Source organism: Bradyrhizobium sp. UFLA01-814 (assembly GCF_046718885.1).
Lineage (GTDB): Bacteria > Pseudomonadota > Alphaproteobacteria > Rhizobiales > Xanthobacteraceae > Bradyrhizobium > Bradyrhizobium elkanii.
Window position 1 is genome coordinate 57672 of the sequence record NZ_JAQOSR010000001.1, and the last position, 57671, is coordinate 115342.

Here is a 57671-nt window from a genome sequence, read left to right on the forward strand (position 1 = left end):
GGCCACAGGTAGGCGGTTTCCTGGCCTCCGCCCTTGGGCATCTTGAGCTGGAAATCTTTTCCGGGCGTGAAGGTGCCGGAGAGAAGCGGCAGTAGTCCCGCCGTTGCGATTGTCCCGCGCCTGAAGGCGACCGGTGGGCTGGCCAACGCGGCAGGTCCCGCATCAAAGCCAGGGAGAATGTCTTGCGGCGAGGGACTGCCGGCCGCCAGCCACAAAACTCCATCCGCCGTGCCCGCCGCGCCGCTTAGCTCGACACTGATGTTTTCGATCTCTGTGTCCTTGAAGGTAGCCGAAACGTGGACATAGTCAGCGGCGGAGATCGTGATCCGCCGTCCAATCGGGCCGGCCCCGCCGGTTTCGTCGTCGAGGACGTATTCGACCGAACCTTCGAAACCGACGGCGTCGGACACTCCGGCCGCGCCGAGTGTGCTGATGGCGTCGGGCAGGGTGAGCGGTAGCTGCAGCCATCCATCCGCGATCGGAAGGAACGCATAGGTTCGGGTCGCGCCGTCGGGATGTACGCCGGCCTTACTGTAGCGCTCCACGAGGTTGCGCGCGAGGAGGTGCTGGTCGAGAAACCAGGTAACCCCTCCCTGCGCGGCGATGGAAGCGTTGATAACGGTGCGCGACGTCAGTGTCACCTTCGGTCCGGTAATCTTGTCCGGATCGCCATCCTGTAGCGAAACGTCGCGGCGGTCGGCATCGAGAGCAAATCGTACGCCGGTTTTCGAACCGCTCAGTTCGATCCGGTTCGGTAAGATGGCGACCTCGGTCGAAAGTTCGCCGTCGCGAACTGGCGAGCCGTTCAGGCTACCGCGGAGCGCACTGCGGTCGACCCAAAGCAACCAGTCGTTCGAAGCTTTCCCGAAAAGCCCGACCGATTTATCCTTCAGCTCCAGCGGCCAGCGGACCGCCAAATCGTCGGAAACTGTGTCGATATCGAGAAACAGCGGGTTCGAGGCGCTCGGATGAAATTTCGAACGTACGATCGAGAGCGCTTGGCGGATGCGATTGCCCACTTGGTCGGGAGACGCCAACTTGTCGTCATCCTCCTCCCTGACTAATTCCAGCGTCCAGACTGTCTTTTGCGACCGCAAAGGGTCGGCGATATGGATCAGGCGCAATACGACCTTGATGCGATCGGGTCCGGTCGAATCGCCAAATGACCGAAGCGGATTCACCACAGTACCTCGCAACTCGACGCCGTCGGGCGTGAGATCGAGCGCGATGAATGGACCCTCCGCGGGATCAACATCCTTAATCGTGACGGCGGGGATTTCGATCCGCGGAAGCCTGTTGAGATCGGTGACGCCGGTTACGGAACCAACGAATGCCGCTACTGTCGTATTAGTCATCTTGGCGAGACGCAGAAAGCCCAACGGATGTTCCTGGGTGCCGCCTTTGGCGCTCACCAGGACACGGAGCCTGTTCGCGGCGAGAGAGAACCGCGGCACTTCGATCTCGACCGAGGTTTGCGGCGTCGGCCAAGGATCGAGCGGTGCAACCAGCAAGGTCGAGAATCCGAGAGTGCTTTTCCCGGTGTCGGGATCGTCCTCGGGCTTGGCCGCGCGCGCGAAGTAGCGATGGGTCGCGCCGCCGAATCCGAGTGAGGATTGCCGGGCCTGAACGTTGGCGGCCAAAAGGTAGGGCGTCCGAAAGCCGATGGTCGCCTTTACGGCCTCGATATGCTTCTTCGGGTCGGCCTTGATATTGATCTTGATTGTAGTTTTGGCATCCGACTCGGGGGCTTGGAGCGCGACACGCAGGCCGAGTGTCGAGTTGACGAGCGAGAGATCCGGCCGATTTATTCCGAGATACGAAACAGAGAGCTGGGCGTTCCAACAGAAATGCGTCGAATCGAGCGGGACGTCCTGCTCGAGGGCGAGCTTCGGACCGATCAGGCTGATGCTGCGCAGCTCAGTCGTCTCTGCCATGGCTAACGACCCCTCTGGACTACGTCTTCTTGCGGAGCTGCGAGTCCGTGGAACGCTTGAAGCACCAGGTGACGGCGAGGCCCGAACACCATCGTTCGGGTTAGGGCGTCCGCAAGCTTCGGCAGGTCTTTACTCGCTGTGCTGAGCGCCGCGGTCTCCGCCAGGGTGGCTGGCTTTACCAGGATCATGGTTACGATGACGGGGCCGGAGTCGGGATTAAGCTTGTTGAGTTCCGGCTCGGCGGACAGGCGGCACGACCAGCGCATCGAAATGTCGGCCGCTGCGGCAGGTTGGGTCATCATGGTCGTGAGGCCAGCCAGCGTATCGGCCGCGCCAGGCGTGTTTTCCAGCGTGGTGAAGGCGGCTTCGATATCCCCGATCGTGCGGGCGGCGTCCGCTTTCAGATGGACCATCGCTAGAAAATCAACGGGGCTGTCTGGCTTGAGCTTCCTAAGCTCGTTGAGATCGATATCAGCGGCAGCCGGAACCTCGTCGCTGCGGACAGGCAGAAGATTGTGCTTCGGGACGTCGTCGAGCGACCGCCGCCGTGAGATCGCGCGGGCACGCATCGCATTTAAGACCGAGGTTTTCAGTGCCTTGAGTGCATCGACGCGATTTGCATTGCCGCCCGCCGCTGCGATGGCCGCATCGAGCAACGTTGTGATTGCGGCACGTGCAGTCCCGTTGGTCGCCGCGATCTCCGGATCGGCGGGCCAGAACCAGCTCGCCGGCGCGCCGACGGCGATGTCCGCGAACCCTTCTGCCGGAAGCCCGGCAAGCCAGCGCACGTCGAGTGTTTTGGGTAGGGCGAAGTTCCCGCTCTTCGGTCCCGGCCAGATCGCGACCCTGTCGACCGCATAGGGGCGGACGGTAGCAACGATCTGTTTTGCGATTTGCTTCAAGCGTTCCGAGCCGGATCCGTCCGCGTAGGCCTGGATCGCATCGACGAAGACCTGAACATTGTTCCGGAAAGCCGTCCATTGCGGGGCAGGCGGTGGAACGGGATCGGCGACGCCTTGCGGCGGCGTCAAAGTCAACGCCAGCATGCCGCCGGCGCCGTTCACACCCGGCTCCGGGCCGATCTCGCCCCACAGGGTGGTATCCGCCGGGATCAAGTGCAGGTCGGCCGGAACCAGCATCGGTGGCAGGGCGGCCGGCGCGAAATTTTCCAGTAGCGGCTTTACATTCTTGCCATTGAGGTCCGTGGGTTCTCCCCTGACCGGCAGGTTCAACCTCGCGGCATAGTGCGTATACGGTGGCAGGAGCGGAAGCTCCGGCTGTACGGTCAGGGTCGCTTCGAGTTCAGGGCTGACAAAGCGGGAGCCGATTAATTGGGTAAGGTAGAGCGCGTTGCGTTTGACTGCCTTGTTGTCGGGATCGTTGGTCAATGCACCGATTTCGACCTCGCCGACGCGCACCTGACCATCATCGGTCTCTATCGACATCCTGTAGCTGACCGCGGGATCGGGCAGCCGGTAGAGATTTGGAGCTTCTTCATCGCCGAGCCAGATTTTGCGGGACTCATCGAACAATCCATCGACAATGCGGACCAAAGGCCACTCGACCACGACCTTGACCGGTAGATCCTCTTTGACGGGCCGCGCGATGGACCACGAAGGCGCAGGCGCTACCTTCCTGTCTTGCCATGGTCCGACTTCGCCGCCCTTCTGCTTCCACGGCAGGACAAGTTGATATCCGGACTCATCGACCGTGGCGACGCTCGACGGCGAGACCACGACGCCGGCGGCGACATGCGCCGTGGCATGCAGCCGGAAGCCATAAGGCATTGCCGTCATATTTAGCACGTAGGCGCCTCGCCACAGATCAGGATGGCGTTGGTACATTTCCCGGAGCAGATCGATGTCGACATCGTCGACGGAAATCTCGCCGAACCGCTCGCGCATGGCCTCCTTGATGATGGAGAGGCCTTTGGGAAGGGGCAAGCGCCGATAGTCGTGCCGGGGTTGCCTGAAAGGTCCGAACGCTTCGAGCAGGTCGATATCGATCGGACTCGACGCCGCAGCGGTTACAAGGTCGGCCCATTTCGGCGCCGAAAATTCACGCCAGAAGCCGACGGCGACATGACGCATGGAAAGCCCGGCGTCGACGCGGATATTGGCATCGGACAGGATTTCTTCGGGATGGCGTGACACGATGATCTGGACCGACTCGCCGGGCCGCATGACGCCATTCCTGTCGACCCTGTCGTTTCGACGCGTGGCCAGAATTACGGGCGCAGCCAGCGGCTCGGTGCGCTCCACGACAGCATCCGCAAAATACTGCCGCAGCGCATCCGAGATCTTCGCTTTCGTCATATTTCCGGGCAGCGAAGCCTCGAAGTTCTGTACGGCGACGGACGTCTTCGCAGGCCCACCCGCCTTTGCCACGGCGGCTTGTTGCTGTGTCTCCACCGCCTGCGCAAGATTTTCGTAGCGTCCGAACGGCCGCACGGCGTATTTGCGCGCCTTGCCCCAGCGGTCGGTTTCCAACAGCGTGACCGAGAGCCGCCCGTCGTGGTCCGGAGCCAGTCGCCAAGGGTTGGGCCGCGTCAACATCGCGAACGCAAGACCGGCCCGGCCGTCCGGGCGCCGTGCCGGACCTTGCTCCATAAAGCGCCGCGTCCACGGTCCGATCCGGGCAACCAGTTCCAATCGCTTCGATGCGGTCTCCGGAATCTTCATCGAGCCGGCCTTGTTGGGGAAACGGCCCAATATCCGCAACAGTGTAGCGATCGTGTTGATAGGCGCTGACCTGTCAGGATCTGGGTCGATATTAGTCGACTCAATTCCGTCGCCGAACAGTATCGCTGCGAGCCAGGTGTCGGGAATACTAGCGAAACGGCCCCACGGGCCGTCGTGTTCGGTTGCCGTTTCGGTCGTCGGATCGATCGTCGCATCGTCCGACAGCTTCAAAGCCTTCAAGAATTCGTCTGTCAGGTCGGCGCTATCGTCCAGTGCAACGAAGCGGACATAGGCCAGTTCGTCGTTTTGTTTCTTGCCGGCGGTCTTCAACAGTAGCGCGTTGCTGACCGGCTCTCCGCCGATCGGAAATTCCTTCTTGTCGCCCCAGCCTTGCACCATCAAGACGCGTCGCTGGCTGGACCCGTCGGTCGGTACAAGCGGCTCGATTTCGATTGCTATCCGTTCCCCTGTTGTCGCCGAACGCAGCGTCACGACCTCCATCGCTGCTTTGAGTTTGAGGGTGGCGTACCGGATACGACGGCGACGCAGGGGCGGAGGCAGTTTCGCTTCGGCTTCCTGAAGCGGCTGCACGGTAGGCCGCAGTTCGATCTGCACCAGGGCAAGCGCCTCGTCGTCGCGCAGCGCTTTCACGGCATCGGTTCGGCCGGATGCGGGTGCCGCGCCGTGATGCGACACCAGTTCGGCGAGGCCGTCGGTCGTGAACATGACGTCGACGAAGGGGGCGCCTCTCGCATTCGGCGCATTCGCATAACGCGGCAGTACCAGGTTCAATGCGTCCTTGAGCAGAGGGAGAGCCTTGTCCGATGTCAGGAAATGGCCGCTCTCCACGTCGTAGAGACGAAGTGCGGCAGCGAGACCGAGCGTGCGCAGGATACCCCAGCCGGCCGGATCTCGGTCCGTGACGGTCTCATCGAGGTAAGCGGAGAGCTTTTCCGCGTTGAGCGGTGGCGCCGATTCCAGCACCGGCTCGTAGCGGCGGAATGACGGCGTCGTCTCGAGGTCATACTGGAGCACATCCAGTACGTCGGCGATGATCGGATGCAGCGACGGCGCAAGCGAGACCTTGATGGTTATCGAGAGTTCCTTGTTTTTGGTGTCTCTGGACGGTTTCCCAGTCTTGTCGTACGGCGTCAGTTTCAGAGCAAGATTGGCGAATGTGTCGGGGGTCGCGTCGGCGGTTGTGTCGCTTGCGCTAAGATCGCCGACCAACACGAGGCCCCGCAGCAGCCGCCGGACCTGATCGATCGTCAACGGGTCGCCTTCATTTGCGTTCTTGAGGTAGCGTCCCGACAGCTTGTTCTCCTCGAGCGGCCTCGGCGCACTCGGATGTTTCGGATCCTCCGACGCAAATCCGAACGTGCTCGGCATGCTCGCGGGCGACGTCTCCCATTGGACCAGGATGCTGGCAGGGCGCTGGTGCCGGAACAGTGCCGCGACGTCGTTTTCCTCAGGCATCGTCAGCAACGAACGGCGTACCGGACGTTTCGGCCAGATCAGGAAGGATTCGGCAGGCGAATACCAGGTCGTCCTGCGTTTGCCGAACCTGCGGTCGAGGGCCGTATCGGTCAGCCGTTGTGTCTCGCTAGGATAAAGTACCCCGACCCGTGCGAAATCGCCGGTCTCCGAGGGCTCCTGGCCTCGGTCCCGCGCCGGCAGCCGCAGCACCCTTCCGATCGATGTTACTAGCCGCAGCGGCGTCGCGGCGCCGTCGTCGTTGTGTGGCACCGCGGTCGCATCCAGCGAGAAGAGATCGTAGCCAGCGATCAGCGTATGCAGGTCGGTCGCGGCGAACTGGTCGTTGCCCTGGAGCACAACCTTGTCCGGTCGCGCCGTCCAGGCAAGCTTCACGCCGGTCCTTTGATCGCCGTCGCACAGCAGCCGGGCGGTCTCGGCCGCGTCCTCTTTGCCGACGAAATCGTCGAATGTCGCACTGACCAGGGGATACCAGAGGTGCAGGCGGCCGCTCGACGGGAAGATGTATTGCGATTTGAACGGCTCGAACTTGACGTCGACCGGATGCTCGAACCGTTCGATCGTGGTATTGATCGCGGGCTCTTCCTCGCCGCCTATCCATAGCTGGAGCTGGATCGCGGACCATTCCGGATCGAGCTCCTTCTTCGTCGCCGACGGCTTTGGCCGCAAATAAAGGCGGGCCGCGCGAACGCGCGCGACATCATCTGGACCTTGCGGTTGGACCTCGAGTGTCGTCAGCAGTGTGGTCCATTCTGCGTTGGAAACGAAGTAGTCCTTCGTAACTGTTTCCGGCTCTGGCAACTGGCCCGGCGTGGTTTGCGTCCTGATGCGGCGCGCGATCCTCGTGATCCTGACGGGCCGACCTGGCGTGACGTCCTTGTGCAGCGTTATATCCGTCTCGTGCTGCCCGGGATCACTTGCCGCGCGATCCGGCACTGGCGGCTCGTTGCGCGCCTGCGACAACGCATCTGCGCCAAACTGCCCTACGGCTATGGTGCGCTCCGTCCTGACGCGAAGAATGTAGTCGGTAGCGGGTCTGAGCTTGGGAGGTACGGACTCGTCGGTGGTCGATTTGTTCGCGCTGGACTCGTCCTCTTCCTCCTCGACCGTAAGTTCAAGGAACTTGTCCGGCGTTGGCGTCGGGGCCTTCTGCAATGGCGGCATGTCCGGATAGCGGAAGCGCGCGATGGCCTTGAGCAAGCCCTTCTCGGCAGCCTCCGGCTTCGGTACGGTCGCGGAGTGCAGGGTATCGAGCGACCCCGACGTACCGGCGCAGTCGACGGCAACGATCGCATATGAGATGCGGGTATCGTCGGTAACGACTACGGTCTTGTCGATCTTTTCGCTGGACAGCGCGGGCGGCAGCAAGGCGCCTCGGATGGCGGGGTCGACGTCCTTGAGGTCGTCGACGAATTGCAATCGCGTCCTGAGCCGCCGCTTGCGCAGTTGGATCTTGCCGCTCGGGTCGAGCACTGGTTTTCCGTCCTCGCCCTTGAGCACGATAATCGCGATGTGATCACCCGACTTGACTGTTAGCTGGACAACTCCCGGCCGCGCAGTTTTGGACGGCAACGCGCCGAGCGCCGTGATGCGCCGCTCGATGCGATAATGCTTCAGATGGAATTCCGGGTCGCTGTAGGGCGTCGTGGAGTGCGACCAAGCGGGTTCGAGATCCCAGCTCACCTTTACGCCGGTCGCTGTGGGTTTGATGCCGACTTCGTTCAGCGCGGGAGACATACTGCGGAACATGCGTTCAGGAGGATTGAACAGCAGAACGGCAGGTGGCGGTGGATCGATCGACGGGCCGGGCTCGCGAGGCACGCGCGTGTGGACGGTGAAATCCCTCGAAGCGGCCGGTACCTTGTCCTGCGGCGTCCGGCCGGGGAACAGGTCGTCGACGCGCTTTCCCGTTAAGACGAAGGTAAGCCCGAGCGCTCTGGGGTCGAATTCCAGCTTGCCGGCGATATATTCTTCGGCGGCGTTCTCCAACGTCGGTTTGTCCTTCACGAAGGTGAATAGCCCCGCCATCTGCTGCGCGGATTCGGCGACAGTCGCGATGAAGCAGGAACGTGCTTCCTCGACCTGCTGCATCCTCTTGAAGCGTGAGCCGCAATCCGCGCGCGAGCGCGCCGCGGCGGCGAGCATGATGTTGGCGGCTTCGGGATCGTCGGGCAGGGCGTATGGCTCTACTTCCCAAGGAACCGATTCGATGTCGGTTGCGTCATAGTGGATGCCGCCTATTTCGCCCGCAGCCATGAAACAGCCGGCCTGGAAGGCCTGTTTGAGGGTTGGCCGCGAAGTGCCATTCCCGTTGCCCGTGCTGTCGACGTTCAGCCCGAACTTCGCATCCCAGTCGGTAAAGATATCCAATGGGTTGTTGATGTCGCTCTTCGCATTCCCCAGGATCTCGTCCCTGTCGATACCCCGGATCACGTAGGTAGGTGTGGTCTCCGTTTCGTCGGTCAGGGGAGCAGCGTAGAAGTGGCTGCGCTTGTCGCTGTCGTGCTCATCCAACGGATAGTTGTCGCGCGGAATAAGCTGGACGAGATAATAATCTTCCTTGGATGAGCCTTTCGGGGCGAGGATCGGAATCAGCAGGGCCCAATACGAAACCTCACCGAATCCGACGCCAACGATTTCATCGTCCTGCTCTGAATCTTGCGGACTGGCGCTTGCTTCCCGGCGGTCAACGTCCTCGTCGACGCGGCGGTCGGATTTACCGGCATTTTCGGCGCGCGATGGCTCGGGTAGCGGGGTCGGGCGGGATACCGGCACGCCGGCTTCTGGGTTTGGATAGGTCGAGGCGAGACCCAGTGCAAGGAAGCGTTCCACCCGGGCTCTCGCCTCGGTAAGCTGGCCGGCGCTTCCCAGCGTGAACCCGATTCCGAGTGACAAGGTACGCCCGAACGCTCCGACTGCGACCGAAGCCTCGATCTGTGCGGCAAGTCCGGACGGCTGGATTAGCAATTCGACGCCGATATGGATGGTGATGGAGCGCGAGAAGCCGCAGGAGAGGCTGAACCATTTCGTCCGCAGCCACATCCGCACCGAGAATTCGAGCGTCAGGTCGAGCGTGATGACGCCGTAGAACATCGAGTCCGAGATGTTAGCCGACAAGTATGCGATCAGCTTCGCGCCCAGCGCGAAATCCGCGCGGGCCGTGATCGCGGCGCCGAAGCTGCCGCCCGTGTCGTAGGAGAACGCGGCGAAGCCACGGGCTCGAAACGCCAGACCGTAGAGTATGGCGTTATCCTCGAACCGCAGCACGGTGCCTCCCTCGACCGAGAGGAAGAAGTTTCCGTTGGGCTTGCCGACCGAGAATCCCAGTTCGTACGGCCAGCCATATTCCATATGGAAAAGGCCGGGCCGTATGTACATCGTGGAAGACCAACGCACGGCCTTCATCGCCGCTTTGAGTTCGTCGGGCAACTTGGGATGGTCGCCGATTTCGGCGCCCGGGTTATACACGGCGCGCGCCAGGAATTCGCGCCGCGGTACCGACAGATAGAGGTAGCCGGTCAGGCTTGGGTTGGAGGTCCAGCCGGCATGGGTACGCCGGCCCTCGCGCCAATCGGCGTAATTGTAGGCGATCCAGACCCGCAGATTCATCAGGAAGGTCAGATCGGTCCGGAGCGCGACGACGATGTCGAACAGCGCGAGATTTGGAAGGTTCTTTTCGCCTTCCTCATTGTATTTCGATGTTGTCGACACCGAAGTCAGCGAGAACATGCCGCGCAAAGCCAGCGTTATCGCGGCATTGTCATAGGTCGGCCACCACGCTTTCACGTCGTCCAGGTTGCCCGCATACTTCGAGACTTCGTCGAGAATCTTTACGAGTTCGCGCGGTGTCTCGGCCTTTTCGGCGGCCGCGATTCCGGCGAGCGTATAGCGGTAGCCGAATCCGAAGCCGACTTCGCGCAGGAAGATGGTACCGATCGGAGTCGGGATCTTCTCCGACATGTCGTTGCGCTGAACGTAGAGGAAGAAGGCGGGGCGCTTCTCCGCCACATCCTTCTTTTCGAGCTGAAGGAATCCCATCGACGCCGACATCGACGCCCACCCCTGGATCCGCAGCGAGCCGGAAGCGAGAAATCCTTTGGCGGTCACATTGGCCGGCAATACGTCGGGCGCGAACAGTGTCGGCAGCTTGCCATCGACCGCGATCGCCGTTCCCGAAGCCTCGGCCATCGAACCGAGCGACAGGCCGACGCCGAGACCGTCGAACCGCACGCGGGGAAGCCCCTTGCCGGATTCGGGTGGGGCGATCCAGAGCTTGTGAAAATCGAACCGCGGCGTCACGATATCGCCGAAGTCGGTGAAATTGACCTGGCCCGAGATCGAGAACGCCGGCGAACCTCCGAATTCGGAAGCCGAGGGATGGAAGCCGACGCCTCGCAGTTCGAACGAGAACAGGTCGAAGAAGGTCGACCGCTTCGGCGGTTCAACCGTGACCTGGAACTCGATGTGATTCAGCAGCACCCGCGGATCGGACGCCAGCGGAGCTTCATCGAGCACGATCCGCAATGCGGATAGATTCTTGAGCAGGCCGTCGGCGAAGGCGCTGCTGCTAGGCCTGAATTCGGCCGAGCCGGTCAGCGTGAAGTAGAAATGGTACTGGCCCTGCTGGACGAATTTCAAGCCGAGCTTGGTGACCGTGATGGTGAACTGTGTTCCCTCGCAACGCAGCGGATCGGCGCTCTTGTCAAGGACCGCCTTCGCCGCTTGAAGACTCAGCCTGCCGTTATCCTGTGCGAAGTTGAGCTCGATCGATGCCTTGGCTTCGCCGACCAGCGTCGGCGGCAGGTTGCCGTGGCCGGTGAGCGCGAAGGTCTGGATCTGGCTGCGCTTGATCGAAAGTTGCCCCTTGTCGAAGCGGAACGGCATGTCGACGCCGGCAAGTGTCACCGGATTTGACTGGACTTGGGCGCTGAGATCGATGCCGTCGCGCGATACGATGAACTGGTCTACTTCGAAACCGAGACTGCTGCCGCTGGTCGAGAGCTTGTCGTAGGACAGCACGATTGCTGCGCCGTCGTTCAGTCCTAGTCGGGGATCGCCGTCGCTGAGATCGAGGAATAGCGGCTTGAAATTCGGGGGAGGATCTTCGTCTGGCTTGTCTTTCTTGATGAATTTTCCGCTCAGGCCGAGAAGATCAAACGTATTCTTTTTCCCGATTTCGATGTCGAAGCGACCGCCTGCGATTTGCATCGAAAGAGAGTTGAGATCGATGTCCAGGTTAAGCTGGGTATCGATGGCGCTGTCGGATATTTTGATTTCAACGTCGAGCGGGATCGCGATCTTCGGCGGCGCAACCGTGGCTTGTTTGCTGCTGGTGATGCGGATATGCTGACTGAACTGCTTCAGAGGATCGTCAGACGACGCGGCTTCCGCCTTCGGCGAGCGGAATAGCGACAGGATACGGTTCGTATCGACCGCGGGAACGATATCGAAGCTGGAGGCGGCGAGCGGTCCGATCGAGGACCAGCGCGCCGCCAACAGAAGATGGCCGATAGGAACGACTACTCCACCACCCGGGGCAGGAATCGTCTGCGTCGTGCGGTCTTCCGTCTTCAGTTCTTGGAAGAACCTGGCCCGGCCATTGTCGATCACGACCAATGCGACCGCGACGGAAGGATCCTTCGGCGTAACAGTCAGTCCAAGCAGTGGCGGATTCGGCGCGCCGTTCTTGCCGGGCACTCCCGATACCGGCTCGCTCGGGGCCGACTCGTGGCCGAGCCAGAGATCGGTTGAGAGCGTCGCCGATTTGCTGCCGGCTCCTTGCTGGAGCACGAGCGCGAGCCAGCCCCTTTCGAGATCGCAGACCAGGGCCGGAGTAAGCTCGAACGGGATTTCAAGACGGAAGCCGAGAAATTCGCGTTTGAACGGTGCCGAACCGACGTCGGGATCGCTCGGTGTGACCACGATCTGGACCACGCGCCAGTGGATGAGGTCGAGACGAACCTCGACGATAATGTGTTTAGCGACGGCCCGGCCGGCTCCCGCGATGGCTTCAGCCAATGTCGAGATTATCTCGGAGATCAGTTTGAATGCAGCCTCGGCGAGGCCCGCAAGGGCGCGGACGCCCGCGGCGCCTTGCTGCGCCAGCCAGGTTGCGGCCGCGGCCGCCAGCGCGCCGATACGCCGCAGCACGGCCAGAAATCCATCCATGCTGGGAAAGTCCGGCGTTCCCGGCGCGTCGATCTTCGGTACTTCGATTTTGTGGATCAGCGCCAGCAGCCGACGCGCCTGCTCGTCGATGACGTGCGCAGCAAACAGAGCGAGATTGATGGGGTAGGGCTCGACTACGTTTAGCCTGAGGAGTCTCGGCATGAGCTCGTTGCCGGCATATTTCAGCTCGATTTTGGAAGACACGGCAAGGACGAGGTTTGGGTCGGTTCGCGCGCTTACGACCGCGCGTTTGATATCGAGCGTTAGAAGAACCTCCAGCGGACCGCCAAGAGGCCCGGACACGACCACGTCCACGGTCACCCCGGACAAGACCACCACAAACGGTCCCGGCAGCGTTTCCTTCAAGTCGATGGTATCGATAGTCTGGCTTTGCGTGGCCACGCTGATTTTTGACGTAGCGACCGAAACCTGACTGCCATTGACGCTTAAGGCAACGTTTTCGGCAACCAGAATGTCCTTGGCCCCGAATGTAACGGTTGCCGTGGATGGCGTGGTAGCAAGAGTCAGCTTGCCGTTGGCAACATCGAAATCGATCGCAGGCTTCGGATTAAAGTCGACCTTGATTTTGAGCTGGGTCTGCAGCGGAATGCGCAGGAAGGACAAATCGATGTTGGGTAGATGCACCCCCTTCAACGACCAGTTCGGCAGCGGGACGTGAGGAAAGCTAAGGCCAAGATGCGGCAATGCGGGCACATCGATGCTCGGCAATACCTGAAGGATATCGCCCCGCGTCAGTTCGACCTCGATCCGCACCACGGCGTCGGCACCGGCGACTGCGAAGGGCGACACAAAGCCGGCCGAAAAGAGCGCCTCCGCGCGAGCGCGAAACACCGGTTCGTCTGCCTCGACACCCGCAAGCAAGCCTGCGGGGTTTATCTCGAGGTGAAACGTGGTCGCGGCGCCGGCAATCCCGACAATACCGATAAAGCTGGCCACTTCCCCTTGCTGGGTGCTTCCGTCGGCTTTGATGGCGAGCTTGCTCAGTTCGTCGTGTAGCCGGTTGAGTTCCAGGGCGGCAATGCGTTGAGCTTCACCGCTCGCCGCCTCGACAGCCTCCTTCCAGGTGAGGAGGCGTTTATCGGCGCCATCGTCGGCAATTGCGGCTCCGTTTATGGTCAGCGGTTTGCCGAGAAAGAATGTGCCCTGCATATCGGGCTGCGGGCCGAACTTGACCTTGAACGATTTCGCCTGAAAAGGCGCGCGGGTTTCGTCGGCTTCGAACCAAGCTGAAGTCACACCATTGGTGTGCACAAAAATCTTCATCATCCCGCCCCCGGGAAAATGTGCCCAGCTCAAATATATCTGTCGGGATGCCAGAAAATTCCACCCCGTAACAACTAAGAGTAGAATGCCAATGTACGAGCCTGTCAACCCGGTCCATTGGCGCACCCAAGCAAATTAAGAACCGTCATCGACTTTATCAGTCCAGCCTCGACTAGCCCGTCGCGCCTCTGATAACTCCTTGCGCTACCAGCCCTTAGCGCGGGCACGCCTGCGCAGCCGCTGCCGAAGGTCAATTATTCCAGCCATCCCGTCACCGCTTTCATCGTGCAGCGGTTTCTGGAAGCACGAAGCTAGGTAGCTTGGCCATTCCTGCAGATGCGTCGCCGAGCGCCATGTTCGGTATTGGGTCGAATATTCGCTGCTTGACGTGGCTGATTAGCGCTTGCGCAAAGCCGTTCTGCTGGTAGCGACGTTGGAGCAGCAGTTGTGGATTTTCGGTTCTGTGCTTAGCTAAGAACCTTAGACAGCAGAATGATCGGCGGATATAATGGATGACCTAATTGGCTAGAAAACCAATCTTCGATACGGGATCGCGATCTCCGGCCGTTCATGGCTTAAGGCTTCGCGGCTACGACAACAACGAGCTTGTCTTCCGCAAAAGTTGCATCGTCCTGAGCGTAAACTACTCCGCCACCGACGGAATGCATGAGCGCTCGGGTTAGCGCGCCGGCCGCCGACGACTTCGGTAAGTCTTCAAAATGAGATGAATTAGGAACATCTTGGATTGATATTTTTTTTGAAATTACAGTCACACCATTATACCAAATTGGAGGATGCAAAGGGTCATTCGAAGGGACGACTTTTGGCGAACGAACAGGCGCGGGAAGTTTGGCAGACCACGATGCTTCCAAAAGGCTTTTGTAGATCTCATTCGCCAAAGAATAAGCTTCAGCGTTGTCAGCCAAATAGCGCACTTCAACTACGCCTTTCGGTGAGTCGTAAATGAGCTTCGAAAACATCTCTGCGTCGAGATGTCGTTGGCTCATCCGTTGACGCAATCGTTCGAGCTCCAACTCTGCTTGTTTCGTTCGCGCCTTTGCGTCTTCCGCATCTTTTCGTAATCGATCTCCTTGAACAGCAAGTTCCGCAATTCTTTCGTTCGACTTAGCCGTTTCCTGATGAGCGATGTCTGAAGCGGCGACAGCCTGCTTGGTCGCAGCCTCGTTGATCGAAATTCGCACATCTGCAAACTTCTCCTTGACGGTGCCTGTTTTGATCGCGCCGGCTGTCCCGATTGCAACGAGGAATGCCCCAAGTACAAGCGTTCCATTGAAAAAATTGAACCAAAAATCAGCGGCCTCAGGTGAAGAGTCGAACATTGAGGCGGTCTCTTCCTTCGTGGATCGGGCTTCGTTGCTGGTGGCGTGATCCTCTGCGCTTTGAGTTGCATGACGTAACGCCGCGTTCGGACCATATAGTCCCCAAAACACGCTGCCGCCCAATGCGAATCCCATTATCGCCGCGAATAGCGGCCAGATGAACAGGCGTTGAAACACGCAATCCCCGGTCGTCAAATCCTATTTGAGACTACCGCCTCCGGTTCCTTCACCGCAAGAGCCGACCTTGGAAGAACCTACGCAAATGACTCCAATCGGCTTGCGGGCGGTGGCGCGGCGGACCAACCAGCGACTGCATACTCGGGAGCAGTTCGAAAGGTCGACACGAGCCCTTTCGAGGTCTTGGCAACCAAGGCCGTGACCGTCCATCACGTAGGCCTACGCCTGAGCGAGGCAGCGACCGCGCACGCCGAAGGGCGGCAATCCCAGTCGTCGATCTCGACGATGTAGTCGACGAATTCCTCCGGCGGCTTGCGCCGCCGCGTCGCTTTTCTTGGCGCCTTCGACTTCAGCTCGGTGACCATCGCAGACTCGCCTGATCATGGTGAGCGCAACGAGGCTATCCGAATCTGTCGTCCTGCGGAAACCGGATCTCGAGATCCAGGAACTCCAGAATATATACAAATAGCTGATTTATGAGAGTTATTTGACCCTTCGGGAAGCGCAACATAGGGTCCGTCGCATCGACTTCGCGCATCCGCGCGAGGTCGCTTGCAAGGAAATGAATTTTCGATGACCGAATATTTTGGAAAGAAGTACGCCGAGGTTGACGAGGCTTTTCTCGCGCCTCCCGCCGCCCTGGTGGCGCCGCGCCTGATCGGATGCGTGCTGCACCACGACAACCATGGCGCCGAGACTGCGATCATGCTGATCGACGTCGAGGCGTACGGAGGAGGAAGCGACCGAGCCTCTCACCTCCATCCCGAGAACCGGTCGCGACGCAACCGCGGGGCCACGAACCTGACGCCGCACGGGACCGTGCGCATTCATGGCTACCGCGACATGTGGGCCATGGACATCGTCTGCGGAGAGGGAGGTGCAGGAAGCACCGTTCTGGTCCGGGCCGGCCTTCCCGTAGCGGGCATCGACATCATGGCCGAGCGCCGCAGCCTGCCTAAGGGCGCCGACATGTCCATCAAGCAGCGCAAGCCGGGCTACGAGAAGAAGCTTTGCAACGCTCCCTGCAAGCTGGCCGAGGGTCTCGGAATCTATCCCGAGCTCGATGGCGCCTCGCTTCTGAAGCGCCCCTTCCGTCTGCTCCGTCCCGTGGAGCCCGTGACGAACCTGCTCAACGGAGAGCGCGTGGGCGTCACCCAGGACAGGGAGCTTCCGTGGCGCTGGGGCCATCCCGATCACCAGGCATGGCTCGCCAAGAAATTTCCGCCGAAGGATCCGAAGTGAGCGCGAACATCCGCATCCCGGCCGACTTCGAGCCGCATGCGCGCACGATCTTGGCATGGGCGATCCACCGGGAGTGGGGCGGCGACCGCGAGAGGGTCGAGCGCGAGCTTGAGAGGGTGGTCCGCGCCATCGCGGAGGACGAGCCGGTGACGCTGCTGGTGCCGCCGGACCTCGTCGGCGCCGCCAGACTGCGCAGCTTCGGCCCCGAGGTCGAGGTCGTGTCGGCGCCCGTCGACGATGTCTGGATGCGCGACATCGCGCCGGTGTTCGCCAAGCGCGGCGGCGACACTGTCGCCATCGACCTCAACTTCAACGGCTGGGACGGCTCGCGCAACGTGCGGCCGGGCGACCGTCTGGCGCGCACCCACGACTTCGGCGTGCCAGTTGTCGGAGTGCCGTTCGTCGGCGAGGGCGGCGCCTTCATCACCGACGGCGCGGGTCTTGCTGTGGCGACCCGGAGCTGTCTGTTCTCGCGCAATCCGCATCTCGACGAGGCCGCCATTACACGATCCTTCGGCCGCATCGGAATTCACACTGTCCTCTGGCTCGACGGCGACCGTCGGGAGCCGATTACGACCGGACATCCGGACGGCTACATGGCGTTCTTGCCCGATCGCAGCCTCCTCGTCGAAGCCGCCGGCCGCGGCCATGGACGGCGAACGCGCGGCCGCGACCTCGCGGTCCTGCGTCAGGCCGTCGAAGAAGGTCGACTCCGAGCCCTGAGACCGTTCGGTCGTCCGCGCGAAAGCTGCTTCGAAGTCGCTTCGGCGCAGTTCGCCGGCACCTACCTGAACTTCTTTGTCACACGGAATAGCGTGCTGACCGCGCGCTTCGGCGACGAGCACGAGGACCCCCGCGCAGAGAGCCAGTTGCGCGAGTTCTTCCCGGACCGCGAGATCCGCATGCTCGATATCAATGCCATCCTGCGCGGTGGCGGCGGTATACGCTGCCTGACGCAGCCGATGCCGTCATGAGAGCAAATCGGTGCCGACTCCGCGTCGGCGTCCCGCAAAGAATCCCGATTACGCGGGGCCCTGCGCCACGATCTCGCGCAGGATTGCCAGGCCGTCCCTGCGGCCCGATCAGATCCCGGGCGGCGTTTTCGAACTCCTGCCGGTCTATCTTTGGCGAAGTCGTCCCAGCAGCCAGCGGCGGCGTACCGCCCGGTCGCGACGGATACTCAAGCTGATCGGACCAGAACGTGCTGCGATGCGCGAGTGCCTTCCGCGCGCAATCAGGGCGACCGACATCTCAATAGACTAAGGGCCTCTTGACCCATGTTCCCTCTCTGAATCCTGGCAGTCTCCTGCTATGTCGAATCTCGAAGCGACGGTCGCGGTGACTCTTGCTCGCGCAGTCGCCAACACATGGGACGCGCGTTTTCTACTACGGATCGCCATGCTCCCGTTTAAGAGGCGAGAATTCAGGGCGTGAATCTGCGATTTGTTCTAGGATCATTCGACCTTCCCCATCCTCGCGCTCCCTCAACCGTGCCGGGATCGCTTCGCCGTGCAGCTGCGCTCGAAGGTCATCCCATCGTTCCTGCAGCACCTGCCAATTATGCTCGTCGTAAGTGCCTTTGAAGATCACGGGCCGGATTTCGATGCGAGGCAGGTCGGCGCCTGTCTTCCCCTCCGCTATGGCTCGGTTGAGCTCCCTGGCCCAGCGGCAGTTGACCCGGTCGACCCTGCCGATCTGCTGCTCGACCACGCCTGGATTCCACTCGGGGTGCAAGAGAACGACGATCCGGCAGCTTTCGTGCAGGTTCAGGCCTTCGCGCCCGACCAGCGACTGGGTGACAAGGACGCGTGGGAAGCTATTGGACCGGTTGAATGCCAACTGCATCATGCGGCGCGCCTGAGGCTTGGTCTCGCCGTACATCAGGCGGGCATAGCCTCCCTGACGGTTTGTGTAACCTTCTCCGAGATGCTCTTCCAGGCCCCGCCAAGCATCCCGGGCAGCCTCGTCGTCTAAGTGATCATCATCTGCATCGTCCTGATCGCCTGCGGCGTTCACGAGCGCAATGAAAGCTGACGCAATCTCGGCGTCGGACGCATCGGTACTGTCGATGTTGGCCGTGATCGCGCGCGCAAGCAGGGTCAGTTGACGATCGTCATCGTCTGGATTGTCGGCCGCTTGTTGCGATTGCAGTTCAACAACACGCAGGATGGCTTCGTATTTCGTGCTGTTGTTTGTCGCTTCCGGGAGTCCTGCGCGAATGCGCGGGACCACGGTGTCGCGCATTTTGGCGCGGAACTCGGTGTCTCTGCGATAACGTTCGGCGAGCACGTCGTCGAGTGTATCGAGATCGACCGGCGACGATAGTTGGTTATGCGCGGCGAGGACGGCCGGCCACTCGCTGTCGCCGTAAATTCCATTCCGGTCGCCATGTACTTTTCGCTGCGGCCAGGCTTCGCCCTTGCCGATACGCAAGAGCATTTGCCGGGCGTTCAACAAGCTGACGAGCGCGCGAAGCGGGCGCGTGAACCGTCCAAAAACAAGCACTTTCTCGCCGATTTCGGTCTGATGTTCGATGTACTTGACCGCAGCGAGGATGGCCGGATGCTCGAAGAGAAGTTCCCGGTCGTCAGGAAAGGCGCGGCGAAGGGTGTCCATCCACCACGCGGTTCGATCCGTAACGGGGACTTCAGTCTTCGGGTCAAGTTCCGACTGGCTGGCTTCGAACGCGTCCTGCTTCCGATCGTCTTTGGCGTCGTGCAGATTTTCATCGATCACGCTTGCTATGCCATGCCCGTTGCCGATGGTGAGGCGGAGACGTCTGGTCCGGCTGTCGATGGCTGCCCCGTCGGTCAGCGACAGGGCTTCCGCCGCACAGACTGCCTGACGCCATGCCGGGGATAGGCCGTCGAATTCGACCGCTATCTCTTGCTGGCGGCGATAGTCATGAATGGGCAGCCGGCTGACGCACGCGAACCTCAAGACGTCTTCGTCTTCGCGCTTGTCACGCCGGATCAGATAGGGCGATAGCGCGCGCTGGAATTCCCGCGAAGCATCCACGTATTTGCTTCGCAACTCCAGGCTTGCTCTCCAGCCGAGCCGCAAATGGCGGATAGCTTCGGCATAGTGTTCGGTCGCGGTCGTGATGATTTCCATCTGATCCGACCGAACGGCAATGCGTTTGAGCGTCGATCCCCACTGCGCAACATCAAGTTCGATGGGTGTCGCTGTCAGAGCAATGCGGCGGCTTTCATTTCCTTTCAGAACGATATTGTCGAGGACGCGTGAAAGGCCGCTCTCGTCGTCGCGGCTCTTATGAGCTTCGTCAACGATGATCAGATCGAAAACTCCCATTCCGAGGCCGACGACATTTTCCAGCAGCTTGCGCAGCACGTCGTTGCGTCCGTATCGCTGCGGGTCAAGCGGTTCCGGCCAACGCACCTCCAGCAATTCTTTGAGAAGTCGGCGCGCTGGATGGCCGGGGCTGCGGGGTACCGCCTGTGTCATCGACCTCGCAGCGGTTACCACGCGTTGAACCCTGGCCTGATCGGCGTAATCGTTTGCGTCACGATAGAAGCGTGGCAGCCGTCCTTCGGTCAGTTGACGGGCTACTGCGTACACTTCCGGAAGAAGCCACCAGCGCCAGGGATGGGGATTCGATCCAAGCCGCCAGTCGGAGAACCGATGCGATACCATCACCACGGACTCTCTGAACCACGGCACCATTGTCTTGGTGTCGTCTTCGGCTTCGTCCCAGGCATCGTAGTAGCCTTTCAAGCTGCGAATGACCGGCGGCACGTCGGTTCCGCATGCCCGGAATTCCGCTTGCCACTGGAAGCCGAGGCCTGGCGGGATAAGGACTACGCATCGTCCGCCGCTGCGCGTGACGGCGTTGGCCACATAGGCGGCGATCCGGCTTTTGCCCATGCCGACTTCGTCAGCAACGACAATTCCGTTGCTGGCGATGCGTGCAGCGATAGCTCTGAGACTTGCGCGCTGGCCATCGTTGAGCGGGGCAGCCGAAGGCGGTGACGATGAAGCCATTTCTTCGAGATGGCTCGCGACTTCATCCCATCCTCTAAAAGTGCTCTTCACGGCAGAACTCCGAGCGCGGGTAGGTCGGTGAGTTGCCAGGCCTCGGTCACCCGATGCAGCGCCGTCTCGTAGCGGACACCTTCGGCGGTTTGAATGTCAGCGGCGAAGTGCGGCCGGAAAGACGCCTGGAGAAGAGGGTGAAGCGGGTTCAGCCCGATTGCCCTGAATTCCATGACAACCGCGCTGTCCTTGGACTGGATCAGGACTTGTTCGAGGCGGTTGCACCATGCTGTCCAGTCGGCTGGATCGACGTTGACCTGCTTGCGGGCAATGTCTTCGATCAGCGTCATCATTCGCCGCACTGGATAGGCGGAAGAGCGCCCCTGCGCGGCGGTCTCACTTGCCGCAACGCCGTCAATCGAGGTCGTCGCATCGCCGCCGGCCAGTTCCTCGTCGTCGGGCGGCATCGGGAAATTGGCAAGTTGTATCCAGGCGTCTTCAAGATCGAGCGACGGAAGATCGGTCGCACAAAAGCGGCCATAGTGATCGATGACGGGTACGTCTGCGCGACGCGGGCCGTCCTCCGCCGACCAGGCAATCGTGACCTGGCGCGGGCGTGCTGAATTCCAGGCCAGGCTGCCATCCGCAAGGCGGTGACAGGGATGGCCGTGAGGATCGAGTATCTCGAACAGGCTTGTCGGCTCGCCTTGCGGAACGAGGATTGATCCATCGGGAGTTTCTCGCCACAGAAACAGGGCAACCGGCGCCGCCGCGAAGGCGATATCGCGCTCCGGCATGTCGTCGCCGGGGTGCAAGGACGGCAGTGGGAGGCTCTCGTCATCCCAATGGATGGGCAGCAAATTGGTGACGATGCTTGCAAGCTCGCTATCGCGATCCTTTTCCCATTTCAAACCTTCGGGTGCGAGGATGATGCCGGCTTCCAAGTTTCCGTTGCGACCTGCTTTTTGCTTGAAACCCGGATTGGTGAGATTGCCCGAGCCGAGATAAATCCACGGACTCGAGCAGTTGTTCGAGCCGCTGCGCGAGGTGCTGCTGAACACAAACTTCGCATGGAGGTCCCGTGGCGCGCCGCGAAAATATTCAGGCGCGCGCGCGGGTCGGATGGTCCAGCCTTTGCCTTCAAGCGCAGCACGCCCCGTCGCGATCGCTTGGCAGGCCCGTGGATTAACAAACAGGTTTCGATCGGAGCTCGTGGTCAGCAGATCGTGCTGCTTGAGATCAGAGACAATGCTGTCTGGAACATCAGGCGTGCCTGCCTGGGCGCTCTCGTAGTAGCCGGAGCCCAATGCCAGATAGTTCCGGGCCGTCGAACCCGCGTGGTGTTTGATGAGGTCCGGCAGCTGCCGCAGCAGCGACGCTTCGCGACTGTCGAAAAATCGCGTGCGGTATCCCCGGTGGCGCGTACCGAGCTGAGCTGCCCATGCGGCAATCTTCTCGACTGCGCCGGCTGATTCGTTGCTCGGATCGATCGCGAGGTCGAGAGGACGGGTGTCGAAGTGTAGGCGAACCCAGGTGAGGAAAGACCAGACAGCGGCAAGGTCGGTTCGGTCCTGCCGGGACGACTCCGACGGCCTGTCCTCGACGTCAATGTGCCAAGCAAGGTCCAGGCTTTCCTCGAGGGTCTGCCGGGTCCAGTTTCCGGTGGTGACGATGACACGAAGGAGAAACCGGCCGGCGCCTTGGAAGCCGAGAATGGCGACTTTGGCGTGCAGGAGAAGAAACGGCAACGGAGTGGACTTGATCGGCAAATGCAAGACAGCGGGAACTTCGGAGGGCAGAATCTGTGGGGTTCCCGGATCGAGCATCACGGCAAGCATCATCTGGCCTTGATGCTCGCGTTGAGCCTTGGTGAGTCCGGAAAATCGTTCGACTGCATCCTCAAGGAAGCCGGCGTCCGCGGAATAACCGCAGATCCAGCCGAAGACGCCTTGATAGTCATCGGGAGGGTCGAACAGCTGAGCAAGCGAACATGGTTTGAAGTTCATGCCGCTTCCTCGTCAGCAAGCGGATTGAGGAAGGTACCGAGCCGGTGGTTGAGATCGAGTTCAAACAAATACAGGTTCTGTACCCGTGACGAAATGCCCTCGGGGAGAGGAATGCGGCTCACATTCTCGGTACCCGGACCCGCGGCATCTTCCTCGGCATCCTCTGCTTGCGGCCGGCCAACGAATGCCGAGCCGGGAACGATATTGTTGTTGCGGAGCTGAAGAACCCGGCGGTCTCGCGTCACGAGGCTGCGGATGATCTGCGCGGGGTCGGCAACGATGCATTCCCGGTAGAAACTGGTTGCTATCCTTGCTTCGGTCGGATCGTCCTCTTCATCCAGAAAACGCTGGGCCGAGTTGCGCAGCTTGCCGAGCTGCTTCTGTATCGCGGGAATTTCGGCAGCAGCGATCGAGGCCAGTGCCTGAGCATTTGTCCGGGCGACGGCTGTTTCTATTTCGATGAGCAAGTCGATGGCTGCATCGCGGGCCTGAAAGAACAGCGCGCCGCGGCGAAGGTCGTTCCAATGATCAACATCGATGGTTGGCGGTCGGGCCTTCCAACTGGCGGGTTTTCCCGGATCAATGGATGCGACCCAGGCAAGACCATTTTTTCGACGAGCCGCGTCCCGGTTCGCGCCCGCCCCTTCGCAGAGCCTGCTTCGAACAAGATCACGTGCGACGGGTGCCAAGGGTTCGATCGGCGACAAGGCTCGTTGCAAGTCTCGTGTAACCGTTATCGGCGCGGATTCGATCGCCAGGCGGACGAGGCAGTCTTCGACGGTCAATCTGTACGGCCTGTACTCGCTGGTTGCCGCTTCAACTAGGTCGCGGCCGGACTCGGTGCATCTGAAGCTGTTGAAGCGCGTGCTGCCGGGATGCACAAAGCCGAGATCGACCAGTGCCTCCACCGTCGCCATGCGCATGGGCTGAGTGACGTAAAATCGTGGCTGCCGAAGTTTGGCAAACGTCAGGCCGGCTTTTCCCGCAAGTTTCTGCACGCCCCGAAGACGAGCGTCTCTTCGCCAGCCGTTGCTCTCAAACGCTCCCCAGCACGCGAGGGCTTCGACAGCGTTGGCCACTTCCAGCGTTTTGACGTTCCGGCTGGTCTGCCGAAGCCGCTCGGCGACAATCACGCCAAGTGTTGCAAGGACCAACTGCTTGGCGAACCAGACACCGCCCAGACCGGGTACGGCCAACTGATTGAATTTTCGCACGGCAGCGCCAAGTCCAAGCGTGCGCGTTCGCCGCGACCCGGCTAGTTGCTCGGGTCCCAATAGGCCCCAGTCCATTTGTAATCCCCCGCTCCCTGCAGCAGAAATTCGTCGGCCATTTCCACCCGATCATACGACGCGTGTGAATGTAACCAGACCTGAAACGATTCTCGGATCTCGCTTGCGATGATCGCAGACCGTCGAAATTGCACGCCAAGAACATGTTGACCTACTCATCAGACGCGCCTTGAGGCGCCGAGCCCGCGGCTGCTCCATTTTGCGCATTCCCCGCCGGAAGCAACAGCATTTCAGGGCGAGCGACTGGGCGCGCAAACAATTCGGTGCTCTGTGGCAAATTGCGTTGGAAGTGGTTAGCGAGGCGAAGGGCTGTAGCGGTGGGGTTCGTCGCGGCCGAGGCCTCCGCAACAGATGCGCGGCTGGGAGAGATACGATTTAGCAGCTGCAGCAGTTCCCAATCGCGCAGGATCATCGGAGCGACTACGGCATCGCGGATTCCGAAAATCATCCGGCGCACCGAAGCGCCAGTTCCGGTGATGCCATCCTCGACCACCATGATCAAAATGGGAGCGTCGAGGTCCAGAAACGAAGCAACGTGCGTATCCGCCTCCAGTGCTTGTGCCAGCGCAAGATTCACTAGCTGATGGCCAACGCCCAGGATGCGACCAGTTGCGCCTTCGTCTTTAAGCGTTCGGTCGAAGACAAGCCTGCTGTAGTTTTCGGTAACGCTCCAGGATTGTTTGCGCCAACCATCTGGCGCTTTGAACGTGATGCCCTCGGCTTCTCGAGTGACGCGACGGCCGTTCGAGCGCAGGGCACCAATAAAGAAGGCCTCCAGGTCCGGCAGATCCACCTGGGGAACGTCCCGGCCGACGCCCTGAAAATCAAATCGGGCGACGTTGCCGTAGAGATCTCGCGCTGTGTCGATCACATCCTTTCCGCCAAGGGTCGCCGTCTTCTGGTCGAACCAGTGCTTCAAGCCGTCGTCGCTGCGCCCTTGGGCCCCAGCGTACAGGTCGGTGAAAAGTCCTTCGCCCGCGATACCGATGACAAGATTCGTTATGTCTTCGCTCTCCTCCATGACGTTCGAAAGAGCGGCCTGAATGCGCTGTAGCTTCGCATTGAGTAAGTCCCAGATGCGGGATTCGACGGTATCCGGATTGCGAAGCAGGAAGACGTTGACCTCCGACTTCTGGCCAAAGCGGGAAAGGCGTCCGACCCGCTGGTGGAGCCGCATGGGGTTCCATGGCATGTCTACATGGATAAGGATTGAGCAGCGCTCCTGAAGGTCAATACCTTCACCTCCCGCCTCGGTCGAAATCATGAAGCGGACTTTGCCTGAATTAAAATTGTCCGCTGCGGCGTCACGCGCGATGCTTAGCGCGACGGTCTGTCCAGAGGGGCTGATAACGCCCTCGAGCCGCTCATCGCCATTAATGAACGAACAGCTGCCGTGCCCGAATCTAGCTTGCAGGGCATTTACCACAAGCGCTTGTGTCGCCTTGTATTCGGTGAACAGCAGGACCTGTTCACCGGACGGAAGCTCGTCGTCGAGAAGCTTGACGAGCCTTGTGATTTTCGTCTCTTCCGACACCCGTTTCGCCAACGCGATCAATTCGTCCAGACGCTCGATCTCGTCTGTGACAAGTTGAACATCGGTCGCGGCAATATCTTCATCCAACAGCTCTGTGTCGCCGTCCGGAAGGTCCTTGAGTGTAGCGGTAGCCCCAGCAACCAGGCTGGATAGTTTATCGCGCCGCTTCGTCAGTGCGCTCCGGATTGCGGCAATAGAGCTCGCGGCAAGCTTCTGTAGCGTGATCAGAACCAACATGCGGGCTGTCTGCTGTCGGCCACTTAGTGCGCCTGCATAAGCTTTGCCGTCGACGATAAAAGCGCTAATGGTCTGGTAGAACTCCTCTTCGGCGAGACTGTATCGGTAGTCGCGAGTTGAAACCGTGACCGGTTTGAACAGGCGGTCTCCCTTGAGATCGGTGACAGTTGCCTTGTTATTGCGGATAACGGCCTCACGCAAATGCGGCAGTTGCTCTGCGCGGTCCTTCTCGCGATCGAACAAGTCCGGCCGCAATAGCTGCATCAAGCCGAAGAAGCCGTAATCCTTGCCACGATGCGGCGTTCCGGTGAAGAGCAGCAGCGAGTTGATTTGTCCTCGTTGTTGCATTTCAGCGAGCAAAGTGTACGCAAGGGTGTCACCTATTCGTTCATCGCAATTGAGATGATGCGCCTCGTCCACGATAACGAGGTCCCACGGCTCTGCTTCAAGAAGACGTTCGCGTTTGTCGCCCTCATGCCGCAAGGTGTGAAAAGAGGCGACCACCGCCGTTGCCGTATCCCAGAAGCTATTGCGGGCACCGTCGATAGACGGCGAATAGCGCTGTAGGCGGATGTCAAACATTGCCTTTAGCCGGCCTTGCCATTGCGGCACCAGCTTGGCCGGGGCGAGGACGAGGAGGCGTTTTACCTTGTCACGCGCGATCAGGGGCATCAGAATCAACCCCGCTTCGATCGTCTTGCCTAGGCCAACATCGTCGGCAACCAGCCAACGGAAGGGCCACGTTCTCGTCACTTGCCGGCAAACCCATAGCTGATGTGGAAGGATCTGAACGCGAGAGCGCGAGAACACGCCCCACTGGTCATTGATTGATGTGATCGCAAGCGCTTGGGCGCGCAGAAGTGTGGCAGTGGGATCGCCGAGACGCGCCGCAGCCAGTGCGGTGGAAAGGCTCTCGATTGGCGTAAGCGAACTAGCCTCGACGCGCTGCAATTGCCCACCAAAGTCGACCGTGACCAAGTCGTTGCGTTGGTATTCGACGACGCCGGCTCCATGCTGTGGATGGCGTACCGTCGCGCCCGGATTGAATGCGCTGGTCATTCCGCTGCCTCCAACGAATCGTCTTCAGAGTCGTCGCCCTCCCAGCGTCCGACACCCGGAACATCTTGGATGTCACCCAACGCAAGGCATCGCTCCAGCGCGGGCCAATTGCGCTTAAGGGTGACCAACTGGAGCGGTAAATCGAGGTCCTTCTCTAGGTACTCCCTGTGTTTGTCCGGAACACGTGCTTTAATGAACTGCGATACTAAAACGCTCGCATCCATCGACGGTCGGTCCTCAAGCTGAGCGCCAAGCCGCCGGATCACCAACGCGCGGAGCCGTCCTGTGGTAGCCCAACTGTAAGACGCCACAAGTCCGGCTGCACCGTCTTGGTAGATCCCAAGTCGAATGCATTCGCGTAGCAGCCAGTTGACGCCAATCCCGAGCGTACGGACGAGCGGAGCCGCGTCGATGCCAGCCTGCTGCCAAATTGGAGAGAAGCTCGGCGTAAACACATCCGAAAGCCGAACCGAACGATTTCTCTCCAGCACGCGTGGGAGAAGCTCGAGAATCCTGGTGTACTCTGGAAGCCAACGCGCGATCGTGTATAGATCCAAGAGGGCGCGACGCCAGCGCCAATGCGTGATATCGGCCAATGTCGAAGCAGACCATGAGTTTAAGCGGGCCAGCCAAATCTCGGGATCTTCGGGTGGCCGTGACTGCGCCAGCTCGGCCCACCAACCCTGCTGCAAACCTTCTTCCACGAATTTCCTGTGCTGTCCGTCCTGAGTGCCTCCAAAATTCTGAAACGCAGCTAACGCGAACAGAGTGAACCACGCCTGTCGATCGTGCCAGCCAGCGAGCTTCTGTCGTTCCCAGGCGGAGGGATAGACCGCACGTTCATACTTCGCAATTTCCTCGATGCGATTTTGCTCCCACCACGACCAGATTGCGTCGAGCACCCGCTCTGGCTCCAGCCGCTGCGTTGGAGTGTCGTCAGGCGGCGTAACCAGCTGCGGTTCACGTTCGAAATTTCGCAGCACCGCACGGAGTTTGTTCTGATCATCTCGGTTCCAGCCGATCGTGAGCGGGCCGTCCGCTATGGTGTCCAGCGGACAGAGCCATGTAGGCGGAGACGCGAGAATACGACGTTGCAGCTGCCCTGTATCGATTTCGATCAAATAGCGCAGGACGGCGACTTGGGCCGATTTCGCGTGCGCGCGCTCGGCCCATGCTTGCATCAATTCTGGCCGAGGTGAATAGCCAGACTCCTGGCGGGCAAGCTCAACAAATTGAAGGGCCTCACCACTATAATCGTCTGAAAGTTTCCGCTCGGGAGGCGCAAACGCCGATCGAAGGACTTCTGCTCTATCGCCGCTTTGAGAGATTGTAAGTTCGCTCACTGGACGCCAATCGCCTTTCACATCTTTGAAAAGCGCGACGCTAACTTGCCTCCGCAGGCTGGTGTACTCTGTGGCGAGGGGTTGGTTGACGATGGTGGACTTCGACAGAACAGTGCCTAGCTGCCTCGCGTGCTGCACCTCGACCCTAGATCGCACCGACGCGAACTCACGTTGAAGAATCGCAGTCATGGTAATCGGCTGAAGGCGATCGAACCCAAGCTTACCTAGATCGCGTGCGGTTTCCTCGGAAATGAACTCTCCCGAAGCCGCCATTACCGTCGGCCAGTTTTGAATGGATCCGAGAAGCTCGTTGTCCTTGAGTGCGTCGGCAAGGTAACCTCTTGTTAGAGATGCGCCGGTGAGCTGTTGGAAAGGCGCGCGGAGCCTGGATGGCACGACGGAGGCTCGGGCGGCCAGTGCTGCCAGCCCGCCTCCTTCGGCATGCAACTCGCGAGCGATTTGATCATCCAGGTCGAGGCGAAAGAGACTCCACAACTGCTTCCAGAAGAGGACAGGAGTAGCATCCTCGATCGCCAAGCCGAGAGCGGCGGCAAAGCTGCCCCAATCTGTCGCTGCTGCGGCATGAACGAGAATTAGCTTCTCTCCGAGCGCTTGCCCTAAGCGCCGGAACAAGGTTTCGGAATTTCCGTGGAGTTCGGCGCGACTCGGCGTAAGTGGGAAAGGGCCGTTCAGTAACCAGCCGGAACCGATCTTTTGATCAAGAGGAGCCACGTGCCACAGTCGCGGCGCGCCATCGGGAAAGGACAACGGGCCTGTCTCGTCGAGCTTTACGACGAGAGTGTATCCCTCGCCGAGATCAAATCTCAGCGCCGAGAACGAAGCACTTCCCTCCATTTTAACATAGCGAACGCCGTCGACGCCCCTAATTTCGGAATCGCTGACAAGTCGCTGGGTGAAAGGCCTAGCATCATGCTCGATGTCGATGTGGCGGATAGCCTTTGCGAATAGGGGTAGATAAGGAGCTGCGGCTTGAAAGGTTTCAACGGCCTCACGCCCACTCGGCCCCTGCCCAGCAGCATATGGAACATCAATGATAGTGGCAGTGGTGTTACGACGGTAGGTTTCTGCCTCGGTGACGCCCTCAGGCCAAGAATGCGGTAATAGGCCTCCAAACGTTCTGAGTGAAATCAACCCTGATGCGATACCGACCGAGTCGGTGAGCCCATGAACGCACTTGAAGCCGAGTCCGAACTTGCCGGTTACACCATCTTCTGGGCGCTTGTCGGAAAAGTTCAGTACCAGCATGTTGACAAGATCGCGATCGTAACCTCTCGCGTCGCCAAACTGCGCATCCGCACCCCGGTGGTTGATCGGTCGACCCCAATGAACCACACGTAAGTGGCTCGCGAATGCTTCCAGACGGAAGCCGCGAGCATTCTGTCGATCATCGGCTTGCCAGCTTGCGTCATCGGCATTCTGAAAAAGTTCTAAAATTACACGGCGGCTGTCGTACCCGAGCTCATTGAGTTTGGCGCGGACGAGCTGCAGTAAGGTCTCGCAAGCCGCAGGGTTTGAAGTGATCGAATTCCACAGCGTCTCCTCAGAGGCCTGACGTTCGTTGTAGCTTGTGCTGAGTGCCAGCCGGCGTCGCTCGGCGTCACGGTACTCCTGCAATGCTCGCCCAAGGGCGTCATCCGGCCTTGCCTTCAGCGGCTCAAGTATCGTTGGGAGTCGCTCGCGAAGCATGGCTCTGGTCTGATCTAAAAGGACTTGCGACGTGCGACTGAAGCGATCGAGAAGAGCCTCAACCGCTCGTATCTGTTGGTCGCTAGAAAGCCAAAGGCAATCGCAGCTGATAAAGCGAATTAGCTTCTTTGTTGATGCGATCGCGTGGTGGGAGTCGAGCCCGACACCATCTCGAAGTTGAAGCGAAAACACGGTAAGCGTGCGACCGTCGGCCAGGCGGTGCTTTGCCCCGATCGTGTGGCGATTGCCAACAAGAAGTTCGGCGCCGCCAACTGTCGTCGCGGTAAACGGGTTGCCGGCGAGAGATATGGCCTCGACCCGATCGTCCTTGACCGGGACTACAATGAAGCGTCGTTGTTCTACTTCAGCTTCAAGATTCACTCGGTGGAGGGACGGGTTGATCTCTTTGTCGATTGTTTGGACCAAGAGATCGGGCGTGACCGCCGCGTCTAACGCCCACGTTATTGCAACCTCCTGCATTTCGCGGAATCGCCCAACAAGCGCCAGATACATAAGCGCGAGTTCGGCTGGAATCCGATTGCGGAAGTGCTCGATGAATTCACGGTGACCTTTCGCCGAAATTTGGTCGAACTCGTGCTCTCCTGACGGTACCCGCGGGACCGGAGCATCGAGCACGGTGCGTCGCGCTCCGGCGTCGGGCGACGTCGATCTGTCAAGCTCGGCTTCGGCACGTCGCAGGGGCTCGGCGAGATTGCCCTGCAACAAGCACTCCGCCGAGAGGCCAGCGCCGTCCCGGGCCACCTCGCTGGCAGGTTTCCATGTCCCAGCTATGGTCGGGACGCGAATTTGCTCGAAAACGACTCGCTTCTTAGCAGTGCTGCTGAGGGCGAGGTCGCAAAATGCTCGGTTGTAGGTCCTCCTCGCTGCCTCACTCACCCTGCCGACGTCTTCAGCATGCGTTGCGAGTGTTTCGAGGGTCTCCGCGAGTAGAGACGATTTATCATCAGCAACTGAGATGAAGACGGTGAGACAGCCTTCGGCCCTGATGAGATCTGCCACTTGTGCTTTGAGGAGCGCGGCTGCAAGTGGCCATCCTGGGAGCGGCAACCGCACATCGGCGCATGCGAGCACTTCGAGGTCCCGTTTCGCGGTCTCAGCGGCGCCGGCAGCCTCATAGCGCATAGGAAGTCCGACAAGAGCGGCACAGTCGATCTGCAGCGCGAGCTTCTCGAGGGATTCAGCGAGGCTGGGCAACACCCAAGCGGTTAATCGCGAATAGGCGCGATGATCGCGCACCGATTTTGAAAGGGCGGCTTGTGGATACCAAGCGAGATCATCAGGTGTCCCGAGGGCGGTATTTGCCGCCTCGCTGACTGGATCGGGCAGGCAGAGGATCTCATCAGGCCGGACGGTCTGGCCTCCGACGGCGAGCCAACTCGTTGAGCGAAGCCTCTCGCGAAGCGATTCGTACAAAGCACCGTCGCGCATCTCAAGGTCGGCGATGGCGTCCAGTATGGCGACGCTCAAACTAGCTGGAGTGGGTGCGCTGAGCGCAGCGGCCAACTCGGCCGCCGCATCATGCGGAGCAATCAGACGTTCCTGTCGATTCCGAGCCTGCGGATCTCCCGAGGAGCGGACACGTCTCATGAACGGTCGTAATACGACCGGAATTGGCCGTTCGGAGACAAGACAGACCGTCTCATCGATGGCAACGGCCGAGCCATCCTCGAGCTGATGCATCGGCAGTCGTTTGAGCAAGCCATCCGAAACGCTGGACGTGAGCAACTTGTCCGCCTGTCGCGCTGTGATCTTAGGGGCAGGGCCTACCGCAAGCGCCTGTTCAAGGCGCGATTCGAGCGCGTGTGCATCGAATTGTTGAAGACCGATTGCCGTCGACTGAAAGGCGGCGAGCCGATCCGTCAATTCACCGTCTGCAATGAAGGCCGTATGATCGCGCGCGAGCAAATTCTCTGCGAGCTCCGCCAACTCGGAATCTTGGCACCGATACACGGTCGCATGCGTTCCGGCTTCTGGGGCTCCAGTCAAGAGTCTGCGCATTGCGATGAAATACTGCTCGGAAGATGCCCAGTGTTTGCACAACAACTCCACTAGGCCAACGCGGTCGCTCGCGTCCGCGAACTGCATCGCGTCGTTGACGAAGGCCACCGCTCGGGGCACGTCCAGTGTACCTTTTCCCTCATCGGGCCCGAGTACAGCTTGCACCAAATCTTTATCGGTTGTCAGGTATAGCTTAAGCGCGGGAAGAGCAGTGAGTACCGGCTTCAGATTGATATTTGTGAGGCCCTGCCGCTGAAACAGCAGGCCGGAGCGACTCAGATCGGCTAGGTCGCCGAGGGAAAGGATCCGCCGCTCGTCGCCAGGCTCCTCCGCGACGGGAAAAACAGCAATATCGCGGAAGGCTGGACTGGACGCCAGACTTGAAAGCAAGCGACCGCTTGCGCGGATTAGCTCTACTGCGGCTCGCGCGGCCCTCTCGAGCTGCGCGCCGCGCATCTGCGACTGCAGGGCACCCAACATGGTCGCAAGCGCGCCCTCATCCGGAATCACCGATCGGTGCGATTCCGGCAGCCACGCCTGCTTCACTGGGAGGGGCTCTTGGCCGGTGCTCGCAAGGACACGCAAAACGTCAGCGCCCGCTGCCAACTCGGACAGGCCGACGAGGAACCGGGCCGGGACGTGACGAAGAATGCCCGCAATTGTGTCAGCTTCAGCGAATGTGCCCTCGCCAGACATCGCTCGCCTCAACTTACGGCAAAGCGCACGCCCAATCTTTTCGCCGGGAATCGCTGGGCAGACTCCGTCTAGGAACGTGTGGAGAGCCTCGGCAAGCGCTCTATTCTTGAAGACAGTCGGAGACATGAAGTCCAGGAGATCGGCAATTTCCGTAGGCTCCCAACCCGGATCTTTTTCTCCCAGACATTTTATTTTTCCGGGACTTGCACTAACCAGTGCCAAATTACGGGCGCGGGCGAACGAGATCAGTTCTGGGAATAACCGCGATAGCGTTTCTGGCCGCGACAACAACGAAGCGGGAAGTGGTCGCAACCCGGCTTCACACGGAACCGTACGCCATGAGAGCCTCTCTCCTTCCCACACCTCGCCCAGCTGTTGTTTGCTGGCGATTGCGGCGCGGTGTTGCGAAAACCAGGGCTCGGCAGCAAGCGCGCTTACAACGCTGGCGATTTCAGCACCGTCAAGAATGTCATTCTGCAGCGCGTCAATCAGCAAGCCTGGCAAAAGTGGAAGCGTGACACGGTCGCGCACCATTTGATTCCACTCGACACAAGTTTCGGCGTAAGTGGAGGCGGACATCCCGCTCGATTCTGCAAATCCATCGATTTGCCGGCGACCAGAATCGATAAAGAAGTAGCCATGGAGGAAGAGGTACAGGTCGATCGGCCGCCTTTCGTCCGAAATACCAATCGGGATTGTAACTTGAGCTTCTTCGCCTGTAGGGAGGAATACTCCCCAGTGAATCAGAATTCGGGATTGAGTCCCGTTGTGCCGTACCAGAAAGGCGGCGCCATGCGGTTCCGCCTTTTCAGGCACTAGTCTATTGTTGAGCGTCCAGGTATGCGGCCAGCCCTGACGGGTCTTAATTTCTCGAAAGGCAATGTCGTGGGACAGCGCCTGCCGGGCGCAAAAAGCGGACGAAAAATTCTTCTCTCGTTCGTCGATGTGCACGGCGCCGCCGAAGGGGGCCCGGTCTGGGGCTGATCCAGCATGCTCCGCGGAAACTCGAGCCAAGTGTGGCCCTTCACGGTTGAGCGAGAGCAATGCACGGCCGTTGTCCCAAATGGTTAGTCGCTGGAGGTGCCTGGCTGCGGATAAGACGGTGGCCAACATCGGCGTGTGCGTAATTTCCCCGAGCAAATCTTGTTGTTCGAACATCCATTCGTCGAAGCGACCTGCCGACAGCACGATGTTTTCCCGCCTGAGGGGAAGCCAAAGAGCGAGGTGCGGGCCTGCGAAGGCTATCGGATCGATGTACGGCCTAAGGTGATCGGCCACCCCAGTCAGGTTCTCCCAAGCTTCTGTCTGGGACCGCGTTTCCTGGAGGCCGTGGAAGGGGCTTACGATGAAAGGTTCGAACTCCTCGGCATAGCCGAGCGGCACTACGATGAAAGCGTCGCACACGTGAAACACAGCTTTTTGGCCGAGGCCAAAGCGGCCGGCCGATCCAGCATCTTCTGTCTTGCTCGTGGCTGACAGCGTCCGGATTCCGCGCTCGTTCTCAGCGGTAAAGTGGCCATTGTTGACGATAAGGAGGGCTGGCCCCCTCAGAAGGGGATTTGAAGCATCCTGTTGGCCAGGGCACAGGCTAAGCGCCATCGCGTGTGCGCCCGCATCGTCCGCATTTTGGATCAGTTCCTTTATGATCGACAAACGCGTCCGGTAACGGTCGCGCAGATTACGCTGGATTTCGATGATCTGTGTTCTTGGGTCATCAAAATAGGCAGGCATATCTACTCCGAAGTCTAGCGCGTGAAGCTTCGCCTTTAGCCTGGCCGGCTGCATAATCGTGGTAGATGTCAAAAGCTGTCATCGGGTCTAGGGCAGTGCATGGAAATCTGTTCGCTGATGATGTTCGATCATTTTTCGCAATGCCAAGGGTGCCAGAACCTCGACCTGGTCGCCCCACATGTAGAGATGCCAGCACATCTCGAGGTGCCCAGACGCATTGAAACGCACCACTAGCGATCCGTCGGGTTGGTCCTCAAGTATCTGTGCCGGGTGAAAGAGAAAGTCACGGGCATGAGCTGCAGCTGATGGCTTGAATTTCCAGACTACTTCGTCAAACTCCTGCTCGTTTTGAAAAGCGCCAAAGGCTTTTTGGGCATGTTGGTCGATATCGAAATTCTGGTCGCGTTCGAAAAATTCGCCAGTGAGTTCTGCACTCTGGATTTTGTCCGCCACAAAGTAGCGGAGGGGACCGTCCGGATCGCTCAATGATTTTGCGACCAGATACCGTCGCATTCCTATCAATACGCCATAAGGCTCAACTACCCGCACAGTTGCCTCGGAGTTGCGTCGTGAGTGGTAGACGATTTTCAAGCGCTCCGAGCCTTTCAGAGCCATCGATATTTTCGAAGATATTTCAGGCGTCAGTCGCGCGGTTGGTCCCGGGCGGGCCGCAAGACCTTGCGCTTCAAGCAAGGCCTCATGATCCGTCTCTAACCGGGCGATCTTATTGTGGGGCACAAGAGCCAATATTTTTTCTCGAAGGCAGCGAAGCTGATCAGCTTCCATACCTAGGGAGTTTCTTTCGAGAGTTTCGATTGATAGGTCGAGTGCGGCCAACTCGTCAGGCGTGAGCGTCAGGAGATCGCGCAGCGCTCCGGTTTGAAGCCGCCAGCGCTTGTTGCCGTTCTCGTCAAAACTGGATTCAGTGTCAGGAAATTGCACTTCCAGCGTGTGCAGGATCCGCTGCGCCGTTCGCTTGGAAATACCCAATCGCTCGCCGACGTCATTTAGAGTGACGCCCATGCGGCGGGATGCTACGAAAGTCGCAAGCTCCAGCAATTGCTGGGCTTTCTCGAAAGACATGGACCCCCCTGAGGGGTGACACATATTGTCACCACCCGCCTATAAATATACCGTGCACGGGGGGGTTGCACGTGAAAATCGAAGGCCAAGATATCTTGCTTTCCGCATCGGACCTGATGCGGTTCATGGGTTGCAATCATGCGACCGCGATGGATCTTCGTTACATCAGGGGGGAGCCGCTCGTTCCTGCGGAGGACTCCGAAGATGCAAAGATCCTCCAGAAGCAGGGTGACGACCACGAATTAAGATTTCTCTCCAGGCTAAAAGCCGAACGTCATTCAGTTATCGAATTTAGTCGCCAGGAGAATTTAGGCGCAGCAGCTCGAGCGACGCGTGAAGCCCTCGTCCAAGGAGCAGAGGTGCTATTTCAAGGAGCATTCCTTTCTCCTCCATGGGGCGGCTGGTCCGATTTTTTGATTAGGACTGAAAAGCCCTCAACGTTGGGAGGTTTTTCATACGAGGTTGTCGACACCAAATTAAAACGTAAGCCAGATCCGAAGCATATTCTGCAGCTTGTTCTCTACTCTGACCTCCTGGCCAATATTCAAGGCTGTGAGCCAGACCAAGCCCACATTGAATTGGGCAATGGCGCTCGCTTCTCATTTCGGCTTCCTGAATATGCTGCCTATGCTCGTCACGCGCGCGCTCGGCTTGAACATTTCGTGGCCCATCCAACCTCCACTTTTCCAGAGCCCGTTAGGATGTGTGGGCTCTGCCGTTGGCGGGAGGATTGCGACAAGAAGTGGGAAAGTACTGACAGCCTTGCGCTTGTGGCAGCAATATCTCGAAGCCAGCGGCATAAGCTGCTCGCATCCGGCGTGACAACAATGACTGAGTTAGGGCGGCGCTCCAAACGCGTTCCACGCCTGGCCGAAGCGACGTTGAGGAAATTGGCGCTGCAGGCGCGTCTGCAATCTGCAAGGCGCGCCGGAGGTCCCCCAACGTTTGAACTGAAGCTGACCGCTCCCGACCGTGGTCTCGCTCTACTTCCCAAGCCCGATCCCGCTGATCTGTTCTATGATATCGAAGGCGATCCCTTTTACGAAGGCGGGCTCGAATATCTCCACGGCATCTGGTTCTCGAGCAGCGGTCATAGTCGGTTTGAAGATTTTTGGGCGCACAATCGCGCAGAAGAGGGAGAAGCGCTCCGTCGGCTCATGGCTTTCTTTGAAAATCGCCTCAAAGAGTTTCCCAAGGCTCATATCTATCACTACGCCGCCTATGAAATATCTGCTTTGCGCCGCCTGACCAGCAGTCATGGGATCGGCGAGGCGCTATTGGATCAGATGCTTCGGGAAAACCGGTTCGTCGATCTCTACACCGTCGTTTCCGGGGCGCTCATCGCATCAGAACCAAACTACTCTCTCAAGAGCCTTGAAGCCTTTTATATGGAAGAGCGAACTGGCGAGGTTAAGACCGCCGGGGGGAGTGTTGTCGCATACGAACACTGGCGTGAGACCGGAGATCCGAAGCTCCTCGAGGAGATTCGAGACTACAATCAAGTTGACTGTATCTCGACGCAAAAGCTTCGGGACTGGCTTGTCTCCTCAGTAAGGCCGCCGAGTATGCCGTGGCGACCCATTGGCGCGAAGAGCAACCCTGGAAATTTTGATCTCGTCGTGGTGGACCAAGAACAGGCGGCAGCGGATGCTCTGCGAGAAGAGCTCAAGGTGGTCGCCGGTCGCTGCGGCGATAGGGTGGCTGGTCTATTGTTTGACCTTGTTCATTTTCACGACCGCGAAAGAAAACCAGCCTGGTGGTCCATATTCGATAAAATAGGCAAAGAGCCCGAGGAGCTTGTCGACGACTTAGAATGCCTTGGAGATCTCACTGCGAAATCGCGTGCTGTCGAAACGGGAAGATCGTGGGAGCGTACCTATGAATTCCCGGAGCAGGAAACCAAAATCGAACCAGGTTCTTGCCATGTGGAGTGGAATGGTCTGCCGGCGCCTGTCACTGCGATGGAGATCGACCAGGGGCGACGAACAGCCAGGGTGAAGTTTCCAAAGACTAGGTTTGCTGCTGCCCCTGACCAGACATCAATACTGCCTGGGCCGCCGCTGAATACCGATGCGATTGAGACCGCGATTGAGCGCGTCGTTACCTCCTTCATCCGTGATGACGGGCGATATCCGGCCATCTTGGATTTCATTCTCAAGAAGAAACCACGTTCCTCAAATGGAGGCAGTCAGTCGGCGTTGATCGATCCAGCCATGCCGCTCGTGCCTCAGATTGTAGGTGCGATCGATGGCCTCAAGAGCACTGTGCTGCCAATACGGGGGCCTCCGGGCACGGGCAAGACTTACGTTAGCTCCTGCGCCATTCTTGCTCTGGTAAAGAAGGGAAAACGCGTCGCCGTCGCCTCCAATAGCCACAAGGCCGTCGACAACCTGCTCTATGCAATTCTCGATCGCGCGGGCGAGGCTGGTGTGGATATCACGGTAGCGAAAAAAGGTGGGGATGAAGTCGCAGACGCCTACTCGGATCGAATGTACCAAACAGAGAGCAATGACGATGAGATTCTATTTGAGGCTTCGGTGGTTGGCGGCACGGCTTGGTTGTTTTCTCGAGCAGGTTTCGATGCAAGCTTCGACTACCTGTTTGTAGACGAGGCTGGACAGGTCTCGGTTGCCAACGTTGTAGCGATGGCTACCTGCGCGAAGAACATCGTGCTGGTCGGTGACCCTATGCAGTTGGCTCAGCCACTACAAGGTGTGCATCCCGGAGAGAGTGGTCTTTCCGCGCTCGAATACCTGCTTGCCGGCCACAATACGGTACCCCCTGACAGAGGGATCTTCCTGCCGGTATCTCGTCGTATGCACCCTGATGTTTGCAGGTTTGTTTCCGACATCGTCTACGAGGGGCGGCTTACGAGCGACAAGGGCGCTGCTAACCAGAGAATCCTTGATTATTCGAATCTGTCAGGTGTCCGCTTGATTGAAGTTCCTCACGTCGGAAATAGCCAGTCGTCGACGGAAGAAGTCGCCGCGATTAACGAGGAAATCAATCGTCTCGTTGGCGCGAGGTTTCGAGATCGAGATGGTATAGAACGGAGCCTGGATCTTGCCGACATCCTTGTCGTCGCCCCCTACAATCTACAAGTCAACTTGCTCAAGTCGGGGCTCCCGGCCGGTGCTCGCGTGGGTACGGTCGACAAGTTCCAAGGACAGGAGGCGCCGATTTGCCTGGTATCTATGACCACGTCATCCGGTGATGACCTTCCGCGTGGCGTAGATTTTCTGTTCAGCCTTCATCGTATCAACGTCGCCATATCGCGAGCCCAAGTTCTTGCGCTGGTGTTCGCCTCGCCGCGGTTGCTCGAAGTAGCCTGCACTACAGTTGATGACATGCGGCTCGTGAACAGTTTATGCGCTTTGCGGGAGTATGGGAGGCAAATTGTTGCAAGCTGACGAAAGGTCTAACGGCGTTTTCTCCGGGAAAGTTCAATGATTGGCCGCCATGCAGATTCAGTCCTCAAGCCGCGGGCTAGACCGCGAGCTTTGATCGATCCGCGCCGCCTCTTGTACCGCAATGGCGTACGGCAACAGCCGACGAGCGGCTTCCATCACTTCATCGATGATGCCGGTCTGATCTTCAACGGGCTTCCTGAAGTCGATGGGCGAGACCTTGGTCGACAAATGTAGCGTACCTTTGTGAACATCAATCGATAGCGAGCCGGGTATGTTATTTGTCAGAGCTGTGCGTGCGATGGACTTCCAAGGTCCTTCGCAAACGAGAGTGACGGCCGAGGATGTAAAGCTATGTTTGAGTCGCATGTGAGGTGGAAAGTCTCGACCCTTGAAGTAGTACTCCTTATCATTCCCCTCCTGGACCGTTAATTCGAAATCCTTGAACTTGCTCAAGACATATGCGCGGTAACTTTGCTTGAAACGACTAACATCGCTCGCTCCCGCTTCTGATACGCTGCCGGACTTGGTCACGAGAGTGACGCTTGCGACGTATCCGTCCGGCCCATTTCGGGGAGGCTGCAATACGCCAGCGGCTACCGCATGGCCAACGCACCCCTTGTCCATCCGGCGGTTCTCTCCATTGAAGTTAAGGAACACAGGAACGTGCTCCGACCCGAGGTGCCAGGCTATGCTTCGCAATAGCCCTTCAAAATACGCTTGCCGCTCCGAGTTTTCTGCCGGACTCGTTTTGCCTAACGATTCTACGCTGAAAGGTGATGTCGAGGTCACGAAGACATCGCTGCCTTCCTGTCTGACGTAATCAAGGGGGATGAAAGTCCAAGTGGCCATGCGCTACTCCAAAGTAGCTGTTTCGGAAAAATCACTTCGGGAGATATCCCAATTAGAAATCTCCTTCTTAATTACAGTCAACTTTGCAAGGAATGAAGATGGGTCAAGCTGACGACATTCGCCGGTTCGTCATAGATCGCTACATAGCACCCGCGCGCGCCCGCGGCGAGCGAAGGGTATCGATCAGAGCAGGTGGTGTGCATCGCGAAATGGAGTTGGAGAATGCAATGCCAGCCGTTTGCAGCGCAATCGGCAGCAACAAGTTTGCAGCGGAAGCTGGCGCGCGAGAAATCTCGAGGGATGGACCAGCTAACAGCTCAACTGTCATGTTTACTTTTGAACTTAACGAGGAGGCTCCGTTCAGCGTGGCCACCGCAGAGGCTGAACTGCGCACCCGGTACGGTGCACTGGATGTCGACAGCGACAAGATGGCTTCCTTCGTCCTCCCCGATGGGCGAGCGATAGCGCTCCAAAGAGACATACCCAGGGTGCAGCTATGGCTGGAGGACGACGAGCGTACTGCTCCGGCCGCTGAACAGAGATTGTACGAACCAAATCAGGGCAGGCACTCGAATCTTCCGAACCGGCTCAAGCATGAGCCGAACCAGGAGTTTCGTGGCCTGGGATATCCAAAGCGGGTGAGAAGCGTGCGACTGGAGAGCGTCTCTCAGCTAAGGGATGTCCTTCGTTGGTACGAAAATCAAGCCGGAAAAGCCGACAATGAAAACATTGAGACCAATGGTGGGGAGCAGCCTGTGCCGCAGCTAGAGGCAACCAATCTGATACTTTATGGACCTCCGGGTACGGGCAAAACCTACGCCACTGCAGAAGAAGCGGTGGCGCTTTGTGATGGCAAATTGCCTGAAGGGAGCAATCGGCAAGAGGTTATGGCGCGATTCAACGCCCTCAAGGAAGCTGGTCGCATCGCATTCGTAACGTTTCACCAAAGCTACAGCTATGAGGAGTTTGTTGAGGGGCTCAGGCCGGAAACCGATCCGGAAGACGGCGAACAGGCGGTATCTGCAGGATTTCGCCTGAAGCCTAAGGATGGAATCTTCAAACGCATATCAACACTGGCTCAGCAGGCAAGTTATGCTCGATCGTCAACCGTGCAGCTTGGGCATCCCAATTACTTCAAGATGTCGCTGGGAGTGGCCAACGAAGACGACGACGTATACCGCGAGGCAATTGAGAAGGGATATATTGCGCTCGGTTGGGGAGGCGATATCGATTGGAGCGATCCTTCCTATGAGGACTTCAACGCAATCTTGGAAAAGTGGCGGGCAATCAAGCCAGGAATAAGCAGTCACGGCGGCGACGTGGTGCAGACGTTCTGTTTGCGCAACGTGATGAAGATCGGCGATATCGTCATCATTTCTTATGGAAACGGCCAGTTTCGCGCGGTCGGCCAAGTGACAGGACCCTACGAGTTCGCAGCAGATGCAAGTCAGTACCGTCATCGTCGCAAAGTACGATGGCTGCGTGTACTGGACCGGCCGCTGCCCGTTGAATCGATCCTGACAGCCAAATTCGGCAGGCAGGCCCTGTACAAGATCGATGAAAAGAAGGTCAATCGTGCCGCGCTCGAAAATGTTCTCAGCGAGCAAGGCAAGCCGGAGCCTGGCCACCCCGGCCAGGCGCTCGTTCCATATGTTCTGATCATCGATGAGATTAATCGAGCCAACATCTCGAAAGTCTTTGGCGAACTCATAACTCTCATCGAGCCCGATAAGCGTGTCGGCACCACAAATGGGCTTACCGTGACGTTGCCCTATTCGGGGGAAGCTTTTGGAGTGCCGGCAAATCTGCACATCATCGGGACTATGAATACCGCAGATCGCTCAATTGCTCTCTTGGACACAGCGTTGCGCAGGCGGTTCCGATTCAAGGAGCTGATGCCGAACCCGGCGCTTCTATCCGATAAGATCGAGGGAATTGATCTCGGGGTCGTCTTAAGCAGGCTCAACGAGCGAATAGAATACCTCTTTGATCGCGAACATCAGATCGGCCACGCCTATTTCATGGGTTGCAACACGCGCGAGAAACTTGATCTCGTGATGCGCGACAAGGTCATCCCTCTGCTTGCAGAGTATTTTTACGATGACTGGGAGAAGGTCAGACTGGTGCTCGGGGAATCAAGCGACCAGGGGAGCTTTATCGATCGGACCAGACTGCCGCGACCTGGCACCATATCGGATGAGGATGGTCTGGATCGTTTCCGCTATACGATCCGTTCCACCTTCGCCGGAAACGCTTATGACGGCCTGAGGTAATGATCCATCGAACCGTAAAGGAGTGGGATTATTTGCCGATAGAGGCGGCTTCTAGCGGGCCACACGCCTTCACACGGCCTCTTGCTGATCGCCTGCTACGAGTCGCCGGTGCGGCGAATCTGGGAGGCGAGGAGAGTAACAAGGTGCTGGTTGATGGGTCCTCAAGGCTCCGCGCTCAGCAGGTTGTCGGAATATTGGTGGCAAAGGGGGTAACACTTGAGATCCTTCCGAAGATTGAGGGAACGGCAGAAGATCAAGCGATCCGCCGAAGTCTTATTCACATGCTATCTGTTGTGCTTGACTTGGACATCTCAGCTGGCTCCGCGGCCAATGTGGACTGGCAGAAGGAAAATCTGCTCGAGATACTGATTCGTCTATTTTGCGACAAGCTTTTTGCGACCCTGCGACAGGGAATGCCACGGAGGTACGTCGGACATGAGGATGACTTGCCGGAGCTGCGCGGAAGGCTTGACGTGTTGCGCCAATTCACGGTGCTGGCGGCAAGCCCGCAGAGACTGGCGTGTCGATTTGACGAGCTCAGCCGAGACATTGCTCTAAATCAAATCATAAAGGCAACGATCATTCGCCTCTTGGCAATCTCTACCAACGCTGAAAATCAAAGACGACTGATCGAACTGGCATTCGCCTACGAGGATGTCGCGACTATGCCGGCAAGGTCTCTCCGTTGGGATTCGGTCTATCTAGACCGCACAAACGCGCGTTGGTCTGAGCTGCTAAGATTTGCCAGGTTGGTTCTTCAGGGCCGCTTTCAATCGACAACGACAGGAGGTTTCGAGGGAATTTCTCTTCTATTTGAGATGAACAAGCTGTTTGAGGAATTCATTGGGCGAATGCTCAAAAGTTTGTTGCGCGACACGGACCTGAGCGTTCACCTCCAAGGTCCGCTGCGCCATGCATTGATCGACCGGCAGACTGGTGCGCGCCGTTTCGCAACCCGGCCTGATATCGTCGTCAGTCGAGCTGGGAAGCCTATTCTAGTGGTTGACACCAAATGGAAGCGACTAAGAGGCGCAATTGAAGATCCGAAACGAGGAGTAGGGCAGGCAGATATCTATCAGATGATGGCCTACGGACACGTTTACGATTGCAATAGGCTGATGCTGCTCTATCCCCATCATCACGAACTGGCTGAACGGGAGGGTATGGCGGCTATACTCCAGATAGCAAACAAGCCGGACGAATTGATCGGAATCGCGACCATTGGGCTTGCGGACCCCAAGAAGGCAAGATCGTCGCTGAGAGCGCTCCTTTTCGATACGGGAACGCCCTTCGACTTGGCTGCCGCACAGCTAAGCTCTGCACAGGCTGGTTTTGCTTCAGCATAGAGTATGAGATGAAGACCAGTCCATGTCAGGAGCAGCATAAATGGCAAGGCCACACGACGCTTTGCTGAATTTTGCAAGGCTGAAGGAGAAGCAGCGTGCGGTCCGAGCTGACTTTCCGTCGTCTCTGACCCTGCGGGTACATCGAGCCATCAGTTGGTTGGGCCGGGCGGAGAATGAGGTCGAGGACGCTGACGTCCGATTCATTCTGCTGTGGATCGGGTTCAACTCTGCATACGGTTCCGATATAAGTTCGGCGATCAATAGCGAGCGCGGGGCATTCAAGGCGTACTTCGACGCGCTGGTTGGCTTGGACGTCGATAACCAGATCTATGGGGTTGTCTGGAAACGCTTCCCCCACGAAATACGGCTGCTGTTGGACAACAAGTATGTCTTCGCTCCGTTCTGGAACCATCACAACGGAGTGCCTGGTTACTCTGACTGGGAGCAACGTCTGGCCGCCAGCCAACGCGCCTTGGCAAGCACGCTCGCGCAGCATGATACTTCACGCTTGTTGTCGATCGTCTTTGATCGCCTTTATGTACTTCGCAATCATCTGGTACACGGTGGGGCGACCTGGAACAGCGCTATCAATCGCGACCAGGTTCGTGATGGCGCGGGTGTAATCGGCTGGCTGCTTCCGATCTTCATCGACATTATGATGGACAACCCGCAGCAGGAGTGGGGTCCCGTAGCCTACCCGGTTGTTGAGTAAGGAGACCTTTGCAACATCACTGCAACCATACGACGGGGCGATTGCGGCGGAAGCCAAGTCCAAAGAGTACATTCTGTTCATGTCTGGTGGCTCAGGCAAACTACCCGAAGGATCTTGAGCGCGCATTTTCTCAATGTCAAATGACCCAAAATACTGAGCGAGCAGAAAACAAAACTCGACGATAGAAACTGATGAGCCGCTACCGCATCATCGCGCAGTGCTTTCACGGTGAGCTCGACATTGCCGAGGCAATGGTGAAATCCCACGTTGCATGCAACTGGCCGAAGTTCTCGGGCGTCAGCTGCAAGATCGACGATGCCGTATGTTCGTTAAGATAGGACGGACCGCAAAACCCGTACCGGCAGGTGGTCCACGCACGATGCCAAAACAGCCGGATACCATGAAAAGGAGAATCGATGGCGCTTTCCAAATTATATGATGAGGCCCTTGTCTATGCATCCGATCTTCATCGGACGCAGGTTAGGAAAGGAAGCGAGACGCCGTACATCGCGCATCTGTTGAGCGTGTCCAGTCGCGTGCTGTCCGCCGGCGGGAACGAGATTCAGGCTATCGCCGGGCTTCTCCATGACGCCGCCGAGGATCAGGGAGGCCAAGCAACCCTCAAAGAGGTCAGGAAACGGTTCGGCGGCGACGTCGCGCAGATCGTGGCCGATTGTACCGATTCCTGGGTCGAGCCGAAGCCGGCCTGGCGTCCGCGGAAGGAAGCCTATCTCTCGCTCCTGCCGAAAAAGGCGCCCTCGTCGTTGCTCGTGTCCCTTGCCGACAAGGTCGACAATGCCGAGGCGATACTGAACGATTATCGCAACATCGGCGACCAACTGTGGGACCGGTTCACAGGCGGGCGCGACGGGACCATTTGGTATTACCGCAAGCTCAGTGAGATTTTCGACGTGGTCCTGCCCGGGCCGTTGGCTCGTCAACTCGCGATGACCGTTTCCCACCTTCCGAGTTGATCCTTCCGCTTCAGCGGGCGTTGAACCTCGTTTTCGAGGAGCAACAAACTGACCCCCGCACCTCTCCGAGGGACCTGCCGCCAGGATCGACTGGCGTGCCTTCGATTGTGGGCAACGCGTCGCCACCCCGAGATCCTGATGACGACGAAGAGGACGAGGAGGAAGGGGATGAAGAAGAGACCACACCGACGAGCCGGTCGTGCGTGAGCCGAACGAGGGCTGAGCAGGCTGCATTCGTGAGAAGGTAATTTGCCTTCTGACGCCGCGGGTCTTACCGGGAATCCGCGAGGCTGCCGGAGCGCCTCGAAGGCCCCGACATCGGCGTTTGCCTTCAGAATTGGCGCTGGCGCCGAACTTGGTGATGGCGCCCCTCCAGGCTTGGCGCTAGACTTGGCCCCGTTTTGGGGCAGGGAAAAGATGCCGATAAGCCGGCACTTGAGCGGCACGGCGACAAGTCCGGAGACGGTCGCGCGTCTCAACCGGGCCTATGAAGAAGCGCTGCGTGCGCTCTATCTGGTGGACCGCAACGACCCGATCACGGATATGGTTGCGAGGAAGATCATCGAGATCGGCCAAACCGGCATCGACGACCCGAAGCGGCTGTGCGCGGAAACGCTCAAGCAACTCGATATAGATCGGCGGTCCAACTCGTAAACGCAGTGCGTATCGGTGACCTGCCGCATTTCGCCGGCTTGACGGCGGCAGGAGGCATATACTGAAATCCATTGCTGTTGCGTTGGGGGCATTTCATGGACCATGTATTTTTCAGGGAGCAGGCGCTGCGCGTCCGCGATTTGGCCGAGAAGGCCGATCCGTGCACCAGGAAGCGGCTCCTGGATCTCGCCGACAAATACGACGCCAAGGCGGGCGGACCCTCCAAGGCCTCGCGGCTCATTGACCGTCCTCTACCGCTTCCGAAGAGCAATGCCGCGCCCAGCTACGGCCAATCGGGCGAGGCATGAGAAGTCCGAAGGCGAACGACGCGGCGAGCGAGGTCAAGTGCGCGGCGTGCGGCGGAAAGGGATACCCTCCTGCGCGAGAGACCGCTCCCGGCCGAAAAATGTATCCGGCGCGCTGTCCAAAGTGCGGCGGCGAGGGGCGACTGACCAAGCCAGGTGAGCGGGAGAGTTCAGCGGCCGCGCGGGCGCGAAGGTACCATCGCTCGATCGTATCGATAGCGCAGGCACTACGAAGTGGGTAATCTTCAAGTGGTCTGTCAGTTCATCAATTTCTGGAAGGGCGACGGCGACAACGCCGAGTTTCAGAGGCTGCTCATGCTGGTTCGTGGCGCTGAGCAGTAGAATGATTGCCTCTAATTCAACTCCTCAGGTGCGCAATTCGCGTCGAATGTCGCGCCGACTACTTTTAGAGGCGCGGGTGGACTATTTCGCTGAAGGAGCTTTGGCCGTCGACTATAACGGCAGCGCGAAATCAGGGGCATATAATCGCGCTACCTTAAGTTCAGGTCATGTGCTATCGACGCGTGGTACGTGCAGCGCAGAGCAACCAAATAATGTGTAGCACATTCTCAGCTCTCTTTGAACACGGCAAGAGTTGGTCCTCAGCAAGACTATCGAATGACTCGCGAACAAGGCAAAAGAACGTTACTCGCTATCTCATATCGTACCGTCAACGAGCCTGTTGCCACGGTGCTTTTCAATACGCCCGCGCTCGGTCTTGCTGCCTTCTAAGGGCTCGGTGCATCCCACCCAAATGCCGACGCGGACACGCGTTCGCCGGACCGGAGTTGATCCGACGCTGATGTTATCCCCAGTCCCTTTGCTGACCCCCGGCATGCGCGTTCTCTGCCGCGATGCGGAATGGCTCGTCACCAGGGTTCACAGCGTCGATTTCACCACCGGGTCCCAAATTGCTTTCTGCACTGGTGCGGATGAGATGGTCCGTGGCCATGAGGCCGCTTTCGTCACTGATCTTGACGACGTCATACCCATCGACCCACGCGATACAAGGCTGGTTCGGGACAGCAGCCACGGCTTCCAGCGGGCCAAGTTGTTCCTTGAAGCCCAGCTGCGGCAGATGCCTCTGACGGCGGCTCATCCTGACGTCAATGGCATCGGCGCGTTTCGGCCGCTGCCCTTCCAGGTGAAGGCGGTTGAGAAGGCGCTGCAGCAGATGCGGCCCCGTTTGCTGCTCGCCGATGCTGTCGGATTGGGCAAGACGATCGAGGTGGGAATGATCCTGGCCGAGTTAATGCGCCGAGGCCGCGCGGACAGGATCCTTGTGCTGGCGAAGAAGTCCATGCTGACCCAGTTCCAGGCCGAGTTGTGGAATCGTTTCGCTATTCCGCTGGTTAGGTTGGACTCGGTGGGCCTTGCTCGCTTGCGCTTGCGCATCCCCGCCTCGAAGAACCCTTTCGAGGTCTATCATCGCATCATCATCTCGATGGATACGCTCAAGGACGTCGGCCGATATCGTCACTTCCTGGAGAATACGCGTTGGGACGTCGTTGTCATCGACGAGGCGCACAATGTCGCGGGTGCGACCAATCCCGAAAGGAACTACAGCTACCGGCTCGCGAGGCTGCTGTCGCGCCGAGCCGACAGCATGCTGCTGACCACGGCAACGCCGCATAACGGAAAACGCGAGACATTTGGCCGGTTGATCTCCCTGCTCGATCCATCAGCGATTCCGGATCCGAAGTTCCAGCAATACTCCGCCGATGACATCAAGCCGTTCTTCCTAATGCGCTTCAAGGAGGACGTACGCAATGAGGCCGGCGAAGATTTTCGCGATCGGCGGGTTGTTGCTCTGCATGAAACAGCGAAGCCGGCGAGCCCGGAGGAAGAGGCAATCTATCACCGGCTCGCGGCGCTTCGCAGTAGCATGGACGAAAGTGATCGCAGCGCCATTTTGCGTTGGGGGCTGTACAAGCGCTTTCTCTCGAGTCCGGAGGCCTGCCTGTCGACCGTTGAGAACAGCCTCGCGGGCTTGCGCCGCAGGCACGGCGACGCCGCCGATATCGCGGCTTTGGACGGCCTTAAGGACGAGCTGGCTGCCTTCTCGATCGAACAATCGACAAGGTATCAGCTGTTGATCGAGCAGCTGCGCCAGATTGGTTGGGACGGTGGCCCGGCAAGTCCACGCGTGCTTTTGTTTACGGAGAGCACGGTCACCCAGTCGGCGCTCGCGAAGGCTTTGGCCCAGAGCTTCGATCTGGCCTGGTCGGCCAAGCCCGAAGACCAGCCAGGGCAGGTCATGGCCACGATAGACGGTGGGATGCCGGACGTCTGGCTCGGTAAGACGATCGAAGCGTTCGGGACCGGCAACGCCGCAATACGCCTGCTGATCGCTACCGACGTGGCGTCCGAAGGCGTCAATCTGCATCACCAGTGCTGGCATATCATCCACTATGATCTGCCGTGGTCGATCATCACGCTGATTCAGCGCAACGGCCGGATCGATCGATTCGGCCAGCACCATGTCCCTGAAATCCGCTATCTGATGGTGCTAACGGAAGTGGGCGAGTTGAAGGGCGATCAGGCCATTTTCGGCCGGCTCGTCGACAAGGTCGAGGAGATCAACCGAACCGCCCGCAACGGCGAGAGCGTTCTGAAGCTCTATGATGCCGAGCGTGAGGAGGAATTCGTTGCCGAGAAGGGCCTGCTCGGCGGCAACAAGGACGTGCTCGACCTTCCGGAGGCCAATCGCTCCGAGTCCTCGACCGTCGAGGACATGCTGCGGCTGGCGTCAGAGCAGGCCATGGCGGAGCTGGCTGATCTCTTCGACGATGACGACAAAGTCTTGATACGAGAGCTGGCGCAGAAGGCCGGAGACACGTCGAGGGTTCGCCTTTACGAGAACGTCCGCTTCCTCGAGGAGGGCTTCTCACTACTGAGTCAGATGTCAGGCGACGGATCCTACCACCCTATCGAAAAGACCTCCCATCAGTTCCTGCTCACTCCGCCATCCGACCTGAAACGCCGCCTTGGTGCGCCGGAGGCGGGGCGTGGCATCGTGTTCGGCGCGACCGCTATCCCTGAGGAGGCCTGGCCTGAGGATGGGCGGCTTCGGCTCACCAACGATCCCGACCGGGTCGACACCGCGATCCGCGCGGCGCGTGCGCTCCGGGGCCAATGGAGCGACGAATTGCTGTTGACGGAGCTTCATCCCGTCATGCGCTGGCTGGCCGAGCGGCTGATGATGCTGATGCCGCGCGGCGAGGCGCCTATGATTGCCTCGCCCTATCTGCCGGAAGGCGAAATGTGCTTCTGCTTCATTGGTCAGGTCAGTTCCCGAGCCGGCACGCCGCTCATCGCCGATTCTCACGCCGTGTTCATTGCGAAGGGCGGGCGGATCAACTTGATGCCGTTGAGGGAGGCGCTGGCGAGGGCCCGGTTCTATGATCTCGCTGATACCGGCCGACGCGGGACTTTGCCGGAGCCGTTGCTCAAGGGCTTTGTCGCAGCTGCGGTCAATCAGAGTCTGGATCGAATGCAAGCGCGCAAGCAGGAGCGCCAGACCGAATTACGACCGCTGCTGGAAAGAGAGGAATCGCGACTGAAAAACTGGCTCGCCCAGCGACGTGATCGGATTAATGATCAACTGGCTGATCTGAGCCCGACCAGCCAACAAGCCATCCGTGCTCGCCAGTCGCTCGAAGAAGCCGAAAAATATGTTCTGGATCGCAACCTGAACTGGAGACTTGCGCATTTCGAGGCGGCAGACCAGCCGACGACCCGGCTCATTCTGGCTATCGAGGGGGTCCGCTGATGCCGCTTGACACTGCGATCAATAATATCGGCGAATACTACGCTGCCCATTATCTTGAAGCCCAGTTTGCCAAGGACATCGCCGAACCAGTGAAGACTTGGCGTGACCTCGGATCGCGGTCGGTGCCGAGGCGCCTGCAGGCCCTGGGCGACACATACTTCAAGGCAAAGTCTCAGGCGCTGGATCACGATATCACGACGCACCGGTCGAATGCCGAAGAGCCGGAGCTTGCGGGTTGGCATGATACGCTGCTGCGCTCGCTCGGCTATGAGCCCGCTCCCGCTCTGCTGCGTCTTGACGCGGAAAAGGTCGTGCTGCCGGTTCTGGCGCAGGTTTCGCGCTATGGAAAGCCGTGGCTGGTGGTGGCGGAGACGCCCTTCTGCCTGCCAGAGGCGGCCCTTCCGTCAGACTGGAATTCCGAGGATCCGCTCGAAGAAGCGGTGCCCGCACGCACCGCCGCCGACGGCACGCCAACCCTCGAAGGGGCGTGGGGAGAAGCCGTTGGCCGCTTGCTGCGCGAGGAGGATAGCCCCCGCTGGGTGATGCTGCTCTCGGGCTCGAGCATCCATCTGTTCGACCGCAACACTTTTGCGCAAGGCCGCTGGGTCAGCTTCGATCTCGACGACGCCTTTGGACGCAAGGAGACGTCAGTTTTTGACGCCATGGCCGCGCTTCTTTCGAAAGACACCTTGTGCCCTGACGGCGAGAACGCGACGGTCCTACACGACACGCTCGAAAGCCAGAGTCATAAGTTCACCCATGGAGTTTCAACCAAACTGCAGGGAGCTGTACGGCGCGCGATCGAAGAGGTCTGCAATGGCTGGGTCGACAGCCGTCGCGCCAAGAAGCTCTCTTATACCCGCCTCGCCGAGGCGGAGCCCGCCTTACCCGATGGCGAGCGGGACGTCACCGCCGAGCATCTGCGTCACGAGGCGCTCGTATTCGTTTACCGCATCTTGTTCTGTCTCTATGCCGAAGCGCGGGGCGGCGAACTGGGCGTTCTTCCGATCAACGACGATGTCTATCGCCTCGGCTACAGCCTGGAGGCCCTGCGTGATCTAGCCGATTCTGGCGAGATGCCGGTCGGAGCCGAAGATGGTACCTACTACCACGCGCACCTGAAGCGGCTGTTTTCCCTTATCAACAAGGGCTTCGAGCCTATCCGTGCGCCCGCGATCGCCGACTCGGCCGAACCCTGGGTGCCTGTGAAGCCGGAGCAGCTTGTCTTGTTCGATGGCGCATCGGCAAAGCCGCAACAGCTTCGTCTCGATCAGGTCGGCCGCAAGGTGGTCGAAAGCAAGGCAAGGATGACAGATGCCTTTGTCATCCGCCCCTTGACTGCCACACTGTTCGATCCTTCGGCGACGCCGCTGCTCGACCGCGCCGATCTGTCCAACCTCCGCCTGCAGCGGGTCATCCGCGCGCTAAGCCTGGGTACCGATGAGAAAGGCAAGTCGATCGGGCGCATCAACTATGCGGAGCTCGGTATCGTTCAGCTCGGCGCGGTTTATGAAGGCCTGCTGTCGTATTCGGGCTTCTTTGCCCGCGAGAACCTGATCCAGGTCCATCGCTCTCTCGATAAGAAGGGCGCACGGGGCGCTGCGATCGATTCAGAGATCGACGAAGACGACACCGAGCAGGATTCAGACGAAGAAGAAATAGAGAACCGCGATGAGGACGCGGCTGACCCTTCGAACGGTTCTACTAACGGCATCAAGCTCACCTTCGACGACGACATTCCGACGGATGTTCAGACCTGGTTTGTGCCTGAGACCCGCGCGGGTGATTTTGTTCCCGGTGAGATCGTAGTCGAACGCCGCACGCGTCAGACTCGAATCTATCCGCGGGGTGAGTTCATCCTCCATTTGAACGGGATGGATCGGGTCAATTCCGCCTCTTATTACACACCGGAGGTGCTGACCCGCACACTGGTGCGCGAGGTCTTGAACGAGCGGCTGAAGGGCTTCGGCCCGGAGGATGCCGATTGCATCCTGTCGCTGACGATCTGCGAGCCGGCAATGGGTTCGGCCGCCTTCATCAACGAGATGTGCGACCAGCTCGCCCACGAATATCTACGCTTGAAGCAGGCGCAGACAGGTCTGATCATCGAGCCCGGCCGCTACGAAGACGAATTGCGGCGCACCAAGCACTTCATTGCTACACGTAACGTCTACGGCGTCGATCTCAATCCGACTGCGGTGGAGCTGGGTGGCCTGTCCCTATGGCTTGGCAGCATGCACCGCTTGCTGATTCGCAAAGGCGAGGGCGCTGAACCTGACCGCTACCGTCCCGGCGCCGTGCCTTGGTTCGGCCTGCGGCTACGTACCGGCAACAGTCTGATCGGCGCGCGGCGCGCGGTGTGGACAAGCGAGCAACTTCGCGACGGCATGCACCTCGGCAAGGACGCGGCGGCCCCGCGCACGCTGAAACCAGGTGAGCCTCGCCAGGACAACGAAATCTACCATTTCCTGGTATGGGGTCAGGATGTGGTCCCGGCATGTCGCGACAAACTGATGAAGCAGTTTTGGCCCGACGAATGCAAAGTCGGGAACGACTGGAATAGCAAGCAGGTCAGGAAAAAATGGTCGGAGGCGGAGATCGCTGCCGGCAAGGCGATCAGCCGTACGATTGACGAATTGTGGCAACGCTATACGCGCGATCGCGCCCGCGCGCTCGAACGCACCGCCTGCACGGCAACCGTCTGGCCAGAGCCAGCTGGTAGCGATGAGGCGCTCAAAGCGGGGCCGACGCTGGAGCAACAGGAGGAGATTCGTTGGACGTTGGAAAGAAGCTCGGGGGCCTTCCAGCGGCTGAAGCTCATCATGGATACCTGGTGCGCGTTCTACTTCTGGCCACTTGAGCGATCGGCCGACCTACCGGACCGGCTGGCGTGGCTTGCTGCATTGAAGATCCTGACCGGCACCGAAATCGGAACACGGGAGGCGCGCGCCATGCTGGCCGTTCAGTTGGGATTGGAGGCCGAGCTTGAGGCGCTCTTTACCGCCGCGCAGGATGAATTGCCCGACGTCGAGCAGCTCTGTGAAGCCATGCCCTGCCTGCTCGTCGGGCGGCAAGCTGCGGAGAAACAGCATTTCCACCATTGGGAACTGGCTTTCACGGAACTACTTGGACCAAAGACGGAAGAGCTGCCTGTTCCTTGCGGTATCGATCTGATTGTGGGCAATCCGCCTTGGATTAAAGTCGGCTGGAATGATGCGCCGCTCCTCAATGAGTTTGAACCGTTATTAGGTGTGAGAATTACAAAGAGCGCAGGTTACAATCAGGCGCGGCCCGGGCTTCTGGCGGACGACGGTCGTCGTTCAATGTACAGGTCGCTCTTCGGACTTACCCAAGGTCTCTCCTCATTTCTCAATGATAGGACCCTGTATCCCTACCTAGCGGGCGTCCAGACTAATCTTTACAAGAATTTCATCGCACGGAGTTGGGATCTATTGGGCCAGAATGGCGCTTCTGGTTTGCTTCACCCCGAGGGCGTCTTCGATGACCCGAAGGGTGGCCCATTTCGGGAAGAGTATTATCGGAGGTTGCGGGGACATTATCAGTTCAAGAATGAGTTCTCGCTATTTCAGGACGTTGATCATCACATGAGCTTCAGCGTCAACGTGTACAGCGGCGTTGCTGGAGCTATTGGATTCCAGGCTGCGTTCAATCTTTACGATCCGAACACCCTTTACAAGTGTAGAACGTCCGGCAAATTCGGGACTCTGCCGGGGATAAAAACAGAAGAGGGTAACTGGGAAACACGAGGGCACCCTGAGCGATTGCTTACGATTACCGAGGCTGACCTTGGGAAGATCAGTCGGGTCTTCGAAGCCGGGAACACGGCTTCGGCCCAAGTGCGCCTACCGCAGATCCACGGACGATCAATCCTATCGGTGCTTGAAAAGTTGGGATCGGCGGAAGTACGCCTCGGATCGCTCTCCGGAGAATATTGCTCTACGGAAATGTTTCACGAGTCATACGCGCAACGTGACAAGGCAATTACACGAACTGCTTATCCGACAACCGCTCCTAAATCGACGGATGAGCTTGTTCTATTGGGGCCGCTGATATTTGTGGCGACGCCATGGTATGGCTCTGCTCGTCATGAATTTAGGACCAAAAATTCGTTTGATGGGATCGACATCTCAGAAATATCTGACGACTACTTGCCTCGCTCGGCGTACCGACCCGGAGATGCGACCGACGACCTTACAATTTTCCGAGAAACTATCGAGCTGTGGCCAAAGCCAAGTCTTCCGGGATTCTGGCCGATTTCTGACGAAGACCGAGAGCTTTGGGAGTCCTTGTGCGGGGAAAACATAAAGTTTTTTGTCGCGGAAGCAGGTCCGTCCGGTCCTCACACCTCAACTAGATACGGGTATTTCATCGAATCTGACGGCGACGTCGTTGGTGCGGTAAATTGGTTAAGAAACAACGGTGGGCAATTCCAGTCGACCGAATTCAACGAGAAATATGGAAGCGTTTCGTTAGTTCAAGGTGAGCCGGATGATTTGCAGCGACGCGGCTTGCCGATGCCTATTACTCAATATTTCCGTTATGCGCACAGGAGAAAGGGAAATCCTGCAAATTTGAGAACGCTTATGCCGACGCTCATCCCGCCAGGAGTAACGCATATTGATTCTATATTCTCCATTGCCTTCAAGGAAGAGGCAATTGCATTGGCGTTTCTTACTTCAAATTGTTCGATTGTCCTTGATTTCATTGCTAAGCAACTTGGAAAGATTGATTTTAGAGGCGACGTGACTCAGCATTACCCAATTCTCTTGGGTCCACATATGCGTGCTGGAGTGTCGCGTATGCTCCGACTTGTTTCGATTACGCAACATTACGCGCCCTTGTGGGAGCGTAACATGTCGGACGCGGTATCGGTTGAGTGTTGGGCTTCCGACGACCCGCGCCTGCTGCGTGAGAACGAGCTGCCATGGCTCGATCTTCCGAAGAAGTGGCATCGGGGATGCGCGCTTCGTAGCGACTTCGCGCGACGCCAGGCCCTCTTAGAAATCGACGTACTGGTGGCACAATCTCTAAACCTTACTCTCGAGGAGTTGCTCACGATCTATCGGGTTCAATTCGCGGTCATGCGGCAGTACGAAAATGCAGACGAATACGATGCCAAGGGTCGGCGCTTACCCAACACAGTGCGCAAGGATCCAGGCGCCAAGGAGTTGCGCGAGGCACGCAAAACCTATGATGGCGTTAGCCCACTTAGCGTATCGTGGAAGGTTGATAACGGCCTTGCCACTGTCACGAAGACCTTCCATCCACCCTTTGCCAGGGTCCATCGGGAGGATGACTACCGCCGCGCCTGGGCCAGATTCGCCGCGCGCTTTGGTACACACTGAGAGAGGCCGGCACCATGCTTCCCGCCACCCTCGCCCAGGACGTCAAGCGCCAGATCCGGCATTACCTGGAGGCGACGTTCAATTTCCGCCGCCGCGAAGAGGAGACCGCGCTTAGCGCCTTCATCAACGATCCCGAAAACGGGCTGTTCAAAGGGCCGTGGGTGCAGTTGAGGCGGCCGTATCGGCCGGCGCATGAAACCTACGATCCGGCGGAGCATTTCGATATCCGGCCTGATTTCCATCCCTTTCGCCATCAGTGGCAGGCCTGGCAGCGCCTTTCCTCCAAGGGACGCGATCCGGAAAGCACGATCGTCACCACCGGCACCGGGTCGGGCAAGACCGAGTGCTTCCTATTCCCGCTGCTCGACCATTGCCTGCGCGCAATCAGGCGTGGTGAGAAGGGCGTCAAGGCCATCATCCTCTACCCCATGAATGCGCTGGCGGCCGATCAGGCCGGACGATTCACCGACGAGGTTTTCTCGCGGCCAGAGTTGCATGTCGGCGCCGGAAACGATCGCAAAGCACTGATCAAGATCGGACTCTATACTGGTCGCAGCGGGGCCGGAGAAAGCGGCGCGGAAGTCTCAACCGCGGTCAAGGCGATGCGGGCCGAGGGTGATGAGTGCTTCCATATCACCGACCACGATGCCATGCAGGAGGACCCGCCGGACATCCTGCTAACCAACTACAAGATGCTGGATTATCTGCTGCTGCGTCCGAAGGATCAGCGTATCTGGCGTTACAATGAGCCCGGCCGTTTGCGTTTCCTGGTGCTCGACGAGCTGCACACCTATGACGGGGCGCAGGGCGCTGACGTTGCCTGTCTAGTGCGCCGCATCAAGACCAGGCTGGATGTGCCGGAAGGCGGGCTTTGCTGCGTCGGCACGAGCGCCACTATTGCCGGCGGACGCGAAGAGGAGGAGATGGATCCCCTCCAGCGGCTGGCTGACTTCGCCGGCATCCTGTTCGAGGAATCCTTCACCCCCGGGATGATCATCAACGAGGACAACAACCGTCTCGACATCGCGGAGATGGTCGTACCGGAGCCAAATACCCCGGAGGCGTTTCCGTCGGCGTCGGACTGTACGCCGCGAGACGACGAGACCGTGGCAGGGTTTGCCCAGCGGGTCGCGCCTCTTTGGGGGGCGCCCGAATTCCCGCTCTCGGCCGGGAACCCCTGGCTCGACCGCGAGATCCAACGGCCGACGCCGGAAAAATACTGGGGGCTCGCTGTCGGCGACTGGCTTCGACGTCAGGAGCTGTTCAAGGCACTGCTTGAGATCACAGCGGCGCCGGTATTGACCTGGGACGCGCTGATCGAAGACCTGTCCGCACGGTTCTTCGTATTGAGGGCGGCCGGCGACCATGGTGCCCGCAGCCAGGTTGTTGCCGCGTTCTTTGCTCTGGTGGCCCAGGCTCGCGATTTACGCAGCGGGCGGGCGCTTCCGAAGGTGCCGACTCATGTCCAGATCTGGGTGCGGGAGCTGCGCCGGCTCGGACGCTACGTCCAGGATGTGCCGAAGTTCGGCTGGATCGATGAGAAGCGGGTCGGCAGTCCGATACTGCCGGTCGCCCATTGCTCGGAGTGCGGCGAGTCGGTCTGGGTCGGGCTCTCCAATCCGGACATGGACAATCAGATCCGCGCAAAGGGCGTGAATGGCTTTCAGCTAATCGACGATGCCGCGCGGATTTATCAGGGCTGGGGGTTCGAAGGTTCATCGCAATCGCCGAATATTGTCGTGTTGAGTCCGTGGCAGGCAGATGACGAAGGGCTGTCGGGGCCCGATCAACTCCCGCTGCCGACAACTCATTGGTATCTAGCGCCAGACAGTCTGGTGGTTCGCGAGGGGCCCGGCAATTGTCCGGTGACCGAGGCGAGAACCTTTCGGGTCAAGGTCAATCGCGAGACGCGCAGGCAGGACAACGGCAGGGTAGTCGGGCAGGTGCGGTGCCCGCATTGCGAGATGCGGAACAGCCTGATGTTCATCGGCAGTCGCGCGGCGACGGTTTCGAGCGTCGCCATCGACGAAATGTTCGGATCGCTTCTCAACAGCGATCCGAAGCTCTTGGCTTTTACCGACAGCGTGCAGGATGCCAGCCACCGCGCGGGCTTCTTTTCCGCACGCACCTATCACTTCACGTTCCGCACGGCGCTTCAGCGAATCATTGATGATGCCGGGCCGTCCGGCGTACCCCTAAACGAGGTCGGCGACCGTCTGCTTGCCTATTGGTCGGTGCAGTCGCCCGGACGGCCGGGGGTGCCATTGGAGGCGTTGGCAACCCTGATGCCGCCAGATCTGCACGAATACGGTCCCTATCTGGCGTTTCGCGAAAATGCCGGCAAGGCGACGCCCATACCCGAACCGCTGCGCAGCGAGATCGCCGAGCGCCTGACGTGGGAAGCGATCAGCGAGTTCGGCCTGATGCTCACCCATGGGCGCACCCTGGAATTGAACGGCAGCTCGTGCGTCGCATGGGATCTCGACGTCATCGACGCAATCGCGGGCCGCCTCGCGGCGCGACTGCCCGGCATCGACACCTCCTTCGAAGGCGTCGATGGCGATCAGCTTCGGCTGTGGATCCTCGGCATTCTGCATCGGCAGCGCACTCGGGGAGGCTTCGCCCACACCTTTGTCAGCGCATACGTCCGTTCAGGACTGTGGGGCAAGAGATCAAGAAAAAAGATTGTTGAAGGGCGAGAGACCTACCCGCTTCATGGCCGGTACACACCGCGGCTGATGGCTACTGGTAGTAACCCCAGACACGACCACATGCTGACCGTCACACGGACCGGCGCGCAGGATCCGTGGAATATCGTCTGGGCGCGCCGGGCCCTCGGTCGGGGCCGCCTGAGGCTCCACGGTGTATCTGATGCTGCAATCGCGGACCTCACCCGTGCGTTCCTGAACGAAGGAGTGGCGGCCGGTCTTCTAGAGTTGCTACATCGCGAGGGCGATAGGGAATACTTTGCAATCTCGCCAAACGCTGCATGG

The 57671-nt window shown here is 59.1% G+C and carries 24 protein-coding genes (2 of these 24 cut by a window edge); 13 read left to right on the forward strand and 11 right to left on the reverse strand.

The window, feature by feature from the left end; translation table 11 throughout:
* The 4 genes from PMN64_RS00260 to PMN64_RS00275 form a co-directional block, all read right to left on the reverse strand.
* Positions 1-1934, reverse strand: partial view of a hypothetical protein gene (locus tag PMN64_RS00260; protein ID WP_411779160.1) — the 5' end (the start) only. The gene continues 6190 nt to the left of window position 1, outside the view; only the first 1934 of its 8124 coding nucleotides appear in the window; the start codon lies at positions 1932-1934; its stop codon lies beyond the left edge, outside the window.
* A 2-nt stretch (positions 1935-1936) separates the two neighbouring features.
* Positions 1937-13564 carry a hypothetical protein gene (locus PMN64_RS00265; RefSeq protein ID WP_411779161.1) on the reverse strand — a complete coding sequence of 3876 codons (11628 nt, stop codon included), beginning with the start codon at positions 13562-13564 and terminating at the stop codon, positions 1937-1939.
* A gap of 572 nt (positions 13565-14136) precedes the next feature.
* Positions 14137-15078, reverse strand: coding sequence for a hypothetical protein (locus PMN64_RS00270; protein ID WP_411779163.1), 942 nt, complete (start codon positions 15076-15078; stop codon positions 14137-14139).
* A 209-nt stretch (positions 15079-15287) separates the two neighbouring features.
* The gene (locus tag PMN64_RS00275) at positions 15288-15443 is read right to left on the reverse strand and encodes a hypothetical protein (protein WP_411779164.1); all 156 of its coding nucleotides are present in this window, start codon (positions 15441-15443) and stop codon (positions 15288-15290) included.
* A gap of 208 nt (positions 15444-15651) precedes the next feature.
* Between PMN64_RS00275 and PMN64_RS00280 the strand changes: the two genes are divergently transcribed.
* Both PMN64_RS00280 and PMN64_RS00285 read left to right on the forward strand, forming a co-directional pair.
* Positions 15652-16320, forward strand: coding sequence for a DNA-3-methyladenine glycosylase (locus PMN64_RS00280; protein ID WP_411779166.1), 669 nt, complete (start codon positions 15652-15654; stop codon positions 16318-16320).
* Positions 16251-17294, forward strand: coding sequence for an agmatine/peptidylarginine deiminase (locus PMN64_RS00285; RefSeq protein WP_411779167.1), 1044 nt, complete (start codon positions 16251-16253; stop codon positions 17292-17294). Before PMN64_RS00280 ends, PMN64_RS00285 begins: the two co-directional genes overlap by 70 nt.
* 412 nt (positions 17295-17706) lie before the next feature.
* Here PMN64_RS00285 and PMN64_RS00290 read toward each other — a convergent pair whose 3' ends face one another.
* The 6 genes from PMN64_RS00290 to PMN64_RS00315 all read right to left on the reverse strand — a co-directional run bounded on the left by PMN64_RS00290 (position 17707) and on the right by PMN64_RS00315 (position 35017).
* Positions 17707-20373, reverse strand: coding sequence for a helicase-related protein (locus PMN64_RS00290; protein ID WP_411779168.1), 2667 nt, complete (start codon positions 20371-20373; stop codon positions 17707-17709).
* Complete coding sequence (locus tag PMN64_RS00295; protein ID WP_411779169.1) at positions 20370-22319, reverse strand: hypothetical protein; 1950 nt, start codon at positions 22317-22319, stop codon at positions 20370-20372. The genes PMN64_RS00290 and PMN64_RS00295 overlap by 4 nt, the downstream gene beginning before the upstream one ends.
* On the reverse strand, positions 22316-23533 hold the full coding sequence (locus tag PMN64_RS00300) for a hypothetical protein (protein ID WP_411779170.1): 1218 nt from the start codon (positions 23531-23533) through the stop codon (positions 22316-22318). The genes PMN64_RS00295 and PMN64_RS00300 overlap by 4 nt, the downstream gene beginning before the upstream one ends.
* Before the next feature lie 226 nt (positions 23534-23759).
* Entirely contained in the window at positions 23760-26438 is a 2679-nt protein-coding gene (locus tag PMN64_RS00305) for a DEAD/DEAH box helicase (RefSeq protein ID WP_411779171.1), read from the reverse strand.
* Positions 26435-34006 carry a sacsin N-terminal ATP-binding-like domain-containing protein gene (locus PMN64_RS00310; RefSeq protein WP_411779172.1) on the reverse strand — a complete coding sequence of 2524 codons (7572 nt, stop codon included), beginning with the start codon at positions 34004-34006 and terminating at the stop codon, positions 26435-26437. Before PMN64_RS00310 ends, PMN64_RS00305 begins: the two co-directional genes overlap by 4 nt.
* A gap of 15 nt (positions 34007-34021) precedes the next feature.
* A complete protein-coding gene (locus PMN64_RS00315; protein WP_411779173.1) occupies positions 34022-35017 on the reverse strand; it encodes a helix-turn-helix transcriptional regulator in 996 nt (331 codons plus the stop codon).
* A gap of 71 nt (positions 35018-35088) precedes the next feature.
* Between PMN64_RS00315 and PMN64_RS00320 the strand changes: the two genes are divergently transcribed.
* Positions 35089-38427 (forward strand): TM0106 family RecB-like putative nuclease, encoded by a 3339-nt coding sequence (locus PMN64_RS00320; RefSeq protein WP_411779175.1) that lies wholly within the window; start codon positions 35089-35091, stop codon positions 38425-38427.
* A 57-nt stretch (positions 38428-38484) separates the two neighbouring features.
* Here PMN64_RS00320 and PMN64_RS00325 read toward each other — a convergent pair whose 3' ends face one another.
* Positions 38485-39276, reverse strand: coding sequence for a hypothetical protein (locus PMN64_RS00325; RefSeq protein WP_411779176.1), 792 nt, complete (start codon positions 39274-39276; stop codon positions 38485-38487).
* Positions 39277-39374: 98 nt separating this feature from the next.
* On the opposite strand from PMN64_RS00325, the gene PMN64_RS00330 reads away from it, so the two are divergent.
* The 10 genes from PMN64_RS00330 to PMN64_RS00375 all read left to right on the forward strand — a co-directional run.
* Positions 39375-41549, forward strand: coding sequence for an AAA family ATPase (locus PMN64_RS00330; protein WP_411779177.1), 2175 nt, complete (start codon positions 39375-39377; stop codon positions 41547-41549).
* A gap of 143 nt (positions 41550-41692) precedes the next feature.
* Positions 41693-42895, forward strand: coding sequence for an McrC family protein (locus tag PMN64_RS00335; RefSeq protein ID WP_411779178.1), 1203 nt, complete (start codon positions 41693-41695; stop codon positions 42893-42895).
* Between the two features lie 40 nt (positions 42896-42935).
* A complete protein-coding gene (locus tag PMN64_RS00340; protein WP_411779179.1) occupies positions 42936-43607 on the forward strand; it encodes a hypothetical protein in 672 nt (223 codons plus the stop codon).
* Positions 43608-43798: 191 nt separating this feature from the next.
* Positions 43799-43945, forward strand: a complete 147-nt coding sequence (locus PMN64_RS00345; protein WP_411779180.1) for a hypothetical protein — start codon at positions 43799-43801, stop codon at positions 43943-43945.
* A gap of 78 nt (positions 43946-44023) precedes the next feature.
* The gene (locus PMN64_RS00350; RefSeq protein ID WP_411779181.1) at positions 44024-44581 is read left to right on the forward strand and encodes an HD domain-containing protein; all 558 of its coding nucleotides are present in this window, start codon (positions 44024-44026) and stop codon (positions 44579-44581) included.
* 435 nt (positions 44582-45016) lie between these two features.
* Complete coding sequence (locus PMN64_RS00355) at positions 45017-45235, forward strand: hypothetical protein (RefSeq protein WP_411779182.1); 219 nt, start codon at positions 45017-45019, stop codon at positions 45233-45235.
* 95 nt (positions 45236-45330) lie between these two features.
* Complete coding sequence (locus PMN64_RS00360; RefSeq protein WP_411779183.1) at positions 45331-45543, forward strand: hypothetical protein; 213 nt, start codon at positions 45331-45333, stop codon at positions 45541-45543.
* A gap of 832 nt (positions 45544-46375) precedes the next feature.
* Positions 46376-49312, forward strand: a complete 2937-nt coding sequence (locus PMN64_RS00365; RefSeq protein ID WP_411779184.1) for an SNF2-related protein — start codon at positions 46376-46378, stop codon at positions 49310-49312.
* Positions 49312-54678: a hypothetical protein gene (locus PMN64_RS00370; RefSeq protein ID WP_411779185.1), complete on the forward strand. Its 5367-nt coding sequence runs from the start codon at positions 49312-49314 to the stop codon at positions 54676-54678. The genes PMN64_RS00365 and PMN64_RS00370 overlap by 1 nt, the downstream gene beginning before the upstream one ends.
* Before the next feature lie 14 nt (positions 54679-54692).
* Positions 54693-57671, forward strand: the start of a protein-coding gene (locus tag PMN64_RS00375) for a DEAD/DEAH box helicase (protein WP_411779186.1). Its footprint extends 3612 nt past the window's final position; only the first 2979 of its 6591 coding nucleotides appear in the window; the start codon lies at positions 54693-54695; its stop codon lies beyond the right edge, outside the window.

Bases quoted from the DNA above. Each gene is read 5' to 3' on its own strand.
- PMN64_RS00265 (WP_411779161.1), bottom strand. From the start codon at position 13,564: ATGATGAAGATTTTTGTGCACACCAATGGTGTGACTTCAGCTTGGTTC.
- PMN64_RS00275 (WP_411779164.1), bottom strand. From the start codon at position 15,443: ATGGTCACCGAGCTGAAGTCGAAGGCGCCAAGAAAAGCGACGCGGCGG.
- PMN64_RS00280 (WP_411779166.1), top strand. From the start codon at position 15,652: ATGACCGAATATTTTGGAAAGAAGTACGCCGAGGTTGACGAGGCTTTT.
- PMN64_RS00295 (WP_411779169.1), bottom strand. From the start codon at position 22,319: ATGAACTTCAAACCATGTTCGCTTGCTCAGCTGTTCGACCCTCCCGAT.
- PMN64_RS00305 (WP_411779171.1), bottom strand. From the start codon at position 26,438: ATGACCAGCGCATTCAATCCGGGCGCGACGGTACGCCATCCACAGCAT.
- PMN64_RS00315 (WP_411779173.1), bottom strand. From the start codon at position 35,017: ATGTCTTTCGAGAAAGCCCAGCAATTGCTGGAGCTTGCGACTTTCGTA.
- PMN64_RS00325 (WP_411779176.1), bottom strand. From the start codon at position 39,276: ATGGCCACTTGGACTTTCATCCCCCTTGATTACGTCAGACAGGAAGGC.
- PMN64_RS00330 (WP_411779177.1), top strand. From the start codon at position 39,375: ATGGGTCAAGCTGACGACATTCGCCGGTTCGTCATAGATCGCTACATA.
- PMN64_RS00340 (WP_411779179.1), top strand. From the start codon at position 42,936: ATGGCAAGGCCACACGACGCTTTGCTGAATTTTGCAAGGCTGAAGGAG.
- PMN64_RS00345 (WP_411779180.1), top strand. From the start codon at position 43,799: ATGAGCCGCTACCGCATCATCGCGCAGTGCTTTCACGGTGAGCTCGAC.
- PMN64_RS00350 (WP_411779181.1), top strand. From the start codon at position 44,024: ATGGCGCTTTCCAAATTATATGATGAGGCCCTTGTCTATGCATCCGAT.
- PMN64_RS00360 (WP_411779183.1), top strand. From the start codon at position 45,331: ATGGACCATGTATTTTTCAGGGAGCAGGCGCTGCGCGTCCGCGATTTG.
- PMN64_RS00365 (WP_411779184.1), top strand. From the start codon at position 46,376: ATGCGCGTTCTCTGCCGCGATGCGGAATGGCTCGTCACCAGGGTTCAC.
- PMN64_RS00370 (WP_411779185.1), top strand. From the start codon at position 49,312: ATGCCGCTTGACACTGCGATCAATAATATCGGCGAATACTACGCTGCC.